The sequence below is a fragment of the Archangium primigenium genome, assembly GCF_016904885.1.
Taxonomy (GTDB): Bacteria; Myxococcota; Myxococcia; order Myxococcales; family Myxococcaceae; genus Cystobacter; species Cystobacter primigenius.
This window is the reverse complement of the sequence record NZ_JADWYI010000001.1, coordinates 3,936,929-3,993,191: the sequence shown is the minus strand read 5'-3', so window position 1 is coordinate 3,993,191 and position 56,263 is coordinate 3,936,929. Positions and strand designations below refer to the sequence as shown.

Here is a 56,263-nt window from a genome sequence, read left to right as displayed (position 1 = left end):
GTGAGCCCCGTCTCCAGGGCCCGCCGCAGGTAGAACTCGTCGTCGGCGTGCCGGTGCCGGACCGCGTCGTCGATCTCGCGGTACGGCACGTCCCGACGGGGGGCGCTGGCCGCGGTGCTCATGCGGCCACCTGCCCCGCCTGGGCCGCCACGGCGCGCCAGACGTCCTCGTCCTCGAACACCCGCCCCAGCAGCACGCGGAAGTTCGGGAACAGCTTCAGGTCCGCGAGCTCGTCCTGCCCGAAGAAGCGGGCGGCGTGGACCTCGTTGTTCGTGACGCACCGGGTGTCGTCCGCCACGCACAGGTAGATGAGGTCGATGTGGTAGTGCGGCCCCTTGGGATCGTTGATGCGCTCGCACAGCACCCGGTAGGGCGTGTGCAGCACATGCACGTCGGCCTCGGCGTCGGCCAGGGGCGTGTCGAGTGCACCCAGGATCCTCGCCTGGATTCCGGTCTCCTCGCTGATCTCCCGGAGCACGGCGTCGTCCGGCGACTCCATGCTCTCGATGTGCCCTCCCGGATAGAGCCAGACACCGAGCTTGCGGTGGTGGATCAACAACACCTTGCGCTCCGGATGGAGGACGAAACCAGACGCGGTCCACTGCTTGGGCAAACGAGGATCCATGGCGTGCAAAACGGGCTATCCTTCGCGGTAGGCGTTGATGAGGCCCACGATGTAGTCCATGTCGTCCTTGGTCAGGGACGGGTGGACGGGAATGGTGGTCATGCTGTTGAGCAGCCGCTCGCCCTGGGGGCAGTCCCGGCGGTACTGGGCCACCGTGGGGAAGTCATACAGGCAGCGACACCCGTAACGCTTGATGTCGGAGGGGACGCCGTTGTCGTCCAGGTAGTCGATGAAGCGGCGGTTGTCCTTGAAGCTCGTGCGCAGGGTGAGGAAGTAGTAGTTGTGCTGGGCGCCCGGGAGCTGGGTGAAGGGCCGCACGTTCGGATGCTCGAGCCGGGACAGGACCCGCTCCGCGTTCTGGCGGCGCGCGGCGAGCTGCGCGTCCAGGTACTTGATGCGGCTGGTGCCGAGCGCGGCGGCGAGCGCGCCCAGCTTGAAGTTCAAGCCGAAGTCGCGACCGTTGAGGTTGCCGAACCGGCTGTAGTCCCGGCAGCGCTTGGCCAGGTCATCGTTGTCCGTGAGGATGAAGCCGCCCTCGCCGGTGGCCAGCGGCTTGCGCTCGTGGGTGCTGAAGCAGGACAGGTCGCCGTAGGCGGACAGCGGCCGGCCGTGCAGCGTGGAGCCGTGCGAGTGGGCCAGGTCCAGGATGAGCGGGATGCCCGCCTTGCGCGCGGCCTGCTGGAGCTCGTCCACCTGCGTGGGCATGCCCCACATGGGGATCTCGATGATGGCCCGGGTCCTGGGCGTCACCACCCGGGGGAGGTCCTCCAGGTCCACGCCGAAGCCATCCGGCCGCGTGTCCACGAACACGGGCTTCGCGCCCATGTCCATGATGGGGTAGACGGTGCAGAGCGGACAGGTCGGCGTGAGCAGCACCTCGTCACCGGCCTTCACGCCCGCGGCCACCAGCGCGACCGTGATGGCGGCGCCACCGGACGACAGGGCGATGGCGTTGCGGCTGCCGAAGTAGCCCTTGAGGGCCGTCTCGTAGTCGGTGACGGTGTCGGACGTGCCCGACAGGCCCCGCTCCAGGGCGGCGGACAACGAGGACGCGTCGTCCTCGTGGCTCGCGCGGTACTTGTCGGAGATGACGCGCTTGGGCTTCTGGGTCGTCTCAGCCATTGGCCACGCTCCGCTGGAACTCCGCGATGACCCGCAGGGACGGCGGCGCCACGACACCCGGCTGAACCTCGGCCGCGCACACCTGCTCGATCACCTGGAAGGTGGGGATCATGCTCTCGAAATCCGCCTCGAACCGGCCGCCGGTGCGGATGGCATGGAAGAACCCGGTCAACTCACCGAAGTAGCCGCTGCGGACATATCCCGAGTCCAGGGGACCGGGCTGCCAGGCATTGCGCCAACGCTTGTCACCGCCCACCACCTGGTTGGCGATCTCCGCGTCGTGCAGGGTGATGTTCCAGAGGTTGTCCAGGGTGATCATGTTCGACTTGTCGCTGACCACCTTCATGTCGAACTCGAAGTACGGGAACATGCTGCCCGTGAGGATGGACGCCGAGCGCCCGGACGAGAACGACAGGTCGATGCGCGCGAGCATCGCGTCCGAGCCGTGCTGGACGGAGGAGCGCACGTCCGTCACGTCGTCCTTGCCGAAGGCCGTCGTCAGATCGATCGAGTGGATCGTCTGCGCGAGCAGGAACGAGCGGAGCGTGGAGGACAGACCCCACATGGGGGCGCGGGGCTTGCTCGCGTAGTGGTTGATCTGAATGTGCACCGGCCGGCCGAACTTCTCGCTCGCGGCGATCTTGCGCAGGTGCTGGATGGGGCGGGCGAAGCGGAAGTTGAGGCCCACGGCCGTCACCACGCGCTTGCGCGCCGCCGCGTCGATCATGTCCTTGAGCTCGCTGAGCGTGAAGCACGGCGGCTTCTCGACGAAGACATGGATGCCGCGCTCGATCGCCAGCAGGGAGATGTCCCGATGCGCCTGCGGCGGGCAGGCCAGCACGAGCGCGTCCGGCCCCATGCAGTCGATCATCGTCGCCACGTCCCGGAACACCTGCACGTCGCGGATGTACTTCTTCACCTCCTCCGCGCGCTCGAGGGACATGTCGCACGCGGCGACGATCTGGACGTCCGGAATCTGCAGCAGCGAGGGAAGAATGTTTTCCTTCGTCTGAGCGCCAATGCCAACCAATCCAACGCGTATCAAAGGTGTTCCTCGTTTCTTCACGGGTTTGACGCAGGTGAATGGCGCCAGGGCCATGTGCGGAAGGCCGCCATCCCCCCATCCGCACGGACCGCTCGAGCGAGGTGCACCCTACTTCCCGGGTCACGGGAGAGACGCCCCACCGAGCGACAACAATGCTGCCACCGGCAGTCGTGCCTTCATGGGGAACCGTGAATCTCCAGACGCAACCTCAACCGCCCCGGTGCGTCGGTATGTGTCAAGGAACATGTCGCTTATTGGGCATTCACCGGATGCGCTGCTTTGCTCGCTCGGTGAGCGGTCCTTCCGAGTGGGATGACCTGCGTGCCGAGTATGGTTTGGGTGTAATTGTAGATTCCTCCTGGATCAAACCGCGTATCAGGAAAATTCTGACCTTCATGGAAACATGAAGGGGCGCGAGCCAGCGTCTTGCACCGGCGGACCACCGGCGTGAAGCCAGGAGGCGGGCCTGGGTGTAGACGGCGCGTCTCCGCGCGAGCACCGAGTGGTCCCGCCCGAAGTACCGGTCATCCGGGGAGACGAAACACAGGCCGCCGTGAGGCCGCTCGCCGTTGTACCAGGCAACGAAGCGAGCCACCCAGGCCCGGGCGTGCGCGAGCGAGGCGAACACCGCGGGGTAATCCTTGTGTCGCTTCAGGAGGCTGAAGAGCGCCTCGGCATGGGGATTGTCGTTGCTGACCTGGGGACGGCTGAAGGACGGCACGATGCCGAGCTGCCGCAGGGCACACAGCATGGTGAGCCCTTTCATGGGCCGCCCATTATCGGAGTGAAGGACGAGACCCGACGCGTCGACCCGGTTGTTCGCGCACGCGCCCCGCACGAGACAAGCGGCGTGCTCCGCGCGCTCCTCCGCGTGGATGGACCAGCCCATGATGCGGCGGCTGAACACATCCATCATCATGTAGAGGTAGAAGCAGGCGCCCCGTGACGGACCGGGCAGGCAGGTGATGTCCCAGCTCCACACCTGGTTCGGCGCGGACAGGTGGCGTTCCTGTCCCGGCCAGGAGAGCGCGCGGGAGGTCGGCGGGGCCACCGCGCGTTTGTGGGAGCGCAGCAGGCGGTACATGGTGGACTCCGAGGCCACGTACACGCCCTGGTCCGCGAGCCTCGGAACGATCTGCCGGGGCGAGAGGCCCTCGAAGACGGGCGAGCGCAGCAGGTCCAGGACGAGCCCGCGGGTGTGATCACTCAACCGGTTGGCGGGCCGTCGCCGGACCTCCCGGCGTCCGTCCTGCGGTCGTCCAGGCTTGCGCCAGCGCTGCACCGTCCGGCCGGAGATGCCCAACAGCCGGCACGCGGAGGCCTGGCGGGCCCCCTCCGCCATGGCCTGCTCCACCAACTGGCACACCCGCAGCCGCACCTCCATGCCATGCAGCCGCCCGCGTCCGCCCAGGGCGAGCCCCCGGGCACGCGAGGACAGCGCCACGAGCGCCCGGGCCTCGGCGAGCGCCTGCTCCTTGAGGCTCAACTCCCGCCCGAGGGCCTTCACCTGGCCCTGCGCGGTGGACTCGAATGATGTCGCGTGCAACCCATGCGTTCGCATGGGCCACATTGTCCAGTGGCCCCGAGGGGTCAGCCAGGATGCGGACCCATCAGGGCTGGTGCCGGGAGCCCTGACTCACGGGTTACCTCGGCGCCGGGAGGATCCACGGTTTGGGCGCGAAGCCATCCCGCTCGGCGGCGAGGTCCACCTGGGGATCGACGAGCGGCTGGTAGGGGCGCCCGTTGAGGGAGACCCGCGCGTCCGCGCGCACCTGGACGCCGGGAATGCCCGTGCGCTCGGCGAGCACGTGAGCGAAGGCGAGGATGAGGTCCGGCTGGGTCAGCATCCGGCCCGCCTGTTTGTCGGAGAGCAGGCCCTCGGGACGCAGCTCCCAGCGCGCGCCCGTGCGGGGATCCGTGGCGAAGAAGCGGATGTGCCCGTGCTTCTCGCGGATCTTCAGGTGCCAGCTGAAGCGGAAGCCCTCCTCGTTCCACAGCACGTCTCCCGGGTAGAGCCAGTGCCGCAGGGGCAGGAGCCACTGCACGAGGAAGTGCACGCCCAGCACGGCCAGGAGCCAGCGCGGCGCCAGGGCGGGCGCTCCGGAGCCCTGGCCCGAGGTGATGCCGGGCCACCAGCGCCGGGGCCACCCGGGCTCGAAGAAGAGGAGCAGCGCCAGCACCATGAGCCAGGGGAAGATGCCCAGGGGGAGCAGCGCGCCCGACAGCACATGGAAGGCCACGAGCGCCGCGTAGGCGTAGGGCCTCACGCGCTCGAGCAGCAACAGAGGGGGCGCGAGCAGCACGATGGCGGCGCCGCCCCAACTGCTCAGCGCCGCCAGGGTCTCCACCGAGACGAGGGGCTCGAGCCGCCGTGCCCCCGCGCTCGTGGACAACCACATGAGCATCGGCTGGTGCCGCACGAGCCAGTCCGGCTGCCACTTGGCGAGCCCCGAGAAGAAGTACACGACCAGGAATTGCGCGCGCAGCGTGTACAGCGTCCAGGCGGGCACCGTGTCGCGGAGCCGTCCGGGCCGGTGGCGCGCGGTGAGGGACGCGCCCGCGGACAGGGGCATCAGCGCGAGCAGCCCGCACAGCAGGCACACCAGGTAGTAGTGGTTGAGGTAGTGCGCGCGGTCGAGCAGCTGCACGTAGGCGAACAGGCCGCCGAAGAGGGCCGCGCACGCCCGGGGCCAGGCGCCCACCATCAGCCCCACGGCCAGCACGCCCAGCACGGCGAACAGCGCGTACATGCCCCCGCCGGGCAGCGGCCGCAGCCACCCGAAGCCATGGAAGGGAAAGAGGATCGGGGGCGCGACGTAGTAGGCGCCAATCCAGCCATGCACGAAGTAGCGGACGACGGCCACCGTGAGCACCGCGCCCAGGAAGATGCGCAGTGCGACCAGGAAGGCCGCGTCCACCGGCTCGGACAACCGCTGACGCCAGGCGCTCACGTCGGACTCAGTCGGAATCCGAGTCCGAGCCACCACCCGTGGACGGCGGCGTGCCCTCGTCCAGGCTGCTCTCGTGATAGGCGTTGAAGCGGATGGTCACCTGGGAGCCATCGGCGAACGTCATCGTCACGGTGCCATCCACGCTCTCGTCGAGCTTGAGCACGGCGGCCACGGAGCCGGAGGCCAGCGCGGGCCCCAGGTGCGAGGAGAGGATCTCCCACTCGCGCACGGCGTTGTAGTCCGTCTCGCCCCCGGACGGGGTGCACGTCCCGGTGCCAGCATCCCCAGCGCCGCCATCCGACGTCCCCGCGTCGCTCCCGCCCGGAGGACAGGGCGTGCCCGCGTCCCCGGTGGGCAGGGCATGGGTGTCCTTGAAGACGCTGACGCGCGGCAGGATGCCCCGCACCTTGAGCACCCCCTTGGCGCAGCTCAGGTTGAGCGCCGTGCGCTCGGTGGGGTTGGCGCCCGAGGGCCAGAGGATGTGGTGCTCGCTCTCGGGATCCAGCGCGCCCGAGACATCCAGGTCCCCCATGCGGCCCTCGCACGTGCCCGTGGAGGTCGTCGCGGAGAGGCAAGAGCAGCGGGAGGTGGCGGCCACGAGCAGCAGGCACACCGGGAGGAGGAAGCGGGCCGGACTTTTCATGGCGCGACACACTACCAGACGCACGGTTGGTGCTAGGCTCCCCCGCGTCTTGATGCGCCACGCCTTGCTCCTCCTCGTCTTGTTGTGGGCCACCGCCGCGACCGCCGCGGAGCGCCCCACCCGTGCGGACCTCCAACGCGCCCTGGCGCTGCACGAGCGCTCGGTGGTCACGGTGAAGGGAGGCCGCGGCACCGGCCCGGGCATCATCGTGGGGGGCGAGGGCCAGGTGCTCACCGCCGTGGGCCACGTGAACCTGGAGGGCGCCCAGGTGGAGTACGAGCGCCAGGTGCTGCCGGCCACGGTGCTGCTCGCCGATGCCGCCTTGAAGGTGGCCGTGGTCGCCGCGCCCGCGGGCACCTACCCCGCCGTGCCGGTGCAGGTGGCGGCGGGCAGCCCCGAGGGCCAGTGGCTCATCGGCGTGGTGCGCGGCCCCGGCCGTCGTCAGACGCCCATGTCGGCCCAGGCCCGGAGCGGCGCCGGTCCCTTCATCGACGTGGACCTGGTGCTCCCGCCGGGCAGCCCCCTGTTCGACACCCGCGGCCGGCTGGTGGCCGTGGCCGTGCAACGCCACGGGCGCGGCTGCCGGGCCCTGCCCCTGGAGGTGGTGAAGCAGCGGCTCGCGCCCCGTGTGGCCTCGCCATGAGCGCCACCCCGGCCACCCCGGCCGTCTCGCGGCCGGGCGCCGTCCAGGAGGTCCTTGGCCTGTGGGGGCTCGGCTTCCTGGGCATCATCGTGTCCTTCCTGCTCTTCGGGGGCTCGGGCATCCCCAAGCTGGTGGCCACCGTGGGCTTCCTCTACCTGCCGCTCATCCCCATGCGCTGGCGCGGCGAGGACTACCGGGACTACGGCCTGAGCCTGCGCACGTGGCGCCGGGACGTGCTGTACTTCCTGGGGGTGAGCGCCGGGGTGCTGCCGCTCTTCTTCGGCCTCTTCGCGCTGTGGACCGAGGTGCTGCCGCTGCTGCCCGGAGAGCTCGCGCGGCTGCTCGCGCCCTTTCGGGGCGCGGCGCACTTCACCCCCCGGCTGCCCGAGCGCTTTGGCGAGTGGGTGGTGGATCAGCTCTTCGTGGTGGCCCTGCCCGAGGAGTTCTTCTACCGCGGCTACATGCAGACGCGGCTGCGCGACGCCTGGCCCCAGGGCCGGCGCGTGTTCGGCATCCGCTGGGGCCCGGCCTTCTGGCTGACGGCGGTGCTCTTCGCGCTCGGGCACCTGGCCATCTTCCAGGTGTGGCGCCTGTCGGTCTTCTTCCCCGCGCTGCTCTTCGGCTGGATGCGCGAGCGCACGGGCAGCGTGGTGGGGGCCGCCCTGTTCCACGCCGCCGCCAACCTCTTCATGCGTTTTCTCGAGGTGTCCTTCTTCGGCTGAGCCGCGGGCTCAAGGCCGCGAGAGCCGGGGGTGCAGGTCCGCGTCCACCCCGAGCGTGGCGCCGTCGGCCAGCTCCACCCACCCGGCGGTGCGCTGCGGGTGCGTGGCCACCACCACCGTGTGCCGGCGCCGGTGGGCCTTCACCCCGGGCTGGATGTCCGGCGTCTGGGGCGTGAGGCCACACACCTCGCAGGTGTCGGTCCCCTCCAGGCGCGTGGAGTACAGCGGCGCGGCCCCCAGGCGCGTGGCCACGAGCACGCGGCCGTTGGTGGCCAGGAGGTTGAGCGAGGAGGTGCGCGCGGCCCCCGCCCGGACCGACGCCTGGGCCAGGGCCTGGGCCGTGTCCGCCAGCACCTGGCCCGCGACCCGCGCCGACACCCGGGGATCATCCACCTGCCCCGTCTCCCACAGGCGCTTGAGGAAGTGGGCGAAGACGACTTCACTGTCCGTCTCACCGCGAATCTGTCGGCGGAGGAAGTCGGGCAGCGCGGCGAGCAGTTCCGGGCGCAGGTCGGCGAAGGCCTCCAGGCTCCCGGCATGGGCGAACAACCAGCGCCGCGCGCGGAAGGGCTGGGTGTTCTCCTCCAGGGATTGGCCCACGGGCAGGCGCCGGCCGTGGACGAGCAGGGCCTCCGTCTCATGACGCGGTGCGAGCAACTCCAGCCGCGGGTCCGCGTCCCGGGGGAAGCGCTCGAGCAGCACGTCCTCCTGGGCGTAGGCGCCAATGCCCATGGCATTGCACCGGCCCTCCTCGGTCCTCAGGGACACCTGGCCTTCGAGACGGTGCAGTTCGCAGCGCATCAGATTCGGGTCGGACGTCAGGACGGCCAGCGCCACGGGCATGAGGGCACCCTCCAGGCTCCACCACGGGTTCCGCTTTCAGATAGGGACGGCGCCCCCACCCCTCAACCCGGCCCTGTCGGTCCTCCACGTAAGTCCAACCCCTTGAAACGACTAGGGTTTAACCCTACGTAACGTTTGACAGTGCCGTTGCAAGGTGCCTAACATCCCCCCGCTTTTGCGAGGCCCCGCGCGGCGGAGCCTTCCCTGGCTACAGTGGAGACGGAATGTCGGAAGAGATCGCGATCGGCATCGACCTGGGAACCTCCACCTCGTGTGTGTCCGTGGTGCAGGACGGTCAGCCGTTCGTCATCCCCAACGAGTGGGATGAGACCACGCACGCCTCGTGTGTGTCCTTCCTCGAGGACGGCTCGGTGCTGGTGGGCAACGCCGCCAAGCGCAACATCATCACCAACGCGGAGTCGACGGTGTACTCCGCCAAGCGGCTCATCGGCCGCTACTTCTTCTCCGACGAGGTGAAGAAGGCCCAGGCGGTGATGCCGTACCAGATCGTCGAAGGGGACAACAACGCGGTGCGCATCGCCGTGCGGGGGCAGACGTACTCGCTGCCGGACATCTCCGCGCTGGTGCTCAAGGAGATGAAGGCCATCGCGGAGACGTACCTGGACCGCCCCGTGAAGAAGGCGGTCATCACCGTGCCGGCCTACTTCAACGACAACCAGCGCCAGGCGACCAAGGACGCGGGCCGCATCGCGGGGCTGGAGGTGCTGCGCATCCTCAACGAGCCCACCGCGGCGGCGCTCGCCTACGGCTTTGGCCGGGACGTGAGCCAGCGCGTGGTGGTGTACGACCTGGGCGGCGGCACCTTCGACGTCTCCATCCTGGAGATTGGCAAGGACGTCTTCGAGGTGCTGTCCACCGCGGGTGACACCTACCTGGGCGGCGACGACTTCGACGACCGCATCATGACGTGGCTGGCCGACGACTTCCTCAAGCGCACGCGCCTGGACCTGCGGCAGAATAAGTTCTGCCTGCAGATGCTCAAGGACGCGGCGGAGCGGGCGAAGATCGACGTGGGCGGCACCGGCGTGGCCGAGGTCTTCTGCGAGGGCATCTGCCAGGACGCCCAGGGCAAGGTGCTGGACCTGGAGGCGCGGCTGACCCAGGACCAGTTCAACCGCATGGTGATGGACCTGGTGCAGCGCACCTTCAAGGTGTGCGACGAGGCCCTGCAGTCCGCGCGCATGACGGCCGCGGACATCGACGCGGTCATCCTCGTGGGCGGCCCCACGCGCCTGCCCATCATCCGCAACTCCGTGCGCCACTACTTCCAGAAGGAGCCCAAGGAGGGCATCAACCCGGATCAGGTCGTCGCCATGGGCGCGGCGCTCCAGGCCAATGCCCTCATGGACAGCGCCACCGAGACCTTCCTGGTGGACGTGACGCCCCTGACCCTGCGCATCGGCACCGTGGGCGGCTACACCGAGAAGATCATCGACAAGAACACCCCGGTGCCCATCGATCGCTCCAAGAGCTTCACCACCAGCCGCGACGGCCAGGAGAAGGTGAAGATCCGCGTCTACCAGGGCGAGAGCAACCGGGCCGACGAGTGTGAGATGCTCGGCGAGTTCGAGTTCTCCGGCTTCCGCGTGGGCTACCGGGGCGAGGTGAAGATCGACGTGACGTTCGAGATCAACACCGACGGCATGGTGAACGTCTCGGCGGAGGACCCGGAGACGGGCCAGAAGACGTCCACCACGCTCACCATGTCCTCGGGCCTGTCGGAGGCGGACATCCAGCGCTCCATCCAGGCCAACCAGCAGCTTCAACTCGCGGGTCATGGGGAAGACCTGCCCGCGGCCGCCCCTCGCCGGGGCAGATGAGTTCGCACCATGTCCCAGCCCCCCAATGGTGGCGGCAAACCCGCCGCGCCTCCGCCGCCCCCGGCCGAGGCCTCCCAGACCCCGACCGCCGCGCCGGCCTCCCCGGGCGTGGCCGCCCCGCTGCCGAGCGTCGCGCGCCCCACGGTGAAGCTGCCCACCGTTCCGCCCGTCGCCTCGGCCGCGCGGCCCACGACGAAGATTCCCGCGGTGCCCCCCGCCGCGCCGCCGGCGGCGCCCCCCGTGCGCCCTCCGGGCACGCCCACGGGCTCCCGGCCCACGGTGGGCGGGATTCCGAGCATCGCGCCCGCGCGAGCCTCGTCCCCGGGAGTGCCGCCCGTGCCCCCGCGTGTCGCGAGCCCGTCCGCCACGGCGCTGCCGCCCGTGGTGCCCCCTAGCGCGCCCGCGCGGCCCCCCTCGGGCGTGGGCATCGCCCGGCCGCCGCCCCCGCCCCCCTCGGCCATCCAGCCGCCCCCGCGCCCGTCCATGCCGTCCATCGCGCCGCTCGTGCCGTCGGTGGCGCCCGCCATCGCCCCAGCCGTGGCTCCGGCCATCGCCCCGGCCGTGGCGCCGGTGACGCCACCCGCCGCGGCCGTCGCCCGCCCCACCCTGTCCACGCCCGCCGCCCCGCCGCCTCCGCCCCCGGCCGCCAGCAAGTCCGAGCCGGATCCGGCGCAGATGGCCTCGCTCGCCGCGCGCTGCGCCCGGCTGGATGAGCTGGACTACTTCGAGATCCTCATGGTGGAGCGCACGGTGCCCCCCGCGGACATCAAGAAGGCCTTCTACCGCGAGAGCCGCGCCTACCACCCGGACCGCTACTTCCACCTGGACGACAAGGAGCTCAAGGAGCGCGTCAACGAGCTCTACAAGCGCGTCACCGAGGCCTACTACGTGCTGCGCGACGACGCGAAGCGCCGCCAGTACACGGCCGACATCTCCGGCCCGGAGCGCGCCCACAAGCTGCGCTTCACCGAGACCTCCGAGGCCGAGACGCGCGCCGCGTCCAAGCGCCAGGTGGAGGAGCAGATCGGCGTGCACCCCAAGGGCCGCCAGTTCTACCAGACGGGCGCCGCGGACGCGGACGCTGGCCGGTGGGCCTCGGCCGAGCGCAACCTGAAGATGGCGCTCACCTACGAGCCCGCCAACGCGCGCTACAAGGAAAAGCTCGCCGAGGTGCAGAAGGTGCTGCTCGAGGAGGCGCGCAAGCAGGGCGACGCCTTCAAGATTCGCTGACGGGCGCCAGGCGGCCCACGGGAAAGACTCCGCGTGACGATCGATCTCATCATCCTGGGCCTGACGCTGGTGTTCGCCCTGGTGGGCGCCGCGACCGGGGCGGCCCGGCAGATCGCCCACATGTTGGCGCTCACCGCGGCCTGGTTCGTCTCACGCCGGCTGGGCCCCGTGCTGGGGCCGCGCATGGCCGAGCTGCTCGGGGGCACGCCGCTGCTCATCGGCACGCTCGCCGCCTCGCTCCTGCTCTTCGTCGTGCTGCTGGTGACGGTGCGCTACGTGCTCACCCAGATCCTGCGGCGGCTCTTCGGCGCCCAGGATTCCGAGAAGCGCGGGGTGGATGGTGCCCTGGGCTTCATTCTCGGCGGCCTCAAGGTCGTGCTCATCGCCTACGTGGCGCTCAGCGCGCTCGTCTTCGTGGAGAAGAACGTGGTGGTGGCGGGCAAGAAGTTCGGCCTGTCGCCCAAGGACTCGCTCTGCTTCGACCTGGCGCGGCGCTACAACGCCTTCGAACTGACGCAGTTCTCCGCGGTGCGCGACATGGTGGCGGTGACGCGGGTGATGACCCACCCCGAGCAGGCCCGGCACCTGTCCAATGATCCGGCCTACAAGGCCCTCAAGCAGGACCCGCGCTACCAGAAGGCGCTGTCGGACCGGAACCTGCGCGCCGCGATCGAGCGCGGCGACACCCAGGAGGTCCTGCGCAGCAACATCGTGATGCAACTGCTGCAGGATCCCGAGTTCGTCGCCCGGCTCGGAGCGGTGGCCCATGCCTCCGAGTCGGACGATGCGGCGCCCCGGGAGAAGGCGGCGCCGCGAGGGGACGTCAAGCCCCGAGCCCCGCCCCCGCCTCGAGCCCCACCAGCCGGCTCCGGACGAACTCCCGATCCACGGTGACGCGGCGCATGCGCCGCTCGGGCGCGTCGAACATCACGTCCGCCATCACGTGCTCGATGATGGAGCGCAGGCCGCGGGCCCCCAGGCCCTTGTCCACCGAGAAGTGCACCACCTCGCGCAGGGCGTCCTCGGTGAGGTCCAGCTCGATGCCGTCCATGCCCAGGAGCTCCCCGTACTCGCGCACGATGGAGTCGGGCGGCTCGGTGAGCACGCGCAAGAGCTCCGGCTCGCCCAAGAGGCCCAGCTGCACCACCACGGGCAGGCGGCCGAGGAACTCCGACAGCATGCCGAAGTCCACGAGCTGCTTGGTGGTGATGCGCCGCTGCAGCCGCTGGGTCTCCGACGAGCCAAAGCCCATGACCCGCGACTCGGACAGGTGCCCGTACTCCTGCAGGTCCGAGAACGTGCCCGCGCAGATGAACAGGATGTCCCGGGTGTCGATGGAGACCGTGTCCCCGCGGTTGAAGGACTGGGTGACGTTCATGGGGACGAAGACCTCACGTCCCTCCAGGAGCTTGAGCAGCGCCTGCTGCACGCCCTCGCCGCCGATGTCCCGGCTGCCCGCCCCGTTGCGCGCGCCCTGGGAGCGCCGGGCGATCTTGTCCACCTCGTCGATGAAGATGATGCCGCGCTGGGTGTCCTCCACCGAATGGTTGGACTTGAAGAGCAGGTCGGCGACCATGACCTCCACGTCCTTGCCGTAGTAGCCGGCCTCCGTGTACTCGGTGGCGTCCACGGTGGTGAAAGGCACGGAGAGGATCTCCGCCAGGTTGCGGGCGATGTGCGTCTTGCCGCTGCCCGTGGGTCCGATGAGCAGGATGTTGGACTTCTTGATGAGCGAGGCGCGCCGCATCCGGCGGGCTTGAACCCGCTTGAGGTGGTTGTGCGCGGCGATGGCCACGGCCCGCTTGGCCGCCTCCTGCCCGATCACGAAGCGGTCGAGCCGCTCGTAGATCTCCCGGGGAGTCAGGATGGGTGATTCCCTGCGTGCGGACGACTCCATGTATCCTCTCCTTCTCGTCGGACGGCTGGAGCTGCTTTCCACTGGAAGAGTAGGAATCCACTGGTCGACGGCCCATCCATTCCAGGGCAGGCAGGCACTGGACGCCGCTCGGCCGGTCGCTCCGCAACCAAGGGTTGAACCCTGGGTGGATTCCCGATACTTCCCGCGCCGTCCACTGTTGGACTGCGCCACCCCAGACCGGGAGATCAGGAACGCCGATGCCTTCCCACACCCCTCAGCACCGATGGACCCTCGCCGACGCCCAGGACACCTACGGCATCCGAAACTGGGGCTCGCCCTACTTCGGCGTCAACGACAAGGGTCATGTGTGCGTCCATCCGGACGGGCCGAGCGCCCCGAGCATGGACCTCAAGGAGCTGGTGGATGAGGTGCGGCGCCGGGGCATCGGCCTGCCGTTGCTGCTGCGGTTCACGGACGTGTTGCGCCACCGCGTGGTGCACCTGAACCACGCCTTCCGCAAGGCCATCTCCGAGCACAACTACAAGGGCGTCTACCAGGGCGTCTACCCCATCAAGGTCAACCAGCACCGCTACGTGGCGGAGACCATCGTCGAGACCGGCAAGCAGTTCGCCTACGGCCTGGAGGCCGGCAGCAAGCCGGAGCTGCTCGCGGTGATGGCGCTCCTGGATCAGGAAGACGCGCTCGTCATCTGCAACGGCTACAAGGACGAGGAGTACGTGGAGACGGCGCTGCGCTTCTCGCGCCTGGGCCGCAAGGTCATCCTCGTGGTGGAGAAGCCCAGCGAGCTGCCGCTCATCGCCGAGGTGGCGCGCAAGACGGGCATCTCCCCGCGCATCGGCATGCGCGTGAAGCTGTCCAGCCGCGGCGCCGGCCGGTGGGAGGCCTCGGGCGGAGACCGCTCCAAGTTCGGCCTGTCCTCCTCCGAGCTGATGGCGGCGCTGGGCTTCCTGCGCGAGTCGGGGCTGCTGCCCTGCTTCGAGCTGTTGCACTTCCACCTGGGCAGCCAGATCTCCAACATCCGCAACGTGAAGAACGCGCTGCGCGAGGTGGGCCGCTTCTTCGTGGAGGTGGCGCGCCTGGGGGCGCCGCTCAAGTACCTGGACGTGGGCGGCGGCCTGGGCGTGGACTACGACGGCTCGCAGACCAACTTCACCTCCTCCATGAACTACACCACGGAGGAGTACGCCAACGACGTGGTGTTCTCCGTGATGGAGGCGTGTGACGCCGCGGGCGTGACGCACCCCACCCTCGTGTCCGAGTCCGGCCGCGCCATCGTGGCGCACCACGCGGTGCTCATCGTGGACGTGCTGGGCACCAGCGAGTTCGACCCGGCGCAGGTGCCGGAGAAGGTGGACGAGAAGGCGCCCAGCGTGGTGCGCAACCTCTGGTCCTCCTTCCGCGACGTGACGAACAAGAACCTGCTGGAGACCTACCACGACGCCCAGGAGTACAAGGAGGAGAGCCTCACCCTCTTCTCCCTGGGCCACCTGTCGCTCGAGCAGCGCGTGACGGCGGAGAACATCTTCTGGGCGCTCTGCCACAAGATCATGCGCACCGCGCGTGAGGCGGGGGAGATCCCCGAGGAGCTCGAGGCGCTGGAGAAGCAGCTGTCGGACACCTACTTCTGCAACTTCTCGGTGTTCCAGTCGCTGCCGGACTCGTGGGCCATCGATCAGCTCTTCCCGATCATGCCCATCCACCGGCTCAACGAGAAGCCCACGCGCCAGGGCGTGCTCGCGGACATCACGTGCGACTCGGACGGGAAGATCGACCACTTCATCGACAAGCGCGAGGTGAAGGACGCGCTCGAGCTGCACTCGCTCAACAACGATGACTACTACCTGGGCATCTTCCTGGTGGGCGCCTACCAGGAGATCCTCGGCGACCTGCACAACCTCTTCGGCGACACGCACGCGGTGCAGGTGTCCCTGGCGCCCAACGGCGGCTACCTGATCGACCACGTGGTGGAGGGCGACACGGTGACCGAGGTGCTCAACTACGTGAGCTACAACAAGGACGACCTCGTGGCGAAGCTGCGCAAGTCCACCGAGGTGGCGCTGCGCAACGGCCGCCTGACCCTGGACGAGTCGCGCCAGCTCTTGCGCCTGTACGAGGAAGGCCTGTCCGGCTACACGTACCTGGAGCGCGAGGTGGACGCCTCCTTCGTGGCCAACAACGGCCAGCTCAAGCTGGTGGTGCCCGAGAACAAGGCCTCTCCCGGCACCGGCACCTGAGCAGGTCCGGCCACACGCCGTGAACCCAGGGCCCCGGGCACCCAGCGGTGTTCCGGGGCTCTTTCTTCGTGGAGCACCCATGTCCAGCGCGAATCCCTACGAACTCATCCCCGCCGCCTGGCGCGACGCCGTGGCGGCCGCCCTCCGCGAGACGTTCGGCAGTGAGGACGGCGTCGTCCTGGCGCCGCTGCACGGCGGCTACTCCGGCGCCCCCGTGCTCAAGCTCACGGTCGCGGGCCAGCCCCACGTGCTGCGCGTCATCCACGCGCCCTCGCCGCTCAACAGTCCCCCGCGCCACTTCGCCTGCATGCGCACCGCCGCCGAGCGGGGCCTCGCGCCCGCTGTGCTCTTCGCGGACGACCGGACGGGGGTCTGCATCACCCGCTACATCGACACCCGGCCCCACACGCCGCTGCTCGCGACCGACGAGGGCCTCGCGCGCTTCGGCGAGCTGCTGCGCCGCCTGCACACCGGCCCCGCCTTCCCCGTCTTCCTGGACGCGCTCCAGATGATCCAGGGCGGCCTGGGCACCCTCGTGGGGGCGAAGTACCCCATCCCCGCGCTCGTGCAGACCTTCCTCGACCGGTTCGAGACGGTGCAGCGCGCCCTGCGGCCCCACCTCACGCTGGCGCCGTGCCACAACGACCTCAACCCCAACAACCTGCTCTTCGACGGCGAGCAACTGTGGCTCGTCGACTGGGAGACGGCGTGCATGGGCGACCCGTTCCTCGACCTGACCACGGCGATGCTCTGGTTCGACTTCTCCCCCGCGCGGGAGGAGACCCTGCTGCGCGCGTACTGGGGCGCGGAGCCCACGCCCTGGCAGCGGGCCCGGCTGGAGGTGACGCGGCAGGTGTCGCGGTGCTTCTACGCCCTCGTCTTCCTGCTGCTCTCGCTCCAGAGCGGACAGCGCCCGCCCGCCTCACTGCCACAGGGAGACGCGCTGCCGTCCTGGTCCGAGGCCCGGCGGGCCCTCGGCATGGGAACGGTCGCGGCGCAGGGCCCGGACTACCGCTTCCATCTGAGCCTCATCCTCTCCCGGGACGCGCTCGAGGCCATGGAGCGCCCGGCGTTCACCCAGGCGCTCCAGCTGCTCGGCGCGACCTAGCGCTTGTAGGTGTCCACGGCCTGGCGGCCCACGGCCGGGTCATCCGTGAAGAAGCCGTCGATGCCCGCGGCGAGGTAGAGCTGGATCTCCTTCACCGCGCTCGCGTCGGCGCGCGTGCTGTCGGTCCCCTCGACCTTGTAGGGCGCCGTCATGAAGCTGTTCTCCGGCCGGAAGGTGTAGGGGTGCACGAGCAGCTTCGCCGCGTGGGCGTTGCGCACCAGCGCGCTCGGCGCCTGGAACGTCCCGCCAGCGTCCACGTCGATGATGCTGCGCTTGTAGGGGCCCACGGCGTTGGCGTAGGTGGCGATCTCCTTCATGCCCGCCTCCGTCATCAGGTCCGCGTAGGTGCGCGCGTCGCCCGCCTTGACGAAGTCGTAGGGCTTGCGGGCCGCCTCCTCCATCAGCTGCACCAGCTTCCAGTTGGGCTGGGTGGTGCCCAGCTTCGTGTGGAACTCCTTGAGGTTGGCCACCTCGAAGGACTGGATGTAGACGGTTGCGGTCGTCTTGGTGAAGTCGTCCGCCTTGAGCGCCGCGATGAGCTTGTCCTCCAGGGGCAGCCCGATGGACTGGAAGTAGGTCGGGTGCTTGGTCTCCGGGTAGATGGCGATGGTGCGGCCGCTGCTCGCCGACAGCTTCTTGGCGAGCGCGATCACCTCGGCGAGCGTGGGGATCTCGAACTGGTCGTTGTACTGGGTGTTGCCCGGACGGATCTGCGGAATGCGCTCGCGCGCGCGCAGCGTCTTGAGCTCCTCCAGGGTGAAGTCCTCGGTGAACCACCCCTCGAGCGACACGCCGTCGATGACCTTCGTCTTCTTGCGATCGGCGAACTCGGCCTTGGTCGACACGTTCGTGGTGCCGGAGATCTCGTTCTCGTGGCGGGCCACGAGGAAGCCGTCCTTGGTGGACACGAGGTCCGGCTCGATGATGTCCGCGCCGTCCTCGACGGCCTTGGTGTAGCTGGCCAGCGTGTGCTCGGGCCGCAGGGCGCTCGCGCCGCGGTGGCCCACCACGAGCACCTTCTCCGCGAGCGGCGGCGTGGTGTCGGGACCGGGCTCGGGGTTGGGCATGGGCGTCGAGCCACCACCACAGGCCACCAGCGTCAGGGAGCAGGCCGCGGCGAAGGAACGAAGGGAGGAAGGAAGCTGCATGGGGGTGTCTCCTGGCACGAGGACCCAGTCGTCCTGGGGGGCCAGGGGCATAACACCGGCGGGTGACATCCCCGTGAAAGACTTTGTCAGCCCACGCCGGAGGAGACGGCCGGGGTCTCGCCACTACGCGGTGCGTCTTGCATTGAGGGCCGGGGGAGTGGAAGGGGCGGCAATCCGACCCCCCAGCGAAAGAGGGGCCAGGTCTTCAGGAGGCTGAAGAGCAGCCACGGCCCGACGCCTCCCGCCAGGGCCCCCAGTATCAGGTGCGAGGCCAGGGGCGCGCCCGGCATCACCCGCTCCCACAGGACCCGGGCGCCCGACACGAAATAGAGATGGAAGAGATAGAACTGCATGCTGATGGAGCCGACGAAACACACCCCGCGCCAGAGCCCGCGCCAGGGCTCATGCCGTGAACCCAGGCGCCGCAGCAGGACGGCGAGGCAGAACACCAGACAGAAGCCCAACGGGCCGTTGAGGGTGCACGTCCAATCGTAGTGCTCGCGCGCGAGGAGCGCGTGGATGCCGCCGAGCAACCCCAGGAGCCCCAACCCCAGGAGCACGTGCCACGCCACGGACCAGCGCAGCAGGACCCGGCCCACGGCGGGCAGCACCGGCTGGACGAGCACGCCCAGGGCGAAGAAGCGGTTCCAATACGTGAGCAGCGCGACGTACTCGCCCACGTCCGGGGACACCCGGTCGTTCCAGAGCAGCACGGCCCCATGGGCCACCAGCGCGCCGACGAAGTAGACGCCCCGATGCCAGGGGCCGGACCCCGTGAGGCGCGAGAAGAGCCACCCGGCGAGCGAGCACCAGAACAGCACGTGCACGAACCAGAAGATGGTCGCCTCGGGAGACCAGGCGCCCGGGAGTTGGCGCAGGACGTCGCGCCAGCCCTCGGCCTCGCGCGGCCACCCCCCGGACAACGTCTGCGCCAGGAGCAACAGGGGCGCCCAGAGCGACAGGGGCACCAGCAGCGTGCTCACCTTCTTGGCCAGCACCGCGTTCCACGGCCGATCCCCTCGACCGAACACCGCCAGGGCCACGCCCGAGCACATCACCATCACCGCCATGTTGAAGCTGTGGATGAACTCGAAGGCGGACTGGAGATCCGCCCGGTCCGCGGGGAAGAGCTTGCGCACACCGTGATGGGCATCCACGCCCAGGACATGCACGACGATCACCAGCCCGATTCCCATCCCCCGCATGCAGAACAAATCGCGGGAGAGCTTTTGTCTGTCTTCGCCGTGGGTGAGCACCTCTTCCTCGTTACACGAAAAATCCAGACAGAACCGGAAGAAAAGAAGACCTTTTGCGTCCCTGACAATCATTGGGTTGTTGGTGGGCGGAAGCCCCGCCCCCCGGGGCCAGGGGTCCGCGTCCCACATCGTCCCCGGGAAGAGCCCCGGCCGCCAAAGACAAGCACGGTGAAGGCGGTGCCCCCGGGAAGGGCACTCAGAACCCGATCACCTCGTTGGCCACGTGGGCCGACAGGCCACCGTCCCTCACCAACGTGCTGCCGTTGATGTAGCCACCGAAGGGCCCGACCTCCCAGATCGTCTGGGCCTCTTCCTCCATGGACAGCATGTCGGCCGGGCTGAACTCCGGACGCGCGTGCCAGAAGGACGTGTAGACGGCCCCCGGGGAGAGGAGCGTGGCCCGGACCGAGTGGGGCTTGCCCTCTTCATTCACGTCGATCGTCTTGCGCCAGTCTTGAACCGAGAGTTCCAGGATGGGCGCGAACACCCCACCCCCGAGCAGTTCACCAGCAGGTGGACGGCCCCAGCGTCCTCTCCACCTGGTCGGACATTCCGGCCACGGAGGCCTCGTCCGTGACGTCCACGGGCAGGGCCTCCGACGTCACCCGTGGCACGTCGTTCGAGGCACACACCACGCGCAGGCCCTCCGCTCGCAGCCGACCGAACACCGCCTGGCCCATCTCTCCGGTCCCACCCACGACGATCGCATTCCGAGCGCTCATGCGGGGGGACTATAGGACGCACGCGTTTCCTCGGAGGGAGCGAAGAACGGGAGCGAGGTGTGGCCGCCACAGGAGTTCACGCCCACCTGCCCGTGGCGCTCGGGTGCGCGGGCGGCGATACCGAGCCGCCGCCGCAAGGACACCAGGGGCTCTTCCCACAGCGTCTCGAAGCGCTCGCCCAGCAAGGACGCGGCGGCGACGCCTCGCTCGAAGTCCTCGCGCTGGATGTGCCCCGCGTAGATGTCGCGCAGGTGCTTGTAGCGACCCTCCTGGATGTCCGGGTGCACCGCCGCTTCCGCCAGGAAGGAGGCGAGCGCGACAGGCGCCACGCCGAACACGAACGACTGGACGGCGACCTCGTCCGCGTCCGACGTTTCATACGCGCCCAGCACGTGCATGAAGTCATGGCACTTGTTGAGCCGGTGGACGGCGTACTGCGTGGGCGTCGCGTCCGCGCCGAGCCGCGCCTGGATGGGGAAGAAGTCGGGAGACAGCCGGTAGTGCGCCATGTACCGCGCGTAGCAGGACCCGAACGAGCCTTCCGGCAGCGTCGCCAGCGCCCCGACATCCGGCGGCGCGGGATCCCACCGCTCGGCATGCAGTCGCCGGAAGCCGGGCCGCGCGAGCAGGGCGGCATCGCTGGCCGCTTGGAGCTCGGGAGCGGTCAGCGGGGAGATGATGTCCTCCAAGCGGACGTGCCGCCGCATGAGGCTTCGCGCGAGTTCGTCGAGAGGATCGCTCATGCCCTTACGATACGTTCTTCCCGACAGGCCCTTCAAATGGTGTGTTCAACGCTTGCGCCAGTTCATCACCCGCGCGAGGAACACGGTGCCAAAGACAAGCACGGTGAAGGCGGCGGTGTAGCCCAGGAAGATGAGCCATCCGGTGGTGGTGCCGGGAATTCCCACCGCGAGGCTCATGTCCTCGAACTGCGCGCCGGAGAAGAAGCCACACGCGAGGCTGATCGGCAGGAAGACGAACACCAGCAGGCCCACCATCCGGTCGAACTGGTCCCGCTTGTACTGGTCCAGCTCGGCGGCCTGATCCTTCATGGCCTCCACCGTCTCCTGCAACCCATGCAGCGAGTGCCAGGCGAGGTAGCGCGCGTTGATGTCGGGGTCCTCGCTCACGCGCGTGTGCCAGAGGGAGTTGGTGAAGAGCATCACGTCCGAGCGGACGCTGCGCGCCGGCCGCAAGCTCTGCCAGCGGGACGTGCGGTAGCGCTGCTCCACCTCGGCCATGCGCCGGCTCGTCTCGAAGGCCGAGTAGCGCTGCCCCATGGTGAGCAGGAAGAGGAGCGCATCGCGATCCGTGGCGAGCGGCCCCCGCTCCTCCTCCTCGATGAGGAACTCCAGCCGGGCGCCGCCCGTGGGACACAGCCAGTGCTCCGTCTCCCCCGCGGCGTCGCGCAGCACCCGTCGGCTCTCGGCCGCGGCCTCCGAGGGCAGCTTCTCCAGCGTGGGCTCCGTTCCGGAGGCGAGCGCGTGAAACAGCCCCTGCATGGAGCGCGAGTCATCCAGCATGGACGAGCGGCCGCGGGAGATGCGGTAGGCGCCATAGACGAACCAGCGCTCGGCGCCCAGGGGAGACAGCCAGGGGGCCAGGGCCCGCAGGGGCTGCAACTCCCACAGTGCCCGCCCGTCCACCAGCGCCGCCTGCTCCTGCGCGAGCGCGTACAACGAGGTGGGCTTCGCCAGCGTCCGGACCACCCACACGGCCACGAGCCGGTTGGGATAGACGGAGACGTGGACGGTGTGCCCCTCGGTGGGCTTCTCGTAGTGCAGCACGTCCGCCTCGTGCGTGGACCCGAGGAAGGAATTGACCACCGCGGGATGGAAGGCCGCGCCCTGAAGCGACAGGTCGCAGCGGCGAAAGCCCCGCGACAGCAACTCCACGTCCGGCGCCGGTCCCCGCCAGAGGAAGGGCCGGGCGAAGAGGGTATGGGCCTTGAGCACGTGGACATGGCGGCCCACGTTGAAGCAGCTCCACAGGTGCTCCCACAGCTCGCGGCGCGACAGCCGGGTGCCCGAGTACGGCCCGGCCACCATCGTCGCGCGGCCCGTGGGGCTCGCGTAGCCATCCGAGTACCACGGATCCGAGTAGTCGTTGGGCTGGCGCTCGAAGCGCCGCGTGCCGCGCGTGCGGGGCGCGCCATCCAACAGGCGGGGCCCCTCCAGCTCGTCCAGCTCGCCCGCGAGCGCGCCGAGCGTGCCCGCGCGCTCGGGGGTGAGCGAGAACGAGTGCCAGGCGCGCGAGTGCTCCGTCCGGGAGATGTGGAGGGCCATGAAGTCGAAGCCCTGACCGTAGTGGGTGTGGGTGGTGTCCCCGCGCGCGAGCAGCCGCAGCACGGTGACGTCCTGGAAGGAGGACAGGAAGAGCGCGTCCACGCGCCGGGGCGTCTCGTCCGGGTCATCGCCCAGGGGGATGTCGAGCTGCACGCACTGGGCGCGAGACAGCTCGGCGCGGTAGAGCAGCGCGTCCGCCTTGAGCCGCCGGGAGACGGCCGGTGGAATGAGCACGTCGGGCAGCCGCGTCAATTCGGGCAGGGACCGCGCCGTCATCACCACCCGGGCCATCAGCTCCAGCACCTCGCGCGGAGGCTGCGACGTCTCCGAGGGCCAGAGCTTCAAGGCGGCGTAGAACACCGTGCCCAGGGCGTGCTCGTACTCGCCCACCGTCTCGGTGTGCCCTTGCTCCCACTCGCCCACGTAGTCGACGAGGGCCTCGGCGCTCTCGGGCCAGGCGCCGTACAGCAGCCGGTGGCCCGCCAGCAGGGCGGCGCACAGGACATCGAGCGTGAGCACCGAGGGCACGCGCACGGTGATGGGTTCGCTCTCGCCCTCGGCCAGGCGATCGAACGTGTCCGCGGACAGCAGGACGGCGCCCGTGGAGGAGCGCACCGCGCGCCGCGTCCACTGGGGCAGCTTCCACGACAGCATGTGCGGATGCGCGACCTGGGCCTCGGTGCGCGAGCCCACGCTGAAGAACAGCTCCCGGCGCCTCGGCTCCACGCCGGGAAGGACCTTCTCCGCGCTCCACTGGACGTGCTGCGTGTCCAGGACGAACTCCACCAGTCGCCGTACCTTCGCATCCATGGAGCGCCTTATAGGCGCATCCGTGGCGCGGGTGCGCTCACGCGGCTACGCGGGCTCGCGGGTGGGGTTGATGCGCAGCACCGAGCCCGTGTCCTCGCCCAGGAAGGCTTCCTCGGAGGCCTTCTGCCGCCAGCGCTCCAGCGCGCGCTGCTGCTGCTCGGCGCGTTGGATGAGGACGTTGAAGTCGAAACGGCCCAGACGGGGCTCCTTGCTCGCCAGGCGCCGCAGGGTCCGCCAGAGCGCCAGGCGCCCCTCGGTTCCCAGGCACAGCGCCTCCAGCTCCACCACCCGACTCAAGGGAGAGTAGCTCACCAGCCGGCCATTGAGCTTGAGCCGACCCCACTTCTCGCCCATCCACGCCAGGCTCTGCTTGAACAGATCCTGCTTGAGGCCCAGCGACCGCCGCACGGCCTGCAGTTGAGCGCGGTCCGCCTGGAGGTCCTCCACGAAGCCCGCCAGGAAGTCGCCCAGGGGCTGCCCCTCATTCTCCGCGTGGGCCCGCCGGGCCATTTCCAGGCCCGCCACGGAGCCCATCAGGTGGTCGTTCAGGTAGATGCCCAAAAGGTCCAGTTTCACGCCGCCCTCCTCGTGCTCGCCGGGTGTGTGGGAAATTCGGCATGCACGGGAGGCGGCGCAGCGGAGCCCGCCCGCGCACTCGAGGAGCGAGCGGCGGGGCGAGCGCTCCAGGGCCTTACTGGGCGGCGTCCGGGTAGCGGAAGCTCATGGGCAGCTTCACGTCCGGATGCAGGCTCCGGGACACGGGGCAGCCATGGGCGACCTCCTCCAGACGGGCGCGGTGCGCCGCGGACAGCCCCGCGGGCATGTCGATCTCCAGCACCAGCTCCCCGATGCGCCGGGGCGGCGGCGTCATGCGCTTCTCCACCCGCGCGCGGGCGTCGCCCAGGGTGATGCCTTCCCGGGAGGCGGCCAGCGCCATGGTGGTGAGCACGCACGAGGCGAGCGCGGCCCCCATGAGGTCCGTGGGCGAGAACGAGCCCCCGGTGCCCCCGTTGTCCTTGGGGGCCTCGGTGGTGATGCGTGTGCCGGAAGGGCCGTGCTGCAGTTGGCAGTGGAATCCCGGCGCGGTCGCGACGGTCATCTCGACACCGGTGGGGGGGGACGTGGGCTGGCTCATGTCAGGGCTCCTGGGTGGAAAATCGCGGGGAGGGACTACCGCACGTAGGTCTCGTGCTCCTCCGGATCCGGCTTCTGCTCGTCGGGGCTCCAGTCGATCGTCTTGAGCAGCGACTTGTGGCGCTTCTTCACGTCCGCGTCGAGGAAGGACACCGCCTCCTGCATCACGTCCATCAGCCGGCGCGGCTTGCGCTTCATCTTCGAGTCGCTCAGGAGCGCGTGGGTGAGCCAGGGGAAGACGGCCGTGACGTCGGTGTGCACGTACATGGAGCCCGCCTCCACCGCCTCGATGGAGACCTTGCCCCAGGTGTGGCCCTCGCCCGCGGGGCAGCTGGACAGGGCGCCGTTGTCCACCGGGTCCACGCAGAACTGCACGTCGATGTCGAAGCCGTCCGTGGGCACGCCGAGGATTTGATCCAGCAGCGGCTCGCCCTGCAGCGTGTAGTTCTTGGGCACGCCGCCGCCGAGGATCCAGATGGCCAGCTTCTTGTTGAAGTTGTGGCGGCAGTAGTGCTGGATCGCCGACATCCAGTAGACGTCGTCGTTGATGTCGATCTCGAACTTGAACTCGGCGCCGAGCATGCGCTTGAGCTTCACGGCGTTGAGGAAGATGGAGCCGTCCTGCACCGCGCCCACGAAGATGGGCACCGCGTGCTTGTAGCAGGTGGACAGGAGCGAGGGCTGCTTCACGCCGAGCTGCTTCTCGATGGCGGCGATGTTCTTGCCCAGCAGGTAGTGGAACTCCGGCGTGGTCATCTTGCGCTGGAACTCGGGGCGGCGCAGCAGCGCGGAGAAGAGCCGGTCGGTGTCGAGCAGCGCCTCTTCCCAGAAGCCCAGGTCGTAGATGCGGATGATGCGCGCCAGGCGGTACTGCAGGTCACCCGCGTTGGGGTTCACCTCGCGGATGGCGTGGCCGATGATGCGGTGGGCATCGTGGTAGAGGTTGGCGCCCGTGGTGGTGAGCGCCGAGATGATGCCCTTCTCGATGAGCGGGATGATGCAGCTCTGGTGCAGGCCCGCGGGCGTCATCGCGCCGGAGAGCGTGAGGAAGATGGAGGCGTCCACTTCCATGGAGCGGCGCATGAGCTCGAAGGCGGTGCGCTCCTGGCGACCCACGTAGGCGGAGAAGGCGTGCGCGAGCAGCTCGGCGGGGGTCTCCTTGCCGGTGATGGGGCGCGGGTCCGCCTTGCGCGCGCCCGAGTAGTGGGCGCGCAGGTTCTTCTTGGAGTTGGAGGGGGTCTTGGCCATGGCGGGCCGATCTACCACCACCCTCGCGGCGAGGGGAGTCCGGGTTTACTTGCGCTTCTTCCCTCCGCTGGCCTCGGGCCCGGGGGGCGTCCCGGTAGGGGCGAGCATGCGCTCGCGGACCTGCTCGGCGCTCAGGTGACCGGTGTCCGCCACGAGGCAGGAGACGAACGCCAGGTCGGCCAGCACCCGATGGGCCCGGGTGCGCACGGCCTCATCCTCGGAGGCGAGCGCCTCGGAGGCCGCCGCGACATAGCTGCTCGCCAGGGACTCGAAGAGGTACACGCGGTTCTCGACGGTATCGTCCTTGGCCATGGGGCCCTCCGGGTTGCATGCTCCATCCTAGGGACGGCGGCGCGCGTCCTTCAACCCAAGCCCCGGGGAGCCCGCGTGATCGACCTGCATTCCCACACCACCGCGAGTGATGGCCAACACTCCCCCACGGAGCTCGTGGCCCTGGCGGCCGCGGCCGGGGTGACGGCGCTGGCCGTGACGGACCACGACACCGTGGAGGGCCTGGAGGAGGCCACCCGGGCGGCGCGCGGGCACGGCGTGGAGCTGGTGCCGGGCATCGAGCTGTCGGCGTTCGTGAACAAGCGTGAGGTGCACATCCTCGGGCACTTCGTGCGCCCGGACCATCCGCCCCTGGCGCGCTACGCCGCGCGCCTGCGGGTGGAGCGCGAGGAACGGATGGAGCGCATGGTGCGCCGGCTCCAGGAGATGGGCTTCCCCGTGCGGATGGAGGAGGTCCGGGCCCTGGCGGGAGACGCCCAGCTGGGCCGGCCCCACCTGGCGCGGGTGATGGTGGAGCGGCGCTGGTGCCTGGACGTGAAGCAGGCCTTCGACCGCTACCTGGGCGCGGGCAAGTCCGCCTGGGTGGAGCGCTTCAAGCTGGAGGGCGCGGACGCCATCCGGCTCATTCACGAGGCGGGGGGCACGGCGACCCTGGCGCACCCGGGAAGTTCGAAACTGGAGCGTTACGACATCCTCGTGCTCGCGCGCGCCGGACTGGATGGCCTGGAGGCCCTACACTCGGACCACAACCCGAGCGTGATGCAGCGCTACCTGAAGTTCGCCAAGGAATTCGATCTGGTTCCCACGGGGGGGAGCGACTTTCACGGGGAGCAGGTGACCCCGGGCCGACGTCCGGGAGACTCCCCCACCCCCCCGGAGAACTTCGCCCGGCTGCGGGCACGCGCCACCCACGCCCTTCCCACGAGCTGACCCATGCATTCCCCCACCCCTCTGAACGCCCTGCGCGAGCGCCTGCCCCGGCGCCCCACCCACAAGGACGGAATCCCCATCCTGCCCGGCGCCCTGCCGCTGGTGGGACATGTGCCCTTCAACCTGGGCGACTCGCTCGCCTTCATGCGCGAGGGCGCGGCCCAGGTGGGCCCCCTCTTCTGGATGCGCAGCCTCGGCTCCCAGATGCAGCTCGTCTGCATGGGCGAGCCGGGCTTCGAGCTGCTCAAGAACCGGGTGACCACCAGCGAGTTCATCCGCGAGCAGGCCCCCGACTTCATCGGCGACGCGCTCCTGTCGCGCGATGGCCCGTCGCACCGGGGCCTGCGCTCGGCCATGAGCGGTCCATTCACCCCCCGGGGACTGACCGCCAGCGGCGCCGCCGCGCTGTCCGCCGAGGTCATCGAGGCGAGCCTGGCCCGGCTGCCCTCCGGCCCCTTCTCCCTGCTCGGGGAGAGCCAGCGGCTCGCGCTCGACATCATCTTCCGCATCATGGGCATCGACCGCTCGGAGCTGGACGCGTTCAACCAGCACTACCGGGACTTCGTGCTCGGGGCGTTCCCGGTGAAGATCACCGTGCCCTACGGGCCCTACTGGCGCTCGCTGCGGGGGCGCAAGTGGCTGGATGCGCGCTTCTCCCAGCTCATCGCGGCGGCGCGCGGACGCTCGGACATGCAGGGCACGCTCGCGGCGCTGCTGGCCGCGCGCGACGAGGAGGGCCGGGAGCTCACGGAGGCCGACCTCATCCAGAACCTGCGGCTCGTGGCGCTCGCGGGGCACGAGACCTCCGCCTCGGTGATGGCCTGGGCGGGCATCGTGCTCGCCCAGCGGCCGGACCTCTGGCGGCAGCTGCTCGAGGAGTCGCAGGCGCCGTCCGCCCTGCCCCAGAGCCCCGAGGAGCTCAAGCGCCACCCGTTCGCCGAGGCGCTCTTCCGCGAGGTGCTGCGGCTCTACCCGCCCCTGTCGGCGACCGGGCGGCTGCTCACCGAGGACGTCACGCTGCACGGCCTCCCGGTGCCCAAGGGCACCATGGTGACCGTGCCCCTGGGCACCTACGGCTACGATCCCAAGCTCTTCCCGGACCCCGAGCGCCTGGACCCCACGCGCTGGATGGGTCGGCGCCAGCAGCCCTCGCCCATCGAGACCGCCCCGTTCGGGGGGGGGCCCCACTTCTGCCTGGGCTACCACCTGGCGTGGATGGAGATCGTGCAGTTCCTCGCGGGCTTCGCGCGCGAGGTGGGGCGCCGGGGACTGCGGCCCCGGCTCGTGATGGGCTCCGCGCCCCCGAAGCTGCGCTACCTGCCCTTCGGCCAGCCGCCGAAGAAGACGCTCATCGAGCTGGTGCCCGCCTGACGGACGCCCCGGGGCGCGCGGCCGCTCAGCGGTCGCGCGCCACCTTGAACTTGCTGGTGAGCACGGTGAGGCTGTCGGCCACGCTCTGCAGATCCTGCGCGATGCGGGTGGTGCGGCCCGTGGCGTCCACGCCCTGCTTCACCAGCTCCGCCACGTTGCGCGCGCCCTGCACGGCCTGCTCGCTGGACTGACGCTGCTGGCGCGTGGCGATGGTGATCTGCCGCGCGGCCTCGCTCGTGCCGCGCGCCAGCTCCACGATCCGCTGGAACACGGACGAGGCCTGCTCGGCCACCTCCACGCCCCGGTCGCTCGTGGCCATGCCCACGCGCGCCTTGCTGGCCGCCTCGTTGCCGGAGTCCTGCACCTTCTCCACGATGCGCGCGATGTCCCGCGCCGAGGCGGACACGCTCTCGGCGAGCTTGCGCATCTCCGCGGCCACCAGCGAGAAGCCCCGGCCCACCTCGCCCGCCTTGGTGCCCTCCAGCGCGGCGTTGAGCGCGAGCAGGTCCGAGCGCTCGGCGACCTGGTTGATGACCTGGGCGATCTTCGACACCTGCTGCAGGTCCTGGTTGAGGCCCACGATGGCGTCGGCCACGCCCTTGGACTCCATGCGGATGTCGTTGATGCCCGCGACCACCTGGGCCACCACGGCCATGGCCTCGGCCACCGCCTCGTGGGTGCGCCGCGCGCTGGACTCCACCACCTCCGTGGAACTGGAGATCTGCTCCGCGGTGCGGCTGAGCTCCTCGAAGGTGGCGGCGATCTGCTGGGCGTACGCGGCCTGCTGGTTGATGACGTGCTCCTGGTCCGCCGAGGCGCCCGACAGGCCCCGCGACGCGCTGGACAGCTGCTCCAGGCGCGTGAGGAGCTCGGACACGGTGCCGCGCAGCGTGCCGAGCATCTCGTTGAACGAGTACGCCATCATGCGCACCTCGCCCGCGGACGCCACGTCCACCTCGCTCAGGGACATGTCGCCCTGGGCCACCTCGCGCGCCGCCTGGGTCATGCGCGTCACGGGCTCGGCGATGGCCCGGCCGATGAAGAAGGACAGGAAGAGCCCCACGAGCAGGGCGCCCAGGAAGACGAACAGCGTGGTGCCCCGCAGGGCCTCCGCCTCCGCCTTCACCCGGGCCGTCTCCATGCCCACCACGTAGGTGTGTCCGCCGGGCAGCCCGCAGAAGGCGACCGGATGATCGTGCACGCGGCGCACCGAGCAGCCCGGGCCCTCCTTGGACAGGCCGCGCAGCCCCCGGGGAGGCTCTCCCCGCTCGGCGATCACCTCGCCCTCGGGGCCGAGCACCGCCTGGAAGGCCACGTCCGCGGTGCCATCCATGGACTCGAAGACGTCCGGCAACCGCTTGAGCACGTGCGCCCCCAGATCCCGGGGCGGCACGAGCGGCACCACGTTCACCAGGGGCGGCGCGGGCGGCGCGTGTCCCTGCTCGAACAGCAGCTCGATCTGCCGCGTGCCGAGCAGACCCCGATCATGCGCGCTTTCCTCGAGCCGACGCAGGCCCTGGTTCCACTGCTGCTTGGGAAAATAGAACCCGCAGAACAGCGCGACGGCGAGGCTGGGGACCAGCACCGCGAACGCTACCTGCCAGCGAAGACTCAACCGACCCCACATGTCTCCGGCGCCACTCCTGTCTGATCGCACGACGCGTCGGGAAGAGACCCTAGGCCCCGGGTGCTTGGAGCGTCAAACCCCCTGGTGGATGCCCCCTCGCACGCCGGGGGGGACCGCCGGGGGGCGCGGAGGACTTTCCGCTGTCATGTCCAGGGGTTGGCGATCCGGATTCGTCATTGACACCCCGTCCGGGTGTCCCTAGGGTCCGCCGCGATGAATCCCGCGATCGATCCCAACCCCCTGAGCCCCTACCTGCCGCTGGCCGTGGTGCTGCTGCTGGCGGGCGTGCTGGCGCTCGTCATCGTGCAAATGGCCGCCCTGGCGGGCCCCAAGCGGCCGAGCGCCATCAAGTCCGCGCCCTTCGAGGCGGGCTCGGAGAGCAGCGGCACGGCGCGCCAGCGCTTCGCGGTGAAGTTCTACGTGGTGGCGCTGCTCTTCATCGTGTTCGACGTCGAGGCGGTCTTCCTGTATCCCTGGGCGGTCAACTTCCAAGCACTCGGCTGGTTTGGCTACACCGAAATGGTCGTTTTCGCGGCGACCCTGGTGGTGGGCCTTATCTACATCTGGAAGAAGGGCGCTTTGGAGTGGGAGCACTGAGGACACATGGCTGACTACGATAACGTTCCGGTTCTGACGACCCGCCGCGAGGACGCCATGGGCTTCTTCGCGGAGAAGATCTCCAAGGGCCTGGGCTGGGCGCGCAAGTACTCGCTGTTCACCTACCCGTACGCCACGGCGTGCTGCGGCATGGAGTTCATGTCGCTGTCCTCCGCGCGCCACGACATCGCGCGCTTCGGCGCCGAGTTCCCCCGCTTCTCGCCGCGCCAGGCGGACATGCTGATGGTGATCGGCACCATCAACCTCAAGCAGGCGCCCATCCTCAAGCGCGTGTACGAGCAGATGTGCGAGCCCAAGTGGGTGGTGGCCTTCGGGGTGTGTGCCTCCTCGGGCGGCTTCTACGACAACTACGCGGTGCTCCAGGGCATCGACCGCATCATCCCGGTGGACGTCTACATCCCCGGCTGCCCGCCCCGTCCCGAGCAGGTGCTCGACGGACTGCGGCTGCTGCAGGACAAGATCGGCAGCCAGACGCACCGCATCGGCCATGCCGGCACCGCGCCGCACGACCTGCTCGCCGGGACCTACGGCTTGCGCAAGTAGTTCCGCGCGTGCGTGGCCCCGGGCCCCGTGCGTCTCCTCACGGAGACGGCGGGGCCCTCGCTTTTGGGGCCACCCGCCACGAAGGTGCGCGCCTCGCGCCGACGTGAGAGGATGCAACCCCCTCCTTCCCACCACCGAGGTCATGTGGACGAGGCCGGGCAGAGCCCCATCCCGAACGCCACCTTCCTGCACGAGCCGGTGGGCCGTGCCCTGGAAGCCGAGCGGCAGTACAACACCCTCCGGCTCACGCAGATGCGGCTGGGCGGGGTGTCGCTCGTGCTGCTCGTGACCGCGTACCTCGGTCTGGTGCAGGGCCTGTCGGACTGGCGGGTGTACCTCGCCCCCTTCGCCGCCTACTGGTTGTGCACGGTGGTGACGTACGTGTGCGTGCTGCGCTGGCCGCTCATGGCGAGCTGGGCGGGGGTGTCCCTGGCGGTGGTGGACGTGCCCGCCATCTACTGGCTGCAGCACCTGGCCCTGCCGGTCTCTCCCTCGCCGGGGGGGGTGGCGGGCTTCACGCTCGGGCTGTACGCGTTCATCATCGTCCTCTCCGCGCTCTCCATGCGCCGGCCGGTGACCTTCACGGTCGCCTCGGTGGCGGCCGTGGCCGAGGTCGCCCTCCAGGTGGAGGCGGGCATCGGCATGGGCGCGCGGGTGGTCGCCGTGGTGGTGCTGAGCCTCACGGCGGGCGCCTCGCACTACCTCTTCCACCGCATCCGCGTGCTCGTCTCCGCCCTGACGCGCGAGGAGCTCAAGCGCGCCCAGCTCGGGCGCTACTTCTCCCCGGCCGTCGCCGAGCGGCTGCAGGACCTGGCCTCCCCCGCCGCCACCCCCGAGCTGCGCGAGGTGACGGTCCTGTTCACGGACCTGCGCGACTTCACCGCCCTGAGCGAGCGGCTGAGCCCCGAGGCCGTGGTGGCCATCCTCAACGAGTACTACGGCCGCATGGTGGAGGTGGTGTTCCGCCACGGGGGCACGCTCGACAAGTTCATCGGGGACGCCCTGATGGTGTACTTCGGCGCCCCTCTGGCCGAGCCGGACCATCCCCGCCGCGCGGTGGAGTGCGCCCTGGACATGATCCACGAGCTCGGGGAGATGAACGCCGAGCGCTTCGCCCGGGGCGAGCCGGGGCTGCTCATGGGGGTGGGCCTGCACACGGGCCACGTGGTGCTCGGCAACATCGGCTCCACGGCCCGCCGCCTGGAGTACACCGCCATCGGGGACACGGTGAACCTGGCCAACCGCATCGAGCAGCTCACCAAGCGCCACCGCACCCCGGTGCTCGTCTCCAAGGAGACCCGGGAGCGGGCCGGGGACTGCTGCCAGTGGCAGGAGCTGCCCCCCACGCCCGTGGCGGGCAAGCGTGAACCGGTGAGCACATTCATTCCCCGGCCCCTCTCGCACGGCCGGAGGGGAAGCACGGACGGCGCCGACCTGCCCCCCTTGGGGCGGACACCGTCTTCTGACTCGCGTAAGTAGCGGGGATGGCTAAGGGATTCCGTTGACGCCCCCCAAGGCGCGTCCTTATAACGCCCCGGATTCCCTAGCCAGCATCGAGGCTCCCCTTGAGCACCTTCGCACTCGACAGGGTCACCGCCCAATTTCCGGAGGCGGTGGCGGAGCGGTATTTCGACCGCACGGGCGGCGCCTGGGCCGTCATTCACGCCGAGCACCTGCCCAAGGTCGCCGCCTTCCTCAAGAGCGAGTTGGACTTCAAGCTCTTCATCTCGATCGACGGGGTGGACCGGCTCCACCTGGCGGAGAACGATCCGCGCTTCGAGGTCGTCTACTTCCTGCGCTCCCTCACGCGCGGCGAGCACGTGCGGCTCAAGGTGCGCGTGAACGAGACCCAGGAGATTCCCTCGCTGACGTCCCTGTTCAAGGGCGCCAACTGGTGGGAGCGCTTCGTGTGGGACTTCTACGGCATCCGCTTCTCGGGACACCCGGACCTGCGCCGCGTGTTGCTCTACGAGGAGTTCCAGGGCCACCCCCTGCGCAAGGACTACGCGCTGCGCGACCGGCAGCCGCTCATTCCCGAGCGCCCCATCAAGGACATCTTCCGCGGCCCCGGCACGAGCGGCGTCTCCTGACGCGCCCGGCCCACGCCCACTCGAGGACATCATGGCGGACACCCACAAGCCCGCAGTCCATCCCAGCCCCGACGTGCCCAACCCGGACACCGATTCCTACGCCCAGGAGTCGGAGCTGGAGGCGCATCTGCAGGCCAAGCCCATGTACATCAACATGGGCCCCTCTCACCCGGCCACCCACGGCACGGTGCGCCTGAAGCTGCACCTGGAGGGCGAGACCATCTCGGACGCCGACTGCGAGATCGGCTTCCTGCACCGCGGCTTCCAGAAGAGCTGCGAGAACGTCACCTGGACGCAGTGCCTGCCCTATACGGACCGGCTCAACTACGCGTCCCCGCTGATGAACAACTTCGGCTTCCTCACCGCCGTGGAGAAGCTCATCGGGCTGGAGATCCCCGAGCGCGCCCAGTACGTGCGCGTGATCGGCTCGGAGCTGCACCGCATCCACGATCACCTCACGTGCGTCGCCGCGACGAGCATGGAGCTGGGTGGCTTCGCCCCGTTCCTCTTCGGCATGGAGGCGCGCGAGCTCATCAATGATCGCGTGGCGGAGCTCACCGGCGCGCGCCTGACGACGAGCTTCGGGCGCGTGGGCGGCCTCAACCGCGACCTGCCCGAGGGCTGGATCGGCAAGACGCTCAAGTCGCTCGACAAGATCCGCGAGCTGGCCCTGGAGTGCGAGTCGCTCCTGTCGCGCAACCGCATCTTCGTGGACCGCATGAAGGGCACGGGCGTCATCTCCGCGGACGACGCGCTCGACTGGGGCTGGACGGGGCCGTGCCTGCGCGCGTGCGGCGTGGACTACGACCTGCGCAAGGCCCGCCCCTACTGGGTCTACGACCAGCTCGACTTCGACGTGCCCATTGGCGAGCACGGCGACAACTACGACCGCTACCTCATGCGCATCGAGGAGATGAAGCAGTCGGACCGGATCCTCCGCCAGGCGCTGGCGAAGATCCCCGACGGGCCCATCATCGTGAACGACTGGCGCATCGCCCTGCCGCCCAAGCCCGAGGTCTACGGCACCATCGAGGGCGTCATCTCGCACTTCAAGCTGGTGATGGAGGGCATCCAGGTGCCCCCCGGCGAGGTGTACGACGCGACCGAGTCGGCCAACGGCGAGCTCGGCTGGTACATCGTGAGCGACGGCGGCGGCCGGCCCTACAAGGTCCACGTGCGCGCCCCCGGCTTCCCCATCCTGTCCGCCATGCCCGCCATCGTGAAGGGCGGCCTCTTGGCGGACCTCATTCCCACCTTTGACACGATCAACATGATCGGCGGCGAGGTCGAGCAGTGAGCGACAACGACACCAAGAAGCCCTCGGGTGACGCGCAGCCGCCCCCCAAGGGCGCGCCCACGGACACGCCGGCGGCGAAGATTGGCCCCGAGCCGTCCAACCCGCCCGCGGGCCCCAAGCTGGACGCGCCTCCGGCCGCGCACAGCAGCCCCACCCCGCCCGCGCCTCCGCCGCCCGCGGCCAAGCCCGCCCCGCCGCCGCCCAAGAACCCGGGCTTCGTCACCTGCACGATCGACGGCAAGGAAGTCATCGCCAAGCCGGGCACCAACATGATCGAGGCGGCGCGCTCGGTCGGCTCGATCATCCCCTACTTCTGCTACCACCCGCGCCTGTCCATCGCGGCCAACTGCCGCATGTGCTTCGTGGAGGCGTCCAACGCCCCCAAGATGGTGCCCGCGTGCCAGACGCCGCTCGCCGAGGGCCAGGTCATCAAGACCACCACGCCCAAGGTCAAGGAGCAGCAGCGCGCGGTGATGGAGTTCCTGCTGCTCAACCACCCGGTGGATTGCTCCATCTGCGACCAGGCCGGTGAGTGCAAGCTGCAGGATTACTACATGCGCTACGACTACCGCCCCTCGCGTCTGGAGGGCGGGAAGATCCTCAAGAACAAGCGCAAGGTGCTCGGGCCCCGCGTGGTGCTGGACCAGGAGCGCTGCATCCTGTGCAGCCGCTGCGTGCGCTTCATGAACGAGGTGCCCAAGGAGCCGCAGCTGGGCATCTTCGGCCGTGGCAGCCACGAGGTCATCGACACGTTCCCCGGCAGCGAGCTGGACAGCAACTACTCGCTCAACACGGTGGACATCTGCCCGGTGGGCGCGCTGCTCAGCCGCGACTACCGCTTCCGTGCCCGCTCGTGGTTCCAGTCCGCCGCGCCGTCCGTGTGCACGGGCTGCTCGCGCGGCTGCAACACGTACGCGGACTTCATGGGGCAGGAGACCTACCGCTACCGGCCGCGCGAGAACGAGGCCATCAACAAGAGCTGGCTGTGCGACCACGGCCGCCTCACCTACAAGGGGCTCAACCTGGGCCGCGTGCTCAGCGCCGTGGTGGGCCGCCAGCAGGGGGGCACCGCCCGTCCCGAGGTGGCGCGTCAGGAAGCCCTCCAGACCGCGGCGCGTGAGCTCACGGGCGCCAAGGGCAAGGGCCTCGCGGTGCTCGCCTCCCCGGTGGCCTCCAACGAGGATCTGCTCGCCGCGCTCACCTTCGCCAAGGGCACGCTGGGCGCGCGCGAGGTGTACGTGGGCGGCCGGCCCGAGGGTCAGGCGGATCACTTCCTGCTGACCGCGGACAGGAACCCCAACCGCAAGGGCCTGGAGCTCATCGCCCAGGGCCTGGGGCTCGCGCTCAAGCCGTTCGAGGAGCTCATCAAGGGCCTCGCCAGCGGCAAGGTGAAGGCGCTCTACGCCGTGGGCACCGAGGTGCCCGGGGACGTGGAGGCCTTCGCCCAGGCGGCGGCCCAGCTCGACGTGTTCGTGGCCCAGGCGACGAACGAGTCGGCCCTCACCGCGCAGGCCACCGTGCTCCTGCCGGCCTCCGCGCACGTGGAGGCGGATGGCTCGTTCGTGCAGGTGGACGGCCACATCCAGCGCTTCCGCAAGGCCTACCCCTCCAAGGGCGAGGCCGTGGGGCACTGGGCGCTCGCCGCCGAGCTCACCCGGCAGATGGGCGGCAGCGCCGCCTGGACGACCTCGCGCGAGGCCTTCCGCGAGCTGAGCAAGGGCGTGCCCGAGTTCGTGTCGTTCGACTGGGACAAGGCCGCCCCGCCCGACCGGGAGAAGCCCGGCATCAACCCTCTGGCCGCCGCCGCCGACGGCCGGCCCCCGGGCTACCGTGAGTTCGGCGCTCCCAGGGTCCGAGGTCTCTGACAATGCGCGTCTTCACCATCCTCTTCATGTTCTTCGTCTTCGTGGGCTACTTCGCCGCGATGACGCTCCTGGCCTACCTCGTCGGTGGCCAGGTGGAGGCGCTGTTCCCGGGCGGCAGCCGGTTGACCAACGTGTTCTTCCTGATGATCGCCCTGGTGATGGCGATCGGCTCGATGCTCACCGTGGCCGAGCGCAAGTGGAGCGCGCTGATGCAGGACCGCATCGGTCCCAACCGAGCGCGCATCGACCTGCCCCTCTTGCGCAACAACGCCCTGGGCGGCATCCCGCACTTCCTCGCCGACGGCGCGAAGATGCTGTTCAAGGAGGACCACTTCCCGGCCGCGGCCAACAAGCTGCTCTACAACCTGGCCCCCATGCTGGCCTTCGCGCCGGTGTTCGCGCTGTTCGCCGTGGTGCCCGCGGGCCCCAGCGTGCGCGTGTTCGGCCAGGCGGTGGACATGGTGGTGGCCACGCCGGACTTCGGCCTGCTCTACGTGTTCGCCATCGCCTCGCTGGCGGTGTACGGCACGTCGCTGGCCGGCTGGGCGTCCAACAACAAGTTCGCGCTGCTCGGCGGCGTGCGCGCCTCCTCCCAGATGATCTCCTACGAGGTGGCGCTGGGCCTGTCGCTCGTGGGCCTGATGATGGCCTTCTCCACGGTGCAGCTGCCCGCGTTCGTGGGCCACGTCACCAACGAGCTGGGCCTGGGCGGCGACGCCTCCGGTCAGGCGCGCTACCTGTGGTCCACGAAGCTGGGCCGCTTCGACATCGGCGTGCCCGCGTGGGGCTTCCTCCTGCAGCCCATGGGGTTCTTCCTGTTCTTCGCGGCGGCGTTCGCGGAGACCAAGCGCGCCCCCTTCGACAGCCCCGAGGGTGAGTCGGAGATCATCGGCTACTTCGTCGAGTACTCGGGCATGAAGTTCGGCCTGTTCATGATCTCCGAGTTCGTGGAGGTGGTGATCCTCTCGGGCCTCATCACGGTGCTCTTCTTCGGCGGCTACCACCTGCCCTTCGGCGGCGAGTGGCTGTCCAACCTGCGCGTGATGCGGGAGCACGGCTGGCTGTACGGCACGGTGCTCGGCACGGTGTTCTGGCTCAAGGTGCTCTTCTTCATCTGGGTGCAGATGATGATCCGCTGGTCGTTCCTGCGCTTCCGCTACGATCAGATCCAGACGCTCGGCTGGAAGATCCTCCTGCCGCTGGGCCTCATCAACGTGTTCGCCACGGGCGCGCTGGTGCTGTGGGATCCCTCGCTTCGGGCGCTGGCCATCTTCGGCATCCTGCAAATCCTCGTGCTGGTGGGCCTGACCCTCCGTCCGGAGTCGGAGGACACGGCGCACACGGGCCCCACCGGCGCGCACGCGCCCGGGCTGCCCGCCGGCACGCACGCCGCTCACGCGGACACCCCCTCGGCCGCCGCGCACGCCCGCGCCTCCACGGCCGCCTCGCATTAAGTCGGAGCGACGAGAAAGACACCATGGCTTACAAGGCGACCCAAGACCCCCGTACCGACGTACGCGAGCGCGCCTACCTGCCGGAGCTCCTCCGCGGGTTGGCCATCACCACGCGCCACTTCTGGCGCAACCTCTTCGGCACGCGCGACACGAAGACCCCCTTCGAGGAGCGCACCGGCACCAGCCTCGTCACCACGGTGCAGTACCCCGAGGAGAAGATTCCCTACCCGCCGGGCTACCGCGGGCTGCACCGCCTGGTGCCGCGGGACGACGGCAAGCCGCGCTGCGTGGCCTGTTACATGTGCGCCACCATCTGCCCGGCCCAGTGCATCTACATCGAGGCGGGCGAGTACGCGCCGGGCGCGGACGAGAAGGAGTCGCGCGTCATCGAGAAGTACCCGACCCAGTTCGTCATCGACGAGCTGCGCTGCATCGTGTGCGGCCTGTGCGTGGAGGCGTGCCCCAAGGACGCCATCCGCATGGACACCTACACGCACACGCCGCCGGAGTACAACCGGCAGGGGTTCGTGTACGACATCCCCCGGCTGCTCAAGGGCCCCGCGGTGTCGCACCCGTCGGATCCCTGGAACAAGCGCTCGAGCTCCGAGCCGCCCGCCCACGCGCACAAGGAAGCCCACACGCGCATCGGCGAGGAGGAGCACTCGCACTCCCGGGCCATCGTCTCGCACGACGGGCCGGTGCCGGTGACGAAGTTCATCAAGTAGTCGCGCCCGGTGTCCGCGCTCGGCCCGCCCCTCCGTGTAACCCACGGGGAAGGCGGGCCGATGTCGTTGGGGCCCCAGACGTGGGCGAGGAAGAGGACGGGCCCGCTCCGCCCGCGAGGCCCTTTGCAGTCCGCCTCAAACTCCGTAGGGTTTGCCCGCGATGAAGCGCTACCGCCTGTCCGTCTGCAAGGGCTCGAGCTGCAAGGCCGGGGGCTCGGATGCCGTGGCCCAGGCCGCGCGCGAGGAGCTGTCCACGCGGGGCCTCGTGCCGCGCTGCGAGCTGTACCGCGGCGGCTGTTATGGCTTCTGCCACATGGGGCCCAACGTCGTGCTGCGCGAGGAGACGGGCCGCAAGCGCGATCCGCTCTCCCCCGAGGACTACCAACTCATGGGCTGGGAGGGCGAGGCGTACTACTCGCACATGACGCCGGAGAAGATGCGGCGCGTGGTGGCCGAGCACGTCTCCCAGGACACGCCCGTCGTCGAGCTGCTCGGCCACCCCGAGGAAGCCGAGGACTAGCCGCCGCCGCTCAGGCGCCCTCCAGCGCGAACACGCCGTCCCAGTCCTCGGGCGGCATGGTCCGGAGGTAGGCGCGGCAGCGCTCGGCATACACCTGGGCCAGGGGATCCTGGAACTCCTCCACGCCCCGGAGGAACAGCGCCAGCGCCACGTCGAAGCGCCGCTGGTGGTACGTGGTGAGCGCCTGCTCGTGGATGGACAGCAGCTCCTGGACGCGCGCGTCCAGCTCGCCCTTGCGGCCCATCAGCTCGTGCAGGCGCGTGGCCTGGGTGCGCCCGCTGGGCCGCACCCGGTCCACCTCGCGGAAGACGAAGCCGTCCTGCGCGAGCCGCGCGACCCCGTCGCCCACCAGCACGAAGGTGCCGAAGTGCCGGTTGAGGCCCTCCAGGTACATGGAGAACTTCACCGACTGGCCCAGCACGGAGTATTTCGCCTCGAGGTCGCTGCCCATGCCGCCCACCAGCACCTCGCCGCTGTCGATGCCCACGCGGCACTGGGGCGTGTGGCCGTACGTCTTGCTCCAGTGCTCCTGGCGCGCGAGCAGCACGGCGCGCACCTTGAGCGCGGCGTCGCAGGCCAGGTGCGCATGGCGCTCGGTGCGCACGGGGGCGCCCCAGAAGGCCATCACCGCGTCCCCCATGTACTTGTCCACCTGGCCGCGCGTGGCGCGCACCACGTCCGTCACCTCCGTCAGGTAGTCGTTGAGGAACTGCACGAGCCGCTCGGGCGGCAGCTCCGAGGACAGGCGCGAGAAGCCGTCCAGGTCGCAGAAGAACACCGTCACCTCGCGCAACTCCGGCCGCGTGAGCTGCCGCAGATCGCGCGTGACGAGCCGGGCCACCTCGGGGTTCACGTAGCGGCCGAGCACGTCCGTGACGAAGCGGCGCAGCTGCTGCTCGGAGCGCGAGGCCTGCACGATGGTGAAGAGGAACGTGAGCCCCATGGCCAGCACGGGCCCCACCAGTGCCACCCACAAGAGCCGGGTGACGAAGACGTACCAGGCGCCCGCCATGTAGAGCGCGCCCACCACCGCCATGGTGAAGAGGTAGAAGAAGATGTCCCCCGAGGAGCGCAGCCCCCGGTTGACGGTGAGCGCCACGAAGGCCCCGAGCAGCGCCATGCCGAGCGTGAGCGCCAGGTCCTCCCGGGGCGTGGCGCGGGAGATGCCCTCGGACTGGAGCAGGTTCACCAGCGACTGCGCGAGGATGGCGCCCGAGGGCGTGCGCTCGCCGATGGGCGTGTGCTGGAAGTCCAGGGCCCGGCGCGAGGTGTTGGTGAGGACCACGAGCCGGCCGTCGATGTCGTGCACGCCCCGGGGCGGCACGCCCTCGCGCACCGCGAAGACGTTGAGCAGCACCTTCCACGCGGGGATGGCGCGCGCCACCGAGCCCCGCGCGCCCCGCCCGACCTCCGCCGCGTCCCAGCGCACCAGGCTGTAGCCGGACGCGTCCATGGGGATGGAGAAGCGGTCCCCCACGTACAGCCGGCCCTCGGCGTAGCGCAGCGTCCGGGTGTTCGCCTGGCGCATCGCCGCCACCAGCGGCATGGACGGCAGCACGTGGCGGGTGTCCCCCTGGCCGCGGTAGCTCACCAGGTGCGGCACCGCGCGCACGATGCCGTCCGAGTCCGCCGGCAGGGTGACGGCCCCATAGAGGCTCGCCTCGCCGAGCAGCGGCGCCACGGGGTGCTCGAGCTGCCGCACCTCCTCCAGCCGCGACACGTCCAGGCCCTCCACCCGCACCGCGGCGAGCGAGACGAACAGCTCCTGCGGCCCCACCCGGAACGCGTCGTCGCTCGTGCGGCGCTCCAGGACACGCGGCGGCTCGCGCACGCCCAGCTCCAGCGCCACCCGCTGCCCCTCCTGCTCGCTCGCCACGCCGCCCCACACCTCCACCCCCTTGCCCTCGGGGATGAGGAACACGGGGCGCTGGTCCGACAGCACCGTGCGCATGCGGGCCCGCGCGGCGGCCTCGGTCGCGAACACCCCGAGCCGCACGCGGTAGGGCCACAGCCGGCTGCCCGGCGGAATGCCCCGGTCCGGAGACCAGTCGAAGGCCAGCACGGACTTCTGGGGCACCCGGTCGAGCAGCGCCCGCAGCGCCCGGTCATCGTCCAGGCCCGAGGCCCCACTCGCGCCCGGCGCGAAGCAGGCCCGGGGGCTCAGCTCGGCGAAGGGCAGATCGATGAGCACCTGCTCGGCGCCCTCGTCGAGCAGCCGCTGTGTCATGCCGCCGAGCATCTCCCGGGGCCAGGGGTAGGAGGAGACCCCCGCGTGGTCGTCCTGCCGGGCCTCGGTGAGCGTCTCGTCGTCGAGCGCCACCACCACCACCCGATCCGAGCGCGAGGCCCGCGCCCCCACCGCGCGCACCCGGCCGTCGTAGGTGAGGCGCTCCCAGGACTCCAGGCCCGCGGCGGGGCGGGACAGCAGCGTGACGGGCGCGGCGCCCTCGGACGGCTGAGCGCGGGGCGGGCGGAAGTAGACGAGCACGCCGAGGATGGTGCCGAAGAGCGTGGCCTGGAGCAGGGAGTAGGCGAGCCGCTGCAGGAAGCGCAGGCCGGTGGAGGAGATGGGAAGGCGTCGCACGGGAGCGCGGAGGATAGCGCGTCGGGCCCTGCTAGGGTGGGCTCCCCATGAAACGTCTCCTGCTGTCCGCCGCCGCCGCCACGCTCGTGCTGTCCCCCCTCGCCTGCGACATCCAGAAGACGGGCAGTCAGCTGCTCGCGGAGAAGGTGATGGTGGGCACCCTCTTCTCCACGCCGGACGTGGACATCTCGGCCGCGGCGCTCGCGGGGCTCGACGCGGGCACCCTGCCCGACGGCGGCATCCCCGAGGGCGAGCGCATCACCCTGCCCGGCCAGACGGCCACCCTCGTCTTCTTCGGCACCCGCAACGGCGAGAGCGGCTCGCCCCAGCCCCTCACCGACGCCACGCTCCGCCTGGAGGCCAACGGCCTCACCGTGCCGCTCAACGCCCAGGGCGCGGGCACCTACGGCCTCACGAGCGCCCCGGACGACGACGCCGGCGTGCGCTACCAGTCCGGGGCCAGCTACCGCTTCGTCGCCACGCAGCAGGGGACGTCCTACGTGGGGCTCGTGGAGGACGCCCCCGCGCTGGAGCGGCTCGACGCCCTGCACCCCCAGAACGGCTACGTGCGGCACACCGCCGGCCAGGGCCTCACCTTGCGGCGGCCCACCGTCCCGGCGGGCAAGGAGCGCACGCTCGGCTTCGTCACCGTCTTCGCCCTGCGCACCGACGGCGAGCGCGGCGAGTCCACCTACAGCAACCTGCCCACGGATCCCCTGAGCCTGCTCAAGCTCGCGGCCACCCCGGGCGACTGGCAGCAGCCGACCCTGGAGGTGCCCGGCACCGCCTTCCCCGCGTCGGACAGCAACTACCTCGTCATCTTCCAGACCACGCGGCTGGGCGGCGCGGACTCGGAGAACCTGTTCTACGGCAGCACGCTCCTGGTGGGCACCGCAGACGTGGGCCTGGTGCACACCACGCCCTGAGCCTCAGTCCGCCTCCACCTCGAGCGCGAGCTGGCCGCGCAGCTTCAGGCGCAGCAGGTGGCCCGCGAAGCGCTCGGACTCCTCGCGCGTGAGCACGCCCCGGAACGCGTCGTCCTCGGCCACCTCCACCTCCATCACCGGCCCGCGCTGCAGCAGGCGGAAGAAGTCCTCGCCCCCGCCGGGCCGGGGCACGAACACCGGGAGGAAGCCCTTGACCGGCAGCACCTCGCCGGGCGCGCGCACCCGGGCGAGCAGCGCCCGCGCCGAGGGGCGCCGCTCCTCGGGCGCCACGCCCTCCTCGGCGTAGAGCGGCGCGGGCGGCAGCGCCACGTCCTCGGTGGAGTCGTCGAGCAGGAAGTCGTGCCGCGAGGGCACGCACCCGGTGAACAGGTAGAGCAGCAGCACGGGCACGTCCCCGCCCACCCGCTCCACGTGCAGCACGGCGCGCGTCGCGCTCACCTTGCGCAAGAGCAGCCGCAGCCGGGGCGGCGACGCGGCCAGGTGCCGCCGTACGCGCTCGCGCACGGTGTCGCGCAGCGCGGTGAGTCGCGCCTGGTCGCGCGCCTCGCTCTCGGCCTCCTCGCGCGCCAGGGCCTCCCGGGTGCGCGCCAGTTGCTGCTCGGCCTGTCGCAGGAAGTCGTGCAGGGGGGCCTCGCCCGTGGCGAGCGCCGCGTCGGCGGGGAGCGCGGGTCCGGGCTCGACGCCCTCGGTCGCCGAGCGCACCGAGCCCACCAGGAACGCGCCCTGCTGCTCCAGCCGAGCGTATTCGCGCGCGAAGCGCTGCCGCTCGGCGGCGTGGGCCTTGCGCGCCTCGAGCCACGCCTCGTACGCGGCCTCCAGCGTCTCCAGCCCCTGGGGCCGGGACAACACGCGCTCCTCGGCCGCGGGGGCCCGGGGCATGTCGCGGGGCGTGTCCCGGCGCGACAGCGTGTCCTTGTCACTCGGTCCAGGGGGCGGCTTGCGCGGGCTCACGCCCTTGTCTTTCGCACAAAAACGCCCAAGGGGCGACCCGCGCCATGCGGACCGCCCCTGGGAAATACCCCCGCGAGACGCGGGGAGCGGCTCAGCTCGTGCGGTTGGAGATCTCCGCGCGCGCCTGATCCGCGGCCTTGGCCACGGCGTCCTGGCCGTCCTTGATGCGGCCGCGCAGGTCGCCGCGCAGCTCCGCGCCCGGCTTGGGCGCCAGGAGCAGGCCCACGCCCGCGCCCAGGAGCAGGCCCACGGAGAAGGCGCCCAGCACGGGCAGCAGCGCGTCGCTCGTCGTGCGGCGGGTCTCCAGCCCGAGCAGCTCGAGCAGGTCATCCTTGTCCAGGTCGCGCAGATCCTGGGCGGTGCTCTTCAAGTCCTTGAGGTTCATCATGGTGACGTCTCCACGGGTGAGGCGAGGAAGGTAGCGAGTCGATGCGGGCGCCGTGACGCTCAGGAGCGCTCGGGGTTGCCCATGGGGGACGCGCCCCCGGTCCTGCCGGAGACCTGACCGGCCCCCACCTCGATGCCATGCAGGGCGGCCTCGGCCATGCCGATGAGCTCGTCCTTCACCATGGGCAGCGCCGCCAGGCGCACGCCCAGCCGCAGCAGGCGGCCCGTGGTGCGCGTGAACAGACCTCCGCCCAGCACGTAGCCCACGCCCACGGCCGCGGCCACCATCAGGTAGGGGTTGCGATCCACACGGCCCTTGAGGTCCAGCGTGTCGCGCAGGTCCGTGACCGCGCCACGGGCGTTCTCCCACAGGTGCTGGGCATCCGAGCCAATCTGGTCCACCCGCTGGCCGATGCCCGGCTGCGAGTTGCCCGACGGGCCGCCCGGCCCCGAGGCGCCGCCATTGCCGGCATTCTGGTAGGTCGTCATGTCGAAACTCCGAGTCGTTCGAGAGAAGGCGGAAGGGCTAGCGGCGCGAGGCGATGCGGCCGACGATGAAGCCCACGGCGATGGCGCCCAAGAGACAGGTGCCCGGGTTGGCGCGGATGAAGCTGGCCGCGCGGGTGTTCAGGTCCTCCAGGTTGCGCCGCGCCTCGTCGATCTGCGGCAGCACGGAATCCTGGAACTGACGGGCCTTGTCCTGCAGGTTCTGCGAATTGACGTCCATGGAAAACGAGACCTCGTGGAATGCGTCTGGGTGGATGAAATGAAAGGTGGGGCCGGTCAGCGCCGTTGGCTATTGCCGATGACGAAACCGATGAAGAAAGCCGCGCCCACGCACGTGAGCGGCCGGCGCATGACCCACTCGCGCCAGTCCGTGCGCCAGGCCACCTCGGCGCGCAGCTCGCTCACGGACTGACTCAGCTCGGCGCGGGTGCGCTCGATCTCCTGGCGGATCTGCTCGGGCGAGCGCGCGTGCGGGCGGGTCTTGAGGCAATCAGCGGCCACGCGGCACCTCCTGGGAGAGCGCCGTCACGCTGCGGGTGAGTTCGTTGGTCGTATCAGCCATGACTTGATGTGCCTTGAGGCGGGCGACGGCGCGCTGCACGCCCACGGCGCCGCCCACGAGATTGAGAGCGCCCACCAGCGCGAGCGCGCCCGCGAGCCCCAGCCACCGCGCCAGCGCCACGGCCAGACCCGCGCAGACGAAGCCGTAGCCCACCAGCACGAACGGCACGAAGACGGCGATGAGCGCCAGATCGGCCCCCACCACGCGCGCATCCTCCATGATCTCCGCGCGCGCCAGGGTCAGGTGCTGCGTCACCAGGCGGGTGAGGCCCTCGGTCAATCGCCCGACCAGGGTGGCCAGTCCCCGATCCGTCTGTTCACTGCCCGCGCCCATCTGCTCCCCGGTCGTCGCTCTCATGTCAGGCGGGCCAACGTAGGGTGCTCCTGTCATCCACGACAACCCCGGAGGCGGGGATCTGTCCACAGCAGGTCAGCCGCCCGCGACGGGGATGCCACTCCCCCGCCCCTACCCGATGAGCTGCACCGGCGCGGCCGCGCCCTCCTGGTTCTCCAGCTGCGTGCGAAAGCGCATCACCAGCGGCAGGTGATCCGACGCCCGCTCGGACAGGTCCGTCTGGTGCACCCGGAGGGACAGCGGCTTGATGCCCGTGTCCACGTAGACCCGGTCCAGGCGCAGCAAGGGGTAGCGCGAGGGATAGGTGCGCACCCGCACGTCCAGCTCCAGGGCCACGTCGTGGATGGCCTGACGCGCCAGGCCCCGCACGGCGCCGGGCCCCAGGTAGTTGAAGTCCCCGCAGACCACGACCGGCTCGCGCTGGACCGAGTCGCGCAGGATGTCCGACGACAGGAGCAGCGACTCCTGTCGGCGGCGCTCGCGGATGCCCAGGCCCAGGTGCAGGCAGAAGACGTGCAAGAGCCGCCCCTCCCCGATGTCCAGGTCGCAGCGCAGGGCGCCGCGGGGCTCGCGCCGGCCCACGCTCAGGTCGTAGTTGTGGGACTGGCGGATGGGCAGCCGCGTCAGGATGGCATTGCCGTAGCGGCGGCCCTCGCGCACCACGTTGGGACCGAAGGCCATGTGCAACCCGAGCATCCTCGCCAGATGCTCGGGCTGATCCTCCCGGGGTGTCACGCCCCGGTAGTCCCCCACTTCCTGGAGGGCGATGATGTCCGCGCCGATGTCGCGCAGCACCTCGCCCACCCGCTCCAGGTCGAAGGCCCCGTCCGTGCCGATGCCGCTGTGGATGTTGTAGGAGACGAGCGTGAGCTCCACGTCCTCCCCCGGGTCAGCCCTGCACGAGCCGCAGACGGTTCGCCACGAGCCGCGCCACGTCCATGGGCAGCGACAGCAGCCGGCTCGCGGCCTGGGTGGCCTCGCGCAGCCCCGTGCGCACCGCGTTCACCTGGCGCTGCGCCTCGTCCAGCATGTCGCCCGGAGACGCGCCGCGCTCCAGCACGGGCACCTCGCTCAGGGGGATGGCCCCGATGGGCTGGCCCCGGTTGGTCGCCGTGGGCTTGATGGGCGCGTTGGGCGACAGGCCCGCGAGCGCCTCGAGCTGGGCGTTCATGGCCCGCACGTGGAAGAGCTCCTCGGTCTCCGCGTGCGTGCGCCCGTAGTGCAAGGACTTGTCGATCCGTCGCTCCGACACCCGCTTCTCGGACAGGTGCTGCTTGTCCCGGCGGCGAAGGCCGCGGCTCGGGGTGGACTTGGCAACGGTGAAATGTTCGAAGCGAAAAGTGCGCGGCATCCGGTATCTCCCCCTCAGAAAACGCCCTGAAAATCCCCTCAGAAAACGGATAACGGAAGTTAGGGAGCCCATTCCCCGGAGGGAATCGCGGGGCGCGCGGGGCCTCGCCTGCCTGACTACCCCTCGAGTCGCCAGGAGGGGCATTGTCTTGTTTCCAGCGGCGCGCGCGGACGACCGTGGGCTCGTCGCCAGCGGGGACTTGCGTGTCGGCCTCCGCGTTGACGTCCCCCCCGCCCCCCCGCATATCTCCCCCGTGCTCCCCGCCCTCCTCCGTCTCCCGCTCCCGCTGCTGTTCGCCCTGGCGCCGCAGGCCCCCGCCGAGGCGCCTCTCCCCTCGCCGCCGCGCCTGGTGCTGCAACCCGCGCGGATCCGGCCCGGGGACCCGGTGCTCGTCACGGTGCGCGGACTCCAGGAGGCGCCCATCGGGACGCTCGGCGAGCGCCCCCTGCGCTTCTACCCCGCGGGCGACGGCTTCCAGGCCCTCACCGGCCTTCCGGTGGAGCAGGCCCTGGGGCCGCTCGCGGTGAAGGTGGTGGGCCCCCCGGCCCCGAGCGGGGCGCCCGTGGAGCTCAAGGCCGAGGTGAACGTGGTGGAGCCCGGCTGGCGCGTGCGCACGCTCCAGGTGGCCCACAAGTTCGTCCAGCCTCCGCCCGAGGTGCAGGCGCGCATGGAGGCGGATCAGGCCGCCTTCACCGCCGCCTTCGCGCAGCCCTTCACCCCGCCGCTCTTCACGGGCCCCTTCGCCTGGCCGCGCAAGGCCCGCGTCACCGCGCCCTACGGCGACCTGCGCACCTACAATGGCCAGAAGCAGGGCCAGCACTTCGGCACGGATCTGGACGGGCGCACGGGCGCGCCCGTGTACGCCGCCCACGCGGGCGTGGTGGTGATGACGCGCGACAACTACGCCGCGGGCAACACGGTGCTCGTGCACCACGGCGCGGGCCTCACCACGTCCTACTTCCACCTGTCCGCCACCGCCGTGAAGAACGGCCAGCGCGTCAAGCGCGGCCAGCTGCTGGGCAAGGTGGGCAACACGGGCCGCGTTACCGGGCCCCACCTGCACTGGGGCGCCAAGGTGGAGGGCCTGTGGGTGGATGCCGAGACGCTGCTCGGGCTGGACTTCACGGGCGCCGAGGCCCCGGCCCCGGGCGCCGCGCGCTAGGCCCGGGCGCGGCTCAGGGGCGCCGGGCCACCTTGGGCTTGGCGGCGGGGGCCACTTCGACGGTGGGCAGCACCCCGCGCAGGAAGGACTCGGCGATCTGCGTCTGGGCGCGCGCCAGGGCCTCGGGGCCGCGGTCCTCCATCAGCCCGGACACGAAGGCGGTGAGCCCCATTTCGATGGAGCCGAAGAGCAGCGAGGCGCACAGCATGGGATCCAGCTCCGCGCGCAGCTGCCCCTCCGCCTGGGCCCGGGCGAACATCTGCGCGGCCATGCGGATGGTGTCCAGGAAGGCCTGCTGCCGGGTGACCACGTGGCCGCCCGCGGGGCTGCGGGCGATCTCGAGGATCAGCACCTTCACCGCCCGGGGATCCACGCGGTAGGCCTCGAAGGCCACCGCCGCGATGCCGTGCACCTTCTGCTCGAGCGAGGAGCCCTCGTCCTCGGCCACCGCGCGCAGGCGCGTGACGAAGCCGCTCCAGCCCGTCGCGGCGACGGTCTCCAGGAGCTCGTCCTTGTTCTTGAAGTAGTGGTAGACGAGGCCGTAGGCCACGCCCGCCTCGCGCGCCACGTCCGCGATGCGGCAGCCGTGGTAGCCCTTGCGCGCGAAGACGTCGATCGCCGCGCGCAGGATGGTGTGGCGGCGCTCGCTCTCCCGACTCCCCGCCTCCTCCGACTTGCTCTGCCGCTGACTCACGCGCTGTCTCTCCTGGCCGGTTGATTCCAAAATCGGCCAGGAGGAGACGCTACGGAGGCGGGGGCTCGGGGTCAATGCCCTTGGCGGGGCGCGTTACTTGGGCAGGGTGCCCTCGACCGTCGGCGCGGGCAGGAGCACGCGGTGGCCGGCCTCGGGGGACGCCGTGAACGAGCAGCCGGCCCGGGCCTCCCAGGCGATGGGGACGGTGTAGTCCGGAGGCTGGGGCACGGTGGCCGGGTCGCGCGTGTCCTTGACGACGTAGCGCATGTAGGTGAAGGCCGGGTAGGTGAAGGCCTTGCCCACGGTCAGCTTGTCCAGGGCGATGGGGCCCACGACGCCGCCCTCGCAGCCGTCATCATCGGCGTTGCGGGCGATGCTGTTGAACCACGGGTCGGACACGATGAAGGACACGGCCAGCGCGCCGAACTTGCCGATGATCAGCCCGGTGGTCGCCTTCGGATCGACCTGCAGGACCACGCTCTTGGACAGGGTCGGGTTGCGGTCGCGCTCATGCGGCCAGCTCGTCCACAGGATGCGCTCCTGCACCCAGATGAGGCCGACGGCGTCGAACTTGCCGTTCTTGCCATCCCACTTGCCGTTGCCGTTGGCGTCGACGTAGCGCTCGCCCGCGTCCCAGGTGCCGTTGTCGTTGTTGTCGACGAAGGGCTCGGTCAGGTCCACGAAGGGCTCGCCCTGATCGTAGACGCCGTTGTTGTTGAGGTCGTCATACGCCTCCTCGCCCGAGGTGATGGCGATCATGCTGACCAGGTTGTCGCGCGGGTTGTTCGTCGGGGTGACGAGCTTGCCGTCCTTGAACACCTGGCGCACGGGATCCACGCGGCGCGGCTCGGCGAGCGTGGGCGCCTTGCCGAAGTTGGTGATGGGATCCTCGGACCACTCGAACGGGTGCATCCACAGGGGGGCGAGGTACTCGCCGGTGTGGATCTCATCGTTGAGGGGATTCCAGGAGAACGTGGCCGGCTCCACGTCCTGGGGCAGCGGCAGCGACGTCTTGTAGAGCACCGTGGCGTTGCCCACCACGTCCGTGAGGCTCACGGAGCTGGGGCCGATGGTGCCCGCCTCGGTGAGGAAGGAGACCTGGGCGCCCGCGATGCCATCGCCGTTGCGATCCGCCACGTGGGCGGTGCAGTTGAGCTTCACGCCGGCGATGAGGTTGCGCGTGTCGTCATAGGCGCCAATGGCGTGCACACCACCCGAGCTCGGGCCGGAGATGGGGCCGCACTGGAAGGTGAACTGGCGCGAGGTGGAGTTGGAGCCGGCGAAGGTGACCGCGGGGCTGGTGGCCGCCTTCTCGCCCACCCGGGCCACCACCACCACGGACGACACACGGCCGCCCTTGGCCACCACCTGCGTGGAGGCGATGCCGGTGGTCGCGTCGGTCGTGGCCTCCGGCGGGTTGAGCTCCACGTCGGTGACGGGACCCTGCACCTCGAAGGTCATCGTCACACCCGGTTGGGGCTGACCCCGGGCGTCGATGGCGCGAAAGCGCAGCGTCGTGATCTCCCCCAGCCTTGGTTGGGCCGGAGCAACATCCACGAATTCCAGGGTGGCCGGGAGCGGAGAGCCGCACGCGGCGAGCACCCCACTCGTGATGGCCACGCACACGGCGAGACCCAGACGCATCAGAGAAGACTCCGGTCGAAGAGGAAGCGGGGGCACGTCAGTGACGTGCACCCAACACTTCCCATCTTCCCGGGCGCCCAGGCATCCCGTCAAGCGGAGGCGGTGGACAGGCCACCGCCTCCGGAGAGAGGTCTCAGGCCGCGGACCCGTTGAACATGGCACGCGCCACGCCCAACAGACGTTCCACGTCCCGAGCCGTCAGGCCTCGCGCGCGGGCGAAGTCCGACAAGGGTCTGAGCAGATCCTCCGTCTGTGCCGGAGTTTCCTCGGTCCCGGCGAAAAGCTCACCCAGGCTCACGCTCAAGGCGTTCGACAAGGCGGCAAGGGTTTCCACATGGGCCACGCGCTCGCCCCGCTCGATCATCGAGAGGAAAGAGACGCTGATTTGAGCCCGCTCCGCGAGTTCTTCTTGCGTCCAGCGCTCCGGGCGCTGGGTGCGAAGTTCACGAATGCGCTGTCCGATACGTTTTCCGAGTTCCGACACGAAAGACCTCGTCCTCCTCAATGGGGGAATGTCTCAGGGAGTGAAAGAACCGTTCACCCACTGCCGGGATTCCTAACCCCCGGTTCCAAACGATCCAACTCCGGTCACGCTGAAATTGAGACCGAAATCCGGGATCGCCCGTCCCCTCTGCAGACGAGCAATCCCCTCGACCCGCCAACAATTACACGCCGGCGCGTAGGATACTCCAATCCATTGCTGACCGAGAGGGGACTCGTCACGAGTCTGCGGTTGCACGAGGGCTTCGTATCTCAATCCGAGCCCGCGACCGAGCGTCACCTGCGTGCCCGCCGTGAGGAACTGCGCCCGCTCGGGGCTCTGCCGGGCGCTCCCCACGAGTGCATCCAGACCCCGGCGCAGTCGATCCGACCCCACCCCTTGCAGGTCGTCATACCGGGCATAGATGTTGCCTTTGGGCATATCCAACCGGAAATCCGCGCTCAATTGGGCGATTTGTCTGGAATTCTGGTCATACCGGAGCGTGCCCCCCGCCGTCAGGGCGCCCAGATGCGTGGAAAGCCTGCCAAACGTGTCACGTGCCACGGATTGCGCGGTATCCGAGGAACCCTGGCCCAGGGTTGGCACATGGCGTGACAGGTCGAAGCCCTGACCCACGGAGAGCCGGGCGAGTTCCCGCCGGGTGGTGCCCCGGCGCGAGCGCAGCGTCTGGCTCACCTCCACCACGGCGTGCAGGAAGCGGCGGGCGACGCCCGGCGCGGTGGGCGGCAGGGCCGAGTCGATCTCGTCATAGGGCTGGCCGGGCAGGTCCGGCGAGGCGCCCGGCGCGGGCAGGCCGCCCCAGACCCAGGGCACGTAGCGCAGGGCCACGGAGGGCTCCACGGCGTGCTGGTAGGTGGTGTCGCCGAGCGTGAAGACGCGGGTCAGCCGCGAGTCGAGGACGAGGTCCAGCAAGGGGTAGCCCCGCTGGGCGGTCCGCCCCGAGACCTCGCCGAGGTAGAAGTCCTGGCGCAGCGCGAGCGCGGGAGACAGCCGCGCCCAGGGCCCGAGGGCGAAGGACGTGGACAGGCGCGGGTTCAGGTCGAGGCGATGACGGGCCTCCCGGTCCGCGCCATCGAAGCGGCCGTTGCCCTGGGCCGGGTCCGGCACCCGCACGACGCCGCCATCCGGCTGGGTGAGGGGCAGCGCGCCGTCGGGCTCGAAGCGGCCGTCCAGGCCCTCGTCCCCGAAGACGGACAGCAAGGGAGACAGGCGCGTGAACTCCATCCGCGCGCCGCCCACGAGCCAGCCACCGAGCAGGGGCCGCTCGGCCAGGCTCCAGCTCAGCGCGGGCAGCTTCTGGAAGGTGCGCGGGCCCGCGGGCAGCGCGGTGTCGGTGGCGCCCGCGGGCGGCCGGGGCCCGCCGAACAGCCCGTAGCCCCAGCGGATGTCCTGCCGCAACGCCACTTCCAGGCCCAGCCACCCGTCCGCGTCCCGTCGATAGAGGACACCCGAGCTGCGCAGGTACTGGTTCTCGCGCGCCACGATGTCGGCGGTGAGGTCGCGCGTGTAGAAGCCGTCGGACACGGCGAAGGCGTCGATGCGATTGAACCACCCGCCCCCCAACTCCTGGCGGTGCTGCAGGGACGCCTCGCCCCGGAGCCCGCGCCGCGTGCGCAGGAGGTCTCCGGCCTCGTCGAGGAAGAAGCCCCCCGTGATGGGGTTGCGCACCGGCTGCAGATCGTAGAGCAGACCGAGCGTGGCGCGGCCCTCGGTGGTCGCCGAGGGCATGTAGCGGAACTCGGACAACAGCCGGGGCCCCCGGATGCCCGTGGTGCGGGGCTCCTCGCGGGTGACGGCCACGCCGCCGAGCGTCCGGGTGACGTCCTGCTCCGAGGCCCCCCAGTAGTAGCCCGGCGTGAGGGTCACGTCGTAGCTGCGCCCGAGCGTGAAGAAGACGGGCTGCTCGAGCGAGAAGCCATTGAGCGCGCTCGAGGTGGGCCGGGGGATGAGCAGCCCCGTGCGCCGGTCCGCCAGCGGAAGGTAGAGCCAGGGCAGCGCCAGCACCGGCACCGCGCCGACGTACACCACGGGCCAGGTGAGCGTGGCGCGCTCGCCCAGGGCCACGTGCGCGCTCCGGGCCTCCACGTGCCAGGAGGGCGCCCCGCCCTCGCACAGACACGGCGCCAGGGCGATCCCCTCCACCTGGAAGGCGTTGTCGCCGGTGCGCACGATGCGCTGGCCGCTCAGCAGCACGGACGTCTCGCCCAGGTCCCGCAGCTCCTGGGGGGTGCGCGCCGCGCGCAGCTGCTCGGCCGTCACGCCCCGCTTCTGCATGAACAGGCCGTTGTCGAGCCAGGCCTCGGCGGACGTGAGGTCCACCGTCAGCGCCTCGGCCACGGCGGCCATCATGCCGTTGACGAGCATGACGTTGCCCCGGGCGACGGCCGTCTGGCGCCCCTCGTCGTAGACGAGCTCGTCGGCGCGCAGCAGCACCGGGCCCGAGCGCAGCGTGGTGTGCCCGCGGGCGGTGAGCACCCGCCGCTCCGGCTCGTATTGCACGGAGTCGGCGGACAGCTCCACGGACTCGCCCGAGGGCAACCGCGGTGGGGTGTACTGCGGCAGCTGTGCCGAGACGAGCAGCACGACCACCACCGGCATCAGCAGGCTCATGGCCTGGAGCCCTATATCAACATCACCGGCGGTCGGGGCGGAGGAACTCGATCGACAGCTCGTTGCCCTCCTGGTGCGTCTGGAAGGGAACCTGCTGCTTGAGGCGGATGGTCACGCGCACCGTCTGCGCGGGGCCGGGGTCCGCCTCCACCCGGTTCACCGCCGTGTCGAAGAAGGAGGTGTCCAGCGGGCGCGTGTTGTTCACGTCCACGCGGGTGTTCTCCAGCTCCAGCACCACCGTGCGCTCCGCCTTGGAGACCGAGTAGCGCACGGGCTCGTCGGTGCGCAGGAAGATGCGCGAGCCGCCCGACACCTGCCGGAAGCCCACCAGCGCCAGCGTCTTGCGGCGCGACGACACGGCGGCGCGCGTGCCCTGCTCCGGCGCCACGCGGGCCGGCGGCTCCGCCTGGGCGAGCCGCTCCTGACGCGCTTCGTCCCGCTCGCGCCGCCGCTCCTCGGCCGCCGCGCGTGCCTCCTCCTGCCGCTGCCGCCGCTCCTCGGCCGCGTCGCGCTGCTTCTGCTCGGCCGCCGCGCGTGCCTCCTGCTGCCGCTGCTGCCGCTCCTCGGCCGCCGCGCGCGCCTCCGCGTCCCGGCGCGCCTTGTCCTCGGCCGCCTGGCGCTGCTTCAGCTCGGCCGCCGCGCGCGCCTCCGCGTCCCGGCGCTGCTTCTCGGTCTCGGCCTGGGCGCGCTGCTGCTCGGCCTGCTGGGCCGCCACGCGCTCGGACTCCACGCGGGCCTTGCGATCGGCCTCGGCGCGCGCCTCGGCCTGACGCCGGGCCTCGGCCTCCCGCGCCTGGGTGGCCTGCGCGGCCGCCGCCTCCTGCCGCTTGCGCTCCTCCTGCGCCGCCTGGGTGGCCGCCGCCTCCTGCCGCTTGCGCTCCTCCTGCGCCGCGAGCGTCGCCTGGGCCGCGGCGGCGTCCTGCCGCTTGCGCTCTTCCTGGGCCGCCTGGGCCGCCTGATCCGCCGTGCCACCAGGGTTCGTGGCCGGAGCGGTCGCGGTGGGCGCCGAGGCGCCGCCGGGGCTCGGGGTCTGGGCGGCCGGAGGGGGCGTCGGCGCCGCCGGAGCGGGCGTGGGGGTCGGGGGAGGCGTGAGCGCCGCCACGGCCGTGCCACCGGCGCCGGCCACGCTCACCACCAGGGTGTTGCCCCGCGCCTGGATGTCCGTCTCCACCTCGCGCGCGTAGCCGATGAGCACCCGGGCGATGGACGAGTCATCCGAGCCGTAGCCCGCCGTGCGGATGGCGGTGATGGTGCCATTGCCGACCGCGATGTCCTCCTTCACGCCGGAGAAGGTGGCCTCGGCGATGTCGATGACCAGGCGGGGCGGATCCGTCAGGCTGAAGGTGGTGAAGTTGGGCTTCTTCGTCCCGACGATCTCCACCGTCCCGCCCCTCACGTTCACGCTCGTGATGGCGTTGAGGGCGCCGGCCTCCTGCGCCCGCGCCGGGCTCCACACCCCCACGAGCAGCGCGAGGACGAGGAGCTTCGGGAACGACTTCTGGATGAGGGAACGCATGCCACCTCGAAGGTAACACGCGCCACCCTGGCTCCAACTTTCCCGTGGACCTCTCTGTTACCGGCCGCGCGTTAGCGCAGCCGGGGCAGCGCGGGCAGCCGGTTGCCCCGGTGCGTGCGCGCGTACTCGATGAGGTTCTTGATGTCGTAGCAGATCTGCCGGATGTCGTGCCCCATGGTCAGCTCGAGGTGGCTGTTGCCCTTCACCGGGCGCCACAGCAGGTACTCGCTCTTGGCCGCGTGGTACACGCTCCGGGTGGACTCCAGCGACGCCAGCGGATCCATGTCCCCGAAGATGATGGCGATGGGGATGCGGATCTTCGAGAAGCCGCGCTGGAAATCGAACCCCGTGCGGTAGCAGACCATCTCCCCGCCGCGGATCCACCGCACGAACTGCTCCACCACCTTGCGCGGCTCGGGCTCACCGCCCTCGCGCAGGAGCCAGCGCACGTCCTGGGCACTGGCGCGCGCGGGGTTGCTCAGCCGGTTGACGCGCGTGGTGATGTAGTTGAAGAGCGGCTGCTGCTCGGCGCGCGCCAGCTGGCGCTCGGCGAACTTGAGCCAGTCATTCATGGGAATGACGTGGAAGCGGCGCGGCTCGGGCGCGTCCTTGGGCGCGAGCCACCGGGCGAGCCCCGCGTTGAGCGACGACGCGGCGCGGGAGAGCACCTGGCGGCCCGTGTGCCCCAGGCGCCGCTCCAGGTTGAGGCCCGCCAGCAGCAGATCGATGCTCGCGCCCACCGCGGGCGCCCACATGGACAGCATGCGCAGCACGAAGGCGCCCCGGCCCAGATCCGCCGCCGAGCCGATGGTGATGAGCCCCTCGAAGTCGTCGTGGATGCCCGCGTAGCCGTAGCCGAGCATGCCGCCCATGGAGTGGCCGCAGTAGAAGATGCGCTCGCGCCGGGTGATGCGCTTGACCCCGGACACCGCCGCCGGCAGGTCGTAGAGGAAGTAGCTGTCGATGTCCCAGCCGTAGTCCAGGTCCGGCGGCAGCGGGCGGCGGAAGCGCTCGGCGCGCTCCTTCTGGAACTCGATGGAGCTCTTGCCGTGGCCGCGCAGCTCCAGGATGTGGATGTCCACCCCGAAGAACAGCAGGTTCTTGACGAACTGCCCGCTCGTCCAGGCGTGGCGGTTCTGCGAGAAGCCATGCACCAGCAAGAGCGGCTCGCCGAACAGGGGCTGGGCGAAGGGCTGCTTGACGGGGCGATAGCGCGTGATGACGAGCGACCAGCCATCCGCGGTTTCCACGACGTACTTCGTCTTCTGGTAGAGCGACCGGAAGTCGACCTCGTCGACCGTCGGTGTATGGGGACCCGTTGGAGTCGCCGCTCTCCAATCCGGCAAGCGCATGATGTGAACCTAGGGACTGTGATGCAACGCGCCAAGGTTTCCACCCCACCTGGCGCGTACCGCACCCACCAGGAAGAGCGAACCCGTACACAAGATAACGTCGTTCTCCGACGCCCGGGAGTGCGCTCCAGCGAGCGCCGCCTCCAACGAGGAATAAGCCCCTACATCCGCGCACAAGGCCCGGGCCTCGTCGAGGTAGCGCTCGGGGGCCAGGGAGCGGGGGGTGTCCAGGGGCGTCAGGTGCACCGAGGCGCACGTGGGCAGCAGGGCCTCGAGCATGGGGCGCCGGTCCTTGTCGCCCACCACGCCGAAGACGCAGT

At 70.3% G+C, this 56,263-nt stretch carries 56 protein-coding genes (2 of these 56 cut by a window edge); 20 read left to right on the top strand and 36 right to left on the bottom strand.

Features of this window, described 5'->3' with window-relative positions; genetic code table 11:
- From I3V78_RS16595 to I3V78_RS16565, 7 genes are all read right to left on the bottom strand, one after another.
- Window positions 1-122, bottom strand: the start of a protein-coding gene (locus I3V78_RS16595) for a DegT/DnrJ/EryC1/StrS family aminotransferase (RefSeq protein WP_204489108.1). Its footprint begins 997 nt before the window's first position; only the first 122 of its 1,119 coding nucleotides appear in the window; the start codon lies at window positions 120-122; its stop codon lies beyond the left edge, outside the window.
- Entirely contained in the window at window positions 119-625 is a 507-nt protein-coding gene (locus tag I3V78_RS16590; protein WP_204489105.1) for an NUDIX hydrolase, read from the bottom strand. The genes I3V78_RS16595 and I3V78_RS16590 overlap by 4 nt, the downstream gene beginning before the upstream one ends.
- A 15-nt stretch (window positions 626-640) precedes the next feature.
- Complete coding sequence (locus tag I3V78_RS16585) at window positions 641-1,747, bottom strand: DegT/DnrJ/EryC1/StrS family aminotransferase (RefSeq protein ID WP_204489103.1); 1,107 nt, start codon at window positions 1,745-1,747, stop codon at window positions 641-643.
- On the bottom strand, window positions 1,740-2,777 hold the full coding sequence (locus tag I3V78_RS16580) for a Gfo/Idh/MocA family protein (RefSeq protein ID WP_204489101.1): 1,038 nt from the start codon (window positions 2,775-2,777) through the stop codon (window positions 1,740-1,742). The genes I3V78_RS16585 and I3V78_RS16580 overlap by 8 nt, the downstream gene beginning before the upstream one ends.
- Before the next feature lie 277 nt (window positions 2,778-3,054).
- Window positions 3,055-4,338 (bottom strand): IS3 family transposase, encoded by a 1,284-nt coding sequence (locus I3V78_RS16575; RefSeq protein WP_204489099.1) that lies wholly within the window; start codon window positions 4,336-4,338, stop codon window positions 3,055-3,057.
- Between the two features lie 97 nt (window positions 4,339-4,435).
- Window positions 4,436-5,743 (bottom strand): HTTM domain-containing protein, encoded by a 1,308-nt coding sequence (locus I3V78_RS16570; protein ID WP_204489096.1) that lies wholly within the window; start codon window positions 5,741-5,743, stop codon window positions 4,436-4,438.
- Between the two features lie 7 nt (window positions 5,744-5,750).
- Window positions 5,751-6,386, bottom strand: coding sequence for a hypothetical protein (locus I3V78_RS16565; RefSeq protein WP_204489087.1), 636 nt, complete (start codon window positions 6,384-6,386; stop codon window positions 5,751-5,753).
- Between the two features lie 64 nt (window positions 6,387-6,450).
- On the opposite strand from I3V78_RS16565, the gene I3V78_RS16560 reads away from it, so the two are divergent.
- Together I3V78_RS16560 and mrtX are read left to right on the top strand one after the other, a co-directional pair.
- A complete protein-coding gene (locus tag I3V78_RS16560) occupies window positions 6,451-7,029 on the top strand; it encodes an MXAN_2756 family trypsin-like serine endoprotease (protein ID WP_338023618.1) in 579 nt (192 codons plus the stop codon).
- Window positions 7,026-7,751, top strand: a complete 726-nt coding sequence (gene mrtX / locus I3V78_RS16555; protein ID WP_204489082.1) for a myxosortase MrtX — start codon at window positions 7,026-7,028, stop codon at window positions 7,749-7,751. The genes I3V78_RS16560 and mrtX overlap by 4 nt, the downstream gene beginning before the upstream one ends.
- 9 nt (window positions 7,752-7,760) lie before the next feature.
- Here mrtX and I3V78_RS16550 read toward each other — a convergent pair whose 3' ends face one another.
- Entirely contained in the window at window positions 7,761-8,594 is an 834-nt protein-coding gene (locus I3V78_RS16550) for a class II glutamine amidotransferase (protein WP_204489079.1), read from the bottom strand.
- 224 nt (window positions 8,595-8,818) lie between these two features.
- On the opposite strand from I3V78_RS16550, the gene dnaK reads away from it, so the two are divergent.
- The 3 genes from dnaK to I3V78_RS16535 are packed head-to-tail and all read left to right on the top strand — an operon-like array spanning window position 8,819 to window position 12,559.
- Complete coding sequence (gene dnaK / locus I3V78_RS16545; RefSeq protein ID WP_204489077.1) at window positions 8,819-10,435, top strand: molecular chaperone DnaK; 1,617 nt, start codon at window positions 8,819-8,821, stop codon at window positions 10,433-10,435.
- 9 nt (window positions 10,436-10,444) lie between these two features.
- A complete protein-coding gene (locus I3V78_RS39265) occupies window positions 10,445-11,665 on the top strand; it encodes a J domain-containing protein (RefSeq protein WP_239576459.1) in 1,221 nt (406 codons plus the stop codon).
- A gap of 33 nt (window positions 11,666-11,698) precedes the next feature.
- Window positions 11,699-12,559 (top strand): CvpA family protein, encoded by an 861-nt coding sequence (locus I3V78_RS16535; RefSeq protein ID WP_204489069.1) that lies wholly within the window; start codon window positions 11,699-11,701, stop codon window positions 12,557-12,559.
- Here I3V78_RS16535 and clpX read toward each other — a convergent pair.
- On the bottom strand, window positions 12,489-13,562 hold the full coding sequence (gene clpX / locus I3V78_RS16530; protein ID WP_204489066.1) for an ATP-dependent Clp protease ATP-binding subunit ClpX: 1,074 nt from the start codon (window positions 13,560-13,562) through the stop codon (window positions 12,489-12,491). The genes I3V78_RS16535 and clpX overlap by 71 nt on opposite strands.
- A gap of 218 nt (window positions 13,563-13,780) precedes the next feature.
- On the opposite strand from clpX, the gene speA reads away from it, so the two are divergent.
- Both speA and I3V78_RS16520 read left to right on the top strand, forming a co-directional pair.
- A complete protein-coding gene (gene speA, locus I3V78_RS16525; protein ID WP_204489064.1) occupies window positions 13,781-15,778 on the top strand; it encodes a biosynthetic arginine decarboxylase in 1,998 nt (665 codons plus the stop codon).
- 79 nt (window positions 15,779-15,857) lie between these two features.
- Window positions 15,858-16,886, top strand: coding sequence for a choline/ethanolamine kinase family protein (locus I3V78_RS16520; RefSeq protein WP_204489062.1), 1,029 nt, complete (start codon window positions 15,858-15,860; stop codon window positions 16,884-16,886).
- Here I3V78_RS16520 and I3V78_RS16515 read toward each other — a convergent pair.
- The 10 genes from I3V78_RS16515 to I3V78_RS16470 all read right to left on the bottom strand — a co-directional run bounded on the left by I3V78_RS16515 (window position 16,883) and on the right by I3V78_RS16470 (window position 25,801).
- Window positions 16,883-18,034 carry a glycerophosphodiester phosphodiesterase gene (locus I3V78_RS16515; protein WP_204489060.1) on the bottom strand — a complete coding sequence of 384 codons (1,152 nt, stop codon included), beginning with the start codon at window positions 18,032-18,034 and terminating at the stop codon, window positions 16,883-16,885. The two genes, I3V78_RS16520 and I3V78_RS16515, sit on opposite strands and share 4 nt — an antisense overlap.
- Before the next feature lie 86 nt (window positions 18,035-18,120).
- Window positions 18,121-19,230 (bottom strand): acyltransferase family protein, encoded by a 1,110-nt coding sequence (locus I3V78_RS16510; protein ID WP_204489059.1) that lies wholly within the window; start codon window positions 19,228-19,230, stop codon window positions 18,121-18,123.
- A gap of 256 nt (window positions 19,231-19,486) precedes the next feature.
- The gene (locus I3V78_RS16505; protein ID WP_204489058.1) at window positions 19,487-19,777 is read right to left on the bottom strand and encodes a hypothetical protein; all 291 of its coding nucleotides are present in this window, start codon (window positions 19,775-19,777) and stop codon (window positions 19,487-19,489) included.
- A gap of 16 nt (window positions 19,778-19,793) precedes the next feature.
- Window positions 19,794-20,012: a hypothetical protein gene (locus tag I3V78_RS16500; RefSeq protein ID WP_204489057.1), complete on the bottom strand. Its 219-nt coding sequence runs from the start codon at window positions 20,010-20,012 to the stop codon at window positions 19,794-19,796.
- The gene (locus I3V78_RS16495) at window positions 20,009-20,755 is read right to left on the bottom strand and encodes a Coq4 family protein (RefSeq protein WP_204489056.1); all 747 of its coding nucleotides are present in this window, start codon (window positions 20,753-20,755) and stop codon (window positions 20,009-20,011) included. The genes I3V78_RS16500 and I3V78_RS16495 overlap by 4 nt, the downstream gene beginning before the upstream one ends.
- A 45-nt stretch (window positions 20,756-20,800) precedes the next feature.
- Window positions 20,801-23,107, bottom strand: coding sequence for a hypothetical protein (locus I3V78_RS16490; RefSeq protein ID WP_204489055.1), 2,307 nt, complete (start codon window positions 23,105-23,107; stop codon window positions 20,801-20,803).
- Between the two features lie 45 nt (window positions 23,108-23,152).
- Window positions 23,153-23,683: a hypothetical protein gene (locus I3V78_RS16485; RefSeq protein ID WP_204489054.1), complete on the bottom strand. Its 531-nt coding sequence runs from the start codon at window positions 23,681-23,683 to the stop codon at window positions 23,153-23,155.
- Between the two features lie 115 nt (window positions 23,684-23,798).
- Window positions 23,799-24,242 carry an OsmC family protein gene (locus tag I3V78_RS16480; RefSeq protein ID WP_204489053.1) on the bottom strand — a complete coding sequence of 148 codons (444 nt, stop codon included), beginning with the start codon at window positions 24,240-24,242 and terminating at the stop codon, window positions 23,799-23,801.
- 35 nt (window positions 24,243-24,277) lie between these two features.
- Window positions 24,278-25,489: a deoxyhypusine synthase family protein gene (locus I3V78_RS16475; protein ID WP_204489052.1), complete on the bottom strand. Its 1,212-nt coding sequence runs from the start codon at window positions 25,487-25,489 to the stop codon at window positions 24,278-24,280.
- Between the two features lie 45 nt (window positions 25,490-25,534).
- Window positions 25,535-25,801, bottom strand: a complete 267-nt coding sequence (locus I3V78_RS16470; protein ID WP_204489051.1) for a hypothetical protein — start codon at window positions 25,799-25,801, stop codon at window positions 25,535-25,537.
- A 75-nt stretch (window positions 25,802-25,876) separates the two neighbouring features.
- On the opposite strand from I3V78_RS16470, the gene I3V78_RS16465 reads away from it, so the two are divergent.
- Window positions 25,877-26,710: a PHP domain-containing protein gene (locus I3V78_RS16465; protein ID WP_204489050.1), complete on the top strand. Its 834-nt coding sequence runs from the start codon at window positions 25,877-25,879 to the stop codon at window positions 26,708-26,710.
- A gap of 3 nt (window positions 26,711-26,713) precedes the next feature.
- Entirely contained in the window at window positions 26,714-28,081 is a 1,368-nt protein-coding gene (locus I3V78_RS16460; RefSeq protein ID WP_204489049.1) for a cytochrome P450, read from the top strand.
- 25 nt (window positions 28,082-28,106) lie between these two features.
- Here I3V78_RS16460 and I3V78_RS16455 read toward each other — a convergent pair whose 3' ends face one another.
- Window positions 28,107-29,708, bottom strand: coding sequence for a methyl-accepting chemotaxis protein (locus I3V78_RS16455; protein WP_204489047.1), 1,602 nt, complete (start codon window positions 29,706-29,708; stop codon window positions 28,107-28,109).
- A gap of 225 nt (window positions 29,709-29,933) precedes the next feature.
- Here I3V78_RS16455 and I3V78_RS16450 point away from each other — a divergent pair, with 225 nt between their 5' ends.
- From I3V78_RS16450 to I3V78_RS16410, 9 genes are all read left to right on the top strand, one after another.
- Complete coding sequence (locus I3V78_RS16450) at window positions 29,934-30,305, top strand: NADH-quinone oxidoreductase subunit A (protein ID WP_204496665.1); 372 nt, start codon at window positions 29,934-29,936, stop codon at window positions 30,303-30,305.
- Between the two features lie 6 nt (window positions 30,306-30,311).
- Entirely contained in the window at window positions 30,312-30,869 is a 558-nt protein-coding gene (locus I3V78_RS16445) for an NADH-quinone oxidoreductase subunit B (protein ID WP_204489045.1), read from the top strand.
- A 111-nt stretch (window positions 30,870-30,980) separates the two neighbouring features.
- Window positions 30,981-32,348, top strand: coding sequence for an adenylate/guanylate cyclase domain-containing protein (locus I3V78_RS16440; protein ID WP_204489042.1), 1,368 nt, complete (start codon window positions 30,981-30,983; stop codon window positions 32,346-32,348).
- Between the two features lie 86 nt (window positions 32,349-32,434).
- On the top strand, window positions 32,435-32,959 hold the full coding sequence (locus tag I3V78_RS16435; protein WP_239576457.1) for an NADH-quinone oxidoreductase subunit C: 525 nt from the start codon (window positions 32,435-32,437) through the stop codon (window positions 32,957-32,959).
- A 31-nt stretch (window positions 32,960-32,990) separates the two neighbouring features.
- Window positions 32,991-34,256 (top strand): NADH dehydrogenase (quinone) subunit D, encoded by a 1,266-nt coding sequence (gene nuoD, locus I3V78_RS16430; RefSeq protein WP_204489040.1) that lies wholly within the window; start codon window positions 32,991-32,993, stop codon window positions 34,254-34,256.
- Window positions 34,253-36,121, top strand: a complete 1,869-nt coding sequence (locus tag I3V78_RS16425) for a 2Fe-2S iron-sulfur cluster-binding protein (protein WP_204489038.1) — start codon at window positions 34,253-34,255, stop codon at window positions 36,119-36,121. Before nuoD ends, I3V78_RS16425 begins: the two co-directional genes overlap by 4 nt.
- 2 nt (window positions 36,122-36,123) lie before the next feature.
- Window positions 36,124-37,575, top strand: a complete 1,452-nt coding sequence (locus tag I3V78_RS16420; RefSeq protein WP_204489035.1) for a complex I subunit 1/NuoH family protein — start codon at window positions 36,124-36,126, stop codon at window positions 37,573-37,575.
- A gap of 23 nt (window positions 37,576-37,598) precedes the next feature.
- On the top strand, window positions 37,599-38,300 hold the full coding sequence (locus I3V78_RS16415; protein WP_204489033.1) for a NuoI/complex I 23 kDa subunit family protein: 702 nt from the start codon (window positions 37,599-37,601) through the stop codon (window positions 38,298-38,300).
- Window positions 38,301-38,460: 160 nt separating this feature from the next.
- Window positions 38,461-38,820, top strand: a complete 360-nt coding sequence (locus I3V78_RS16410) for a (2Fe-2S) ferredoxin domain-containing protein (RefSeq protein WP_204489030.1) — start codon at window positions 38,461-38,463, stop codon at window positions 38,818-38,820.
- Window positions 38,821-38,830: 10 nt separating this feature from the next.
- Here I3V78_RS16410 and I3V78_RS16405 read toward each other — a convergent pair whose 3' ends face one another.
- Complete coding sequence (locus tag I3V78_RS16405; RefSeq protein WP_204489028.1) at window positions 38,831-41,404, bottom strand: CHASE2 domain-containing protein; 2,574 nt, start codon at window positions 41,402-41,404, stop codon at window positions 38,831-38,833.
- A 47-nt stretch (window positions 41,405-41,451) separates the two neighbouring features.
- On the opposite strand from I3V78_RS16405, the gene I3V78_RS16400 reads away from it, so the two are divergent.
- Entirely contained in the window at window positions 41,452-42,330 is an 879-nt protein-coding gene (locus tag I3V78_RS16400; protein WP_204489026.1) for a hypothetical protein, read from the top strand.
- A 3-nt stretch (window positions 42,331-42,333) separates the two neighbouring features.
- Here the strand turns inward: I3V78_RS16400 and I3V78_RS16395 are convergent, their stop codons facing one another.
- From I3V78_RS16395 to I3V78_RS16360, 8 genes are all read right to left on the bottom strand, one after another.
- Entirely contained in the window at window positions 42,334-43,302 is a 969-nt protein-coding gene (locus tag I3V78_RS16395; protein ID WP_338023617.1) for a hypothetical protein, read from the bottom strand.
- A gap of 91 nt (window positions 43,303-43,393) precedes the next feature.
- On the bottom strand, window positions 43,394-43,690 hold the full coding sequence (locus I3V78_RS16390) for a YtxH domain-containing protein (protein WP_204489024.1): 297 nt from the start codon (window positions 43,688-43,690) through the stop codon (window positions 43,394-43,396).
- Window positions 43,691-43,749: 59 nt separating this feature from the next.
- Window positions 43,750-44,178: a hypothetical protein gene (locus I3V78_RS16385; RefSeq protein WP_204489022.1), complete on the bottom strand. Its 429-nt coding sequence runs from the start codon at window positions 44,176-44,178 to the stop codon at window positions 43,750-43,752.
- A gap of 37 nt (window positions 44,179-44,215) precedes the next feature.
- Entirely contained in the window at window positions 44,216-44,416 is a 201-nt protein-coding gene (locus tag I3V78_RS16380; RefSeq protein WP_204489020.1) for a hypothetical protein, read from the bottom strand.
- Window positions 44,417-44,472: 56 nt separating this feature from the next.
- Entirely contained in the window at window positions 44,473-44,697 is a 225-nt protein-coding gene (locus tag I3V78_RS16375) for a DUF3618 domain-containing protein (protein ID WP_204489018.1), read from the bottom strand.
- Window positions 44,687-45,115: a phage holin family protein gene (locus tag I3V78_RS16370; RefSeq protein ID WP_239576456.1), complete on the bottom strand. Its 429-nt coding sequence runs from the start codon at window positions 45,113-45,115 to the stop codon at window positions 44,687-44,689. Before I3V78_RS16370 ends, I3V78_RS16375 begins: the two co-directional genes overlap by 11 nt.
- Window positions 45,116-45,223: 108 nt before the next feature.
- Complete coding sequence (locus tag I3V78_RS16365) at window positions 45,224-45,988, bottom strand: endonuclease/exonuclease/phosphatase family protein (protein ID WP_204489016.1); 765 nt, start codon at window positions 45,986-45,988, stop codon at window positions 45,224-45,226.
- Between the two features lie 13 nt (window positions 45,989-46,001).
- Complete coding sequence (locus I3V78_RS16360; RefSeq protein ID WP_204489014.1) at window positions 46,002-46,463, bottom strand: hypothetical protein; 462 nt, start codon at window positions 46,461-46,463, stop codon at window positions 46,002-46,004.
- Window positions 46,464-46,716: 253 nt separating this feature from the next.
- Here I3V78_RS16360 and I3V78_RS39260 point away from each other — a divergent pair, with 253 nt between their 5' ends.
- Window positions 46,717-47,625: a M23 family metallopeptidase gene (locus tag I3V78_RS39260; RefSeq protein ID WP_338023616.1), complete on the top strand. Its 909-nt coding sequence runs from the start codon at window positions 46,717-46,719 to the stop codon at window positions 47,623-47,625.
- A gap of 13 nt (window positions 47,626-47,638) precedes the next feature.
- Here the strand turns inward: I3V78_RS39260 and I3V78_RS16350 are convergent, their stop codons facing one another.
- The 7 genes from I3V78_RS16350 to I3V78_RS16320 all read right to left on the bottom strand — a co-directional run.
- Window positions 47,639-48,319, bottom strand: coding sequence for a TetR family transcriptional regulator (locus I3V78_RS16350; RefSeq protein ID WP_204489012.1), 681 nt, complete (start codon window positions 48,317-48,319; stop codon window positions 47,639-47,641).
- A gap of 93 nt (window positions 48,320-48,412) precedes the next feature.
- A complete protein-coding gene (locus I3V78_RS16345; RefSeq protein ID WP_204489010.1) occupies window positions 48,413-49,963 on the bottom strand; it encodes a hypothetical protein in 1,551 nt (516 codons plus the stop codon).
- Between the two features lie 133 nt (window positions 49,964-50,096).
- Window positions 50,097-50,447, bottom strand: a complete 351-nt coding sequence (locus I3V78_RS16340) for a helix-turn-helix domain-containing protein (protein ID WP_204489008.1) — start codon at window positions 50,445-50,447, stop codon at window positions 50,097-50,099.
- Between the two features lie 72 nt (window positions 50,448-50,519).
- Window positions 50,520-53,075 carry an LPS-assembly protein LptD gene (locus I3V78_RS16335; RefSeq protein WP_204489006.1) on the bottom strand — a complete coding sequence of 852 codons (2,556 nt, stop codon included), beginning with the start codon at window positions 53,073-53,075 and terminating at the stop codon, window positions 50,520-50,522.
- A gap of 22 nt (window positions 53,076-53,097) precedes the next feature.
- Window positions 53,098-54,591, bottom strand: coding sequence for an AMIN domain-containing protein (locus I3V78_RS16330; protein WP_204489004.1), 1,494 nt, complete (start codon window positions 54,589-54,591; stop codon window positions 53,098-53,100).
- Between the two features lie 71 nt (window positions 54,592-54,662).
- Window positions 54,663-55,943: an alpha/beta hydrolase gene (locus I3V78_RS16325; protein ID WP_204489002.1), complete on the bottom strand. Its 1,281-nt coding sequence runs from the start codon at window positions 55,941-55,943 to the stop codon at window positions 54,663-54,665.
- 9 nt (window positions 55,944-55,952) lie between these two features.
- Window positions 55,953-56,263, bottom strand: partial view of a bifunctional folylpolyglutamate synthase/dihydrofolate synthase gene (locus tag I3V78_RS16320; protein ID WP_204489000.1) — the final stretch only. Its footprint extends 991 nt past the window's final position; 311 of the gene's 1,302 nt are visible here — the last part of the coding sequence; the start codon falls outside the window, past its right edge — the gene reads right to left on this strand; the stop codon is at window positions 55,953-55,955.

Bases quoted from the DNA above. Each gene is read 5' to 3' on its own strand.
- I3V78_RS16585 (WP_204489103.1), bottom strand. From the start codon at position 1,747: ATGGCTGAGACGACCCAGAAGCCCAAGCGCGTCATCTCCGACAAGTAC.
- I3V78_RS16500 (WP_204489057.1), bottom strand. From the start codon at position 20,012: ATGAGCGCTCGGAATGCGATCGTCGTGGGTGGGACCGGAGAGATGGGC.
- I3V78_RS16335 (WP_204489006.1), bottom strand. From the start codon at position 53,075: ATGAGCCTGCTGATGCCGGTGGTGGTCGTGCTGCTCGTCTCGGCACAG.
- I3V78_RS16380 (WP_204489020.1), bottom strand. From the start codon at position 44,416: ATGGACGTCAATTCGCAGAACCTGCAGGACAAGGCCCGTCAGTTCCAG.
- I3V78_RS16370 (WP_239576456.1), bottom strand. From the start codon at position 45,115: ATGAGAGCGACGACCGGGGAGCAGATGGGCGCGGGCAGTGAACAGACG.
- clpX (WP_204489066.1), bottom strand. From the start codon at position 13,562: ATGGAGTCGTCCGCACGCAGGGAATCACCCATCCTGACTCCCCGGGAG.
- I3V78_RS16400 (WP_204489026.1), top strand. From the start codon at position 41,452: ATGAAACGTCTCCTGCTGTCCGCCGCCGCCGCCACGCTCGTGCTGTCC.
- I3V78_RS16550 (WP_204489079.1), bottom strand. From the start codon at position 8,594: ATGCCCGTGGCGCTGGCCGTCCTGACGTCCGACCCGAATCTGATGCGC.
- I3V78_RS16345 (WP_204489010.1), bottom strand. From the start codon at position 49,963: ATGCGTCTGGGTCTCGCCGTGTGCGTGGCCATCACGAGTGGGGTGCTC.
- I3V78_RS16515 (WP_204489060.1), bottom strand. From the start codon at position 18,034: ATGCAGCTTCCTTCCTCCCTTCGTTCCTTCGCCGCGGCCTGCTCCCTG.
- I3V78_RS16510 (WP_204489059.1), bottom strand. From the start codon at position 19,230: ATGGGAATCGGGCTGGTGATCGTCGTGCATGTCCTGGGCGTGGATGCC.
- I3V78_RS16325 (WP_204489002.1), bottom strand. From the start codon at position 55,943: ATGCGCTTGCCGGATTGGAGAGCGGCGACTCCAACGGGTCCCCATACA.
- I3V78_RS16415 (WP_204489033.1), top strand. From the start codon at position 37,599: ATGGCTTACAAGGCGACCCAAGACCCCCGTACCGACGTACGCGAGCGC.
- speA (WP_204489064.1), top strand. From the start codon at position 13,781: ATGCCTTCCCACACCCCTCAGCACCGATGGACCCTCGCCGACGCCCAG.
- I3V78_RS16565 (WP_204489087.1), bottom strand. From the start codon at position 6,386: ATGAAAAGTCCGGCCCGCTTCCTCCTCCCGGTGTGCCTGCTGCTCGTG.
- I3V78_RS16590 (WP_204489105.1), bottom strand. From the start codon at position 625: ATGGATCCTCGTTTGCCCAAGCAGTGGACCGCGTCTGGTTTCGTCCTC.
- I3V78_RS16520 (WP_204489062.1), top strand. From the start codon at position 15,858: ATGTCCAGCGCGAATCCCTACGAACTCATCCCCGCCGCCTGGCGCGAC.
- I3V78_RS16480 (WP_204489053.1), bottom strand. From the start codon at position 24,242: ATGAGCCAGCCCACGTCCCCCCCCACCGGTGTCGAGATGACCGTCGCG.
- nuoD (WP_204489040.1), top strand. From the start codon at position 32,991: ATGGCGGACACCCACAAGCCCGCAGTCCATCCCAGCCCCGACGTGCCC.
- I3V78_RS16475 (WP_204489052.1), bottom strand. From the start codon at position 25,489: ATGGCCAAGACCCCCTCCAACTCCAAGAAGAACCTGCGCGCCCACTAC.
- I3V78_RS16385 (WP_204489022.1), bottom strand. From the start codon at position 44,178: ATGACGACCTACCAGAATGCCGGCAATGGCGGCGCCTCGGGGCCGGGC.
- I3V78_RS16460 (WP_204489049.1), top strand. From the start codon at position 26,714: ATGCATTCCCCCACCCCTCTGAACGCCCTGCGCGAGCGCCTGCCCCGG.
- I3V78_RS16455 (WP_204489047.1), bottom strand. From the start codon at position 29,708: ATGTGGGGTCGGTTGAGTCTTCGCTGGCAGGTAGCGTTCGCGGTGCTG.
- I3V78_RS16420 (WP_204489035.1), top strand. From the start codon at position 36,124: ATGCGCGTCTTCACCATCCTCTTCATGTTCTTCGTCTTCGTGGGCTAC.
- I3V78_RS16495 (WP_204489056.1), bottom strand. From the start codon at position 20,755: ATGAGCGATCCTCTCGACGAACTCGCGCGAAGCCTCATGCGGCGGCAC.
- I3V78_RS16330 (WP_204489004.1), bottom strand. From the start codon at position 54,591: ATGCGTTCCCTCATCCAGAAGTCGTTCCCGAAGCTCCTCGTCCTCGCG.
- I3V78_RS16410 (WP_204489030.1), top strand. From the start codon at position 38,461: ATGAAGCGCTACCGCCTGTCCGTCTGCAAGGGCTCGAGCTGCAAGGCC.
- I3V78_RS16390 (WP_204489024.1), bottom strand. From the start codon at position 43,690: ATGATGAACCTCAAGGACTTGAAGAGCACCGCCCAGGATCTGCGCGAC.
- I3V78_RS16490 (WP_204489055.1), bottom strand. From the start codon at position 23,107: ATGGATGCGAAGGTACGGCGACTGGTGGAGTTCGTCCTGGACACGCAG.
- I3V78_RS16360 (WP_204489014.1), bottom strand. From the start codon at position 46,463: ATGCCGCGCACTTTTCGCTTCGAACATTTCACCGTTGCCAAGTCCACC.
- dnaK (WP_204489077.1), top strand. From the start codon at position 8,819: ATGTCGGAAGAGATCGCGATCGGCATCGACCTGGGAACCTCCACCTCG.
- I3V78_RS16440 (WP_204489042.1), top strand. From the start codon at position 30,981: ATGCAACCCCCTCCTTCCCACCACCGAGGTCATGTGGACGAGGCCGGG.
- I3V78_RS16445 (WP_204489045.1), top strand. From the start codon at position 30,312: ATGGCTGACTACGATAACGTTCCGGTTCTGACGACCCGCCGCGAGGAC.
- mrtX (WP_204489082.1), top strand. From the start codon at position 7,026: ATGAGCGCCACCCCGGCCACCCCGGCCGTCTCGCGGCCGGGCGCCGTC.
- I3V78_RS39265 (WP_239576459.1), top strand. From the start codon at position 10,445: ATGTCCCAGCCCCCCAATGGTGGCGGCAAACCCGCCGCGCCTCCGCCG.
- I3V78_RS16470 (WP_204489051.1), bottom strand. From the start codon at position 25,801: ATGGCCAAGGACGATACCGTCGAGAACCGCGTGTACCTCTTCGAGTCC.